Annotated in this window: 51 protein-coding genes, 4 pseudogenes and 2 CRISPR repeat arrays (2 of these 57 cut by a window edge); of the genes and pseudogenes, 18 read left to right on the top strand and 37 right to left on the bottom strand. The window is 63.1% G+C overall.

Features of this window, described 5'->3' with window-relative positions; all coding sequences use genetic code 11:
• The 19 genes and pseudogenes from NCR34_RS13980 to NCR34_RS13890 all read right to left on the bottom strand — a co-directional run.
• Window positions 1–469: the 5' portion of an MFS transporter gene (locus tag NCR34_RS13980; RefSeq protein WP_250500134.1), read on the bottom strand. The gene continues 950 nt to the left of window position 1, outside the view; only the first 469 of its 1,419 coding nucleotides appear in the window; its start codon is at window positions 467–469; its stop codon lies beyond the left edge, outside the window.
• Between the two features lie 1,079 nt (window positions 470–1,548).
• Complete coding sequence (locus NCR34_RS13975) at window positions 1,549–2,067, bottom strand: hypothetical protein (protein WP_250500133.1); 519 nt, start codon at window positions 2,065–2,067, stop codon at window positions 1,549–1,551.
• Between the two features lie 152 nt (window positions 2,068–2,219).
• Window positions 2,220–2,531, bottom strand: a complete 312-nt coding sequence (locus NCR34_RS13970; RefSeq protein WP_250500132.1) for a hypothetical protein — start codon at window positions 2,529–2,531, stop codon at window positions 2,220–2,222.
• The gene (locus tag NCR34_RS13965; protein WP_250500131.1) at window positions 2,531–3,376 is read right to left on the bottom strand and encodes a hypothetical protein; all 846 of its coding nucleotides are present in this window, start codon (window positions 3,374–3,376) and stop codon (window positions 2,531–2,533) included. Before NCR34_RS13965 ends, NCR34_RS13970 begins: the two co-directional genes overlap by 1 nt.
• 561 nt (window positions 3,377–3,937) lie before the next feature.
• A complete protein-coding gene (gene cas2e, locus NCR34_RS13960) occupies window positions 3,938–4,237 on the bottom strand; it encodes a type I-E CRISPR-associated endoribonuclease Cas2e (RefSeq protein ID WP_250500130.1) in 300 nt (99 codons plus the stop codon).
• Window positions 4,209–5,096, bottom strand: a complete 888-nt coding sequence (cas1e, locus tag NCR34_RS13955) for a type I-E CRISPR-associated endonuclease Cas1e (protein WP_250500129.1) — start codon at window positions 5,094–5,096, stop codon at window positions 4,209–4,211. The genes cas2e and cas1e overlap by 29 nt, the downstream gene beginning before the upstream one ends.
• 15 nt (window positions 5,097–5,111) lie before the next feature.
• On the bottom strand, window positions 5,112–5,876 hold the full coding sequence (gene cas6e, locus NCR34_RS13950) for a type I-E CRISPR-associated protein Cas6/Cse3/CasE (protein WP_250500128.1): 765 nt from the start codon (window positions 5,874–5,876) through the stop codon (window positions 5,112–5,114).
• Window positions 5,863–6,615 (bottom strand): type I-E CRISPR-associated protein Cas5/CasD, encoded by a 753-nt coding sequence (gene cas5e, locus NCR34_RS13945; protein ID WP_250500127.1) that lies wholly within the window; start codon window positions 6,613–6,615, stop codon window positions 5,863–5,865. The genes cas6e and cas5e overlap by 14 nt, the downstream gene beginning before the upstream one ends.
• A gap of 13 nt (window positions 6,616–6,628) precedes the next feature.
• Window positions 6,629–7,804, bottom strand: coding sequence for a type I-E CRISPR-associated protein Cas7/Cse4/CasC (cas7e, locus tag NCR34_RS13940; RefSeq protein ID WP_250500126.1), 1,176 nt, complete (start codon window positions 7,802–7,804; stop codon window positions 6,629–6,631).
• Between the two features lie 46 nt (window positions 7,805–7,850).
• Window positions 7,851–8,477, bottom strand: a complete 627-nt coding sequence (gene casB, locus NCR34_RS13935; protein ID WP_250500125.1) for a type I-E CRISPR-associated protein Cse2/CasB — start codon at window positions 8,475–8,477, stop codon at window positions 7,851–7,853.
• Window positions 8,474–10,093 carry a type I-E CRISPR-associated protein Cse1/CasA gene (locus NCR34_RS13930; protein ID WP_250500124.1) on the bottom strand — a complete coding sequence of 540 codons (1,620 nt, stop codon included), beginning with the start codon at window positions 10,091–10,093 and terminating at the stop codon, window positions 8,474–8,476. The genes casB and NCR34_RS13930 overlap by 4 nt, the downstream gene beginning before the upstream one ends.
• Window positions 10,094–10,103: 10 nt before the next feature.
• Window positions 10,104–12,743 carry a CRISPR-associated helicase Cas3' gene (cas3, locus tag NCR34_RS13925; protein WP_250500123.1) on the bottom strand — a complete coding sequence of 880 codons (2,640 nt, stop codon included), beginning with the start codon at window positions 12,741–12,743 and terminating at the stop codon, window positions 10,104–10,106.
• Window positions 12,744–13,074: 331 nt separating this feature from the next.
• Window positions 13,075–13,772: direct repeats of the CRISPR family, unit length 28 nt; unit sequence GGTTCCTCCGCGTACGCGGAGATAGGCC.
• 91 nt (window positions 13,773–13,863) lie between these two features.
• Window positions 13,864–14,866: direct repeats of the CRISPR family, unit length 28 nt; unit sequence GGTTCCTCCGCGTACGCGGAGATAGGCC.
• Between the two features lie 75 nt (window positions 14,867–14,941).
• Window positions 14,942–15,196 (bottom strand): annotated as a pseudogene (locus NCR34_RS13920) (hypothetical protein); the annotation flags it as partial.
• Window positions 15,193–15,621, bottom strand: coding sequence for a dihydroneopterin aldolase (locus tag NCR34_RS13915; protein WP_250500122.1), 429 nt, complete (start codon window positions 15,619–15,621; stop codon window positions 15,193–15,195). The pseudogene NCR34_RS13920 and the gene NCR34_RS13915, both read right to left, overlap by 4 nt.
• Window positions 15,618–16,283 carry a sarcosine oxidase subunit gamma gene (locus NCR34_RS13910; protein ID WP_250500121.1) on the bottom strand — a complete coding sequence of 222 codons (666 nt, stop codon included), beginning with the start codon at window positions 16,281–16,283 and terminating at the stop codon, window positions 15,618–15,620. Before NCR34_RS13910 ends, NCR34_RS13915 begins: the two co-directional genes overlap by 4 nt.
• Window positions 16,273–19,275, bottom strand: a complete 3,003-nt coding sequence (locus NCR34_RS13905; protein WP_250500120.1) for a sarcosine oxidase subunit alpha family protein — start codon at window positions 19,273–19,275, stop codon at window positions 16,273–16,275. The genes NCR34_RS13910 and NCR34_RS13905 overlap by 11 nt, the downstream gene beginning before the upstream one ends.
• Complete coding sequence (locus tag NCR34_RS13900) at window positions 19,272–19,571, bottom strand: sarcosine oxidase subunit delta (protein WP_175940838.1); 300 nt, start codon at window positions 19,569–19,571, stop codon at window positions 19,272–19,274. The genes NCR34_RS13905 and NCR34_RS13900 overlap by 4 nt, the downstream gene beginning before the upstream one ends.
• Before the next feature lie 13 nt (window positions 19,572–19,584).
• The gene (locus NCR34_RS13895) at window positions 19,585–20,829 is read right to left on the bottom strand and encodes a sarcosine oxidase subunit beta family protein (protein ID WP_175940837.1); all 1,245 of its coding nucleotides are present in this window, start codon (window positions 20,827–20,829) and stop codon (window positions 19,585–19,587) included.
• Between the two features lie 25 nt (window positions 20,830–20,854).
• Window positions 20,855–22,249 (bottom strand): L-serine ammonia-lyase, encoded by a 1,395-nt coding sequence (locus NCR34_RS13890; RefSeq protein ID WP_175940836.1) that lies wholly within the window; start codon window positions 22,247–22,249, stop codon window positions 20,855–20,857.
• A 308-nt stretch (window positions 22,250–22,557) separates the two neighbouring features.
• On the opposite strand from NCR34_RS13890, the gene NCR34_RS13885 reads away from it, so the two are divergent.
• The 3 genes from NCR34_RS13885 to NCR34_RS13875 all read left to right on the top strand — a co-directional run bounded on the left by NCR34_RS13885 (window position 22,558) and on the right by NCR34_RS13875 (window position 24,865).
• Window positions 22,558–22,872, top strand: a complete 315-nt coding sequence (locus tag NCR34_RS13885) for a hypothetical protein (protein ID WP_250500119.1) — start codon at window positions 22,558–22,560, stop codon at window positions 22,870–22,872.
• Between the two features lie 118 nt (window positions 22,873–22,990).
• Window positions 22,991–24,076, top strand: coding sequence for a GlxA family transcriptional regulator (locus NCR34_RS13880; RefSeq protein WP_250500118.1), 1,086 nt, complete (start codon window positions 22,991–22,993; stop codon window positions 24,074–24,076).
• Window positions 24,077–24,100: 24 nt separating this feature from the next.
• The gene (locus NCR34_RS13875; protein ID WP_250500117.1) at window positions 24,101–24,865 is read left to right on the top strand and encodes a class II aldolase/adducin family protein; all 765 of its coding nucleotides are present in this window, start codon (window positions 24,101–24,103) and stop codon (window positions 24,863–24,865) included.
• A 39-nt stretch (window positions 24,866–24,904) separates the two neighbouring features.
• Here the strand turns inward: NCR34_RS13875 and NCR34_RS13870 are convergent, their stop codons facing one another.
• From NCR34_RS13870 to NCR34_RS13840, 7 genes are all read right to left on the bottom strand, one after another.
• A complete protein-coding gene (locus NCR34_RS13870) occupies window positions 24,905–25,897 on the bottom strand; it encodes a GlxA family transcriptional regulator (protein WP_250474399.1) in 993 nt (330 codons plus the stop codon).
• A gap of 7 nt (window positions 25,898–25,904) precedes the next feature.
• Window positions 25,905–26,807: a choline ABC transporter permease subunit gene (gene choW / locus NCR34_RS13865; protein ID WP_250500116.1), complete on the bottom strand. Its 903-nt coding sequence runs from the start codon at window positions 26,805–26,807 to the stop codon at window positions 25,905–25,907.
• Complete coding sequence (locus NCR34_RS13860; protein ID WP_250500115.1) at window positions 26,800–27,978, bottom strand: quaternary amine ABC transporter ATP-binding protein; 1,179 nt, start codon at window positions 27,976–27,978, stop codon at window positions 26,800–26,802. The genes choW and NCR34_RS13860 overlap by 8 nt, the downstream gene beginning before the upstream one ends.
• Before the next feature lie 255 nt (window positions 27,979–28,233).
• Window positions 28,234–28,851, bottom strand: a complete 618-nt coding sequence (locus NCR34_RS13855; protein WP_250500114.1) for a flavin reductase family protein — start codon at window positions 28,849–28,851, stop codon at window positions 28,234–28,236.
• 233 nt (window positions 28,852–29,084) lie between these two features.
• Complete coding sequence (locus NCR34_RS13850) at window positions 29,085–29,237, bottom strand: hypothetical protein (protein WP_250474396.1); 153 nt, start codon at window positions 29,235–29,237, stop codon at window positions 29,085–29,087.
• A 214-nt stretch (window positions 29,238–29,451) separates the two neighbouring features.
• Window positions 29,452–30,087 carry a hypothetical protein gene (locus NCR34_RS13845; protein WP_250500168.1) on the bottom strand — a complete coding sequence of 212 codons (636 nt, stop codon included), beginning with the start codon at window positions 30,085–30,087 and terminating at the stop codon, window positions 29,452–29,454.
• A gap of 120 nt (window positions 30,088–30,207) precedes the next feature.
• Window positions 30,208–30,891 (bottom strand): MgtC/SapB family protein, encoded by a 684-nt coding sequence (locus NCR34_RS13840; RefSeq protein WP_250500113.1) that lies wholly within the window; start codon window positions 30,889–30,891, stop codon window positions 30,208–30,210.
• 105 nt (window positions 30,892–30,996) lie between these two features.
• Here NCR34_RS13840 and NCR34_RS13835 point away from each other — a divergent pair, with 105 nt between their 5' ends.
• Window positions 30,997–32,109 (top strand): AGE family epimerase/isomerase, encoded by a 1,113-nt coding sequence (locus tag NCR34_RS13835; protein WP_250500112.1) that lies wholly within the window; start codon window positions 30,997–30,999, stop codon window positions 32,107–32,109.
• Here NCR34_RS13835 and NCR34_RS13830 read toward each other — a convergent pair.
• A complete protein-coding gene (locus tag NCR34_RS13830) occupies window positions 32,106–33,647 on the bottom strand; it encodes a methyl-accepting chemotaxis protein (protein WP_250500111.1) in 1,542 nt (513 codons plus the stop codon). The genes NCR34_RS13835 and NCR34_RS13830 overlap by 4 nt on opposite strands.
• A 247-nt stretch (window positions 33,648–33,894) precedes the next feature.
• Here NCR34_RS13830 and NCR34_RS13825 point away from each other — a divergent pair, with 247 nt between their 5' ends.
• The gene (locus NCR34_RS13825) at window positions 33,895–34,332 is read left to right on the top strand and encodes a PaaI family thioesterase (protein WP_206469020.1); all 438 of its coding nucleotides are present in this window, start codon (window positions 33,895–33,897) and stop codon (window positions 34,330–34,332) included.
• Between the two features lie 69 nt (window positions 34,333–34,401).
• Here NCR34_RS13825 and NCR34_RS13820 read toward each other — a convergent pair whose 3' ends face one another.
• Genes NCR34_RS13820 through NCR34_RS13805 form a run of 4 tightly spaced genes read right to left on the bottom strand, consistent with a single transcriptional unit; the run spans window position 34,402 to window position 37,983 of the window.
• Entirely contained in the window at window positions 34,402–35,250 is an 849-nt protein-coding gene (locus NCR34_RS13820) for an ureidoglycolate lyase (RefSeq protein WP_175940823.1), read from the bottom strand.
• Between the two features lie 45 nt (window positions 35,251–35,295).
• Window positions 35,296–36,039, bottom strand: coding sequence for an SDR family oxidoreductase (locus NCR34_RS13815; protein WP_250500110.1), 744 nt, complete (start codon window positions 36,037–36,039; stop codon window positions 35,296–35,298).
• Between the two features lie 52 nt (window positions 36,040–36,091).
• Entirely contained in the window at window positions 36,092–36,937 is an 846-nt protein-coding gene (locus NCR34_RS13810) for an amidohydrolase family protein (protein ID WP_502800075.1), read from the bottom strand.
• Window positions 36,937–37,983 (bottom strand): aldo/keto reductase, encoded by a 1,047-nt coding sequence (locus NCR34_RS13805; RefSeq protein WP_250500108.1) that lies wholly within the window; start codon window positions 37,981–37,983, stop codon window positions 36,937–36,939. The genes NCR34_RS13810 and NCR34_RS13805 overlap by 1 nt, the downstream gene beginning before the upstream one ends.
• Window positions 37,984–38,173: 190 nt before the next feature.
• Here NCR34_RS13805 and NCR34_RS13800 point away from each other — a divergent pair, with 190 nt between their 5' ends.
• Both NCR34_RS13800 and NCR34_RS13795 read left to right on the top strand, forming a co-directional pair.
• A complete protein-coding gene (locus NCR34_RS13800; protein ID WP_250500107.1) occupies window positions 38,174–38,974 on the top strand; it encodes an IclR family transcriptional regulator in 801 nt (266 codons plus the stop codon).
• An 87-nt stretch (window positions 38,975–39,061) separates the two neighbouring features.
• Window positions 39,062–39,607 (top strand): hypothetical protein, encoded by a 546-nt coding sequence (locus NCR34_RS13795; RefSeq protein ID WP_250500106.1) that lies wholly within the window; start codon window positions 39,062–39,064, stop codon window positions 39,605–39,607.
• Between the two features lie 20 nt (window positions 39,608–39,627).
• Here NCR34_RS13795 and NCR34_RS13790 read toward each other — a convergent pair whose 3' ends face one another.
• Complete coding sequence (locus tag NCR34_RS13790) at window positions 39,628–42,030, bottom strand: bifunctional acetate--CoA ligase family protein/GNAT family N-acetyltransferase (RefSeq protein ID WP_250500105.1); 2,403 nt, start codon at window positions 42,028–42,030, stop codon at window positions 39,628–39,630.
• A 239-nt stretch (window positions 42,031–42,269) separates the two neighbouring features.
• Here NCR34_RS13790 and parA point away from each other — a divergent pair, with 239 nt between their 5' ends.
• The 3 genes and pseudogenes from parA to NCR34_RS13780 form a co-directional block, all read left to right on the top strand.
• Window positions 42,270–42,932, top strand: a complete 663-nt coding sequence (gene parA, locus NCR34_RS13785) for a ParA family partition ATPase (protein WP_250500104.1) — start codon at window positions 42,270–42,272, stop codon at window positions 42,930–42,932.
• A gap of 24 nt (window positions 42,933–42,956) precedes the next feature.
• Window positions 42,957–43,062 (top strand): annotated as a pseudogene (locus tag NCR34_RS28355) (ParB/RepB/Spo0J family partition protein); the annotation flags it as partial.
• A 71-nt stretch (window positions 43,063–43,133) separates the two neighbouring features.
• Window positions 43,134–44,021: pseudogene (locus NCR34_RS13780) on the top strand (ParB/RepB/Spo0J family partition protein); the annotation flags it as partial.
• A 43-nt stretch (window positions 44,022–44,064) separates the two neighbouring features.
• Here the strand turns inward: NCR34_RS13780 and NCR34_RS13775 are convergent.
• Window positions 44,065–45,429 (bottom strand): replication initiation protein, encoded by a 1,365-nt coding sequence (locus NCR34_RS13775; RefSeq protein ID WP_250500102.1) that lies wholly within the window; start codon window positions 45,427–45,429, stop codon window positions 44,065–44,067.
• 1,650 nt (window positions 45,430–47,079) lie between these two features.
• Between NCR34_RS13775 and NCR34_RS28200 the strand changes: the two are divergent.
• Window positions 47,080–47,442, top strand: a pseudogene (locus tag NCR34_RS28200) (DNA-binding protein); the annotation flags it as partial.
• A gap of 282 nt (window positions 47,443–47,724) precedes the next feature.
• A complete protein-coding gene (locus NCR34_RS28195; RefSeq protein WP_350029431.1) occupies window positions 47,725–48,276 on the top strand; it encodes a hypothetical protein in 552 nt (183 codons plus the stop codon).
• A 50-nt stretch (window positions 48,277–48,326) separates the two neighbouring features.
• Here NCR34_RS28195 and NCR34_RS13765 read toward each other — a convergent pair whose 3' ends face one another.
• Both NCR34_RS13765 and NCR34_RS13760 read right to left on the bottom strand, forming a co-directional pair.
• A complete protein-coding gene (locus NCR34_RS13765) occupies window positions 48,327–49,340 on the bottom strand; it encodes a tyrosine-type recombinase/integrase (protein WP_250500165.1) in 1,014 nt (337 codons plus the stop codon).
• A gap of 181 nt (window positions 49,341–49,521) precedes the next feature.
• Window positions 49,522–49,878 carry a DUF2471 family protein gene (locus NCR34_RS13760; protein ID WP_250500100.1) on the bottom strand — a complete coding sequence of 119 codons (357 nt, stop codon included), beginning with the start codon at window positions 49,876–49,878 and terminating at the stop codon, window positions 49,522–49,524.
• Between the two features lie 252 nt (window positions 49,879–50,130).
• Here NCR34_RS13760 and NCR34_RS13755 point away from each other — a divergent pair, with 252 nt between their 5' ends.
• Complete coding sequence (locus tag NCR34_RS13755; RefSeq protein ID WP_206469004.1) at window positions 50,131–50,319, top strand: CsbD family protein; 189 nt, start codon at window positions 50,131–50,133, stop codon at window positions 50,317–50,319.
• Between the two features lie 119 nt (window positions 50,320–50,438).
• Here the strand turns inward: NCR34_RS13755 and NCR34_RS13750 are convergent, their stop codons facing one another.
• The gene (locus tag NCR34_RS13750) at window positions 50,439–51,041 is read right to left on the bottom strand and encodes a helix-turn-helix domain-containing protein (protein WP_250500099.1); all 603 of its coding nucleotides are present in this window, start codon (window positions 51,039–51,041) and stop codon (window positions 50,439–50,441) included.
• 132 nt (window positions 51,042–51,173) lie between these two features.
• On the opposite strand from NCR34_RS13750, the gene NCR34_RS13745 reads away from it, so the two are divergent.
• Both NCR34_RS13745 and tdh read left to right on the top strand, forming a co-directional pair.
• Window positions 51,174–52,376: a glycine C-acetyltransferase gene (locus NCR34_RS13745; protein WP_250500098.1), complete on the top strand. Its 1,203-nt coding sequence runs from the start codon at window positions 51,174–51,176 to the stop codon at window positions 52,374–52,376.
• Window positions 52,377–52,450: 74 nt separating this feature from the next.
• Entirely contained in the window at window positions 52,451–53,482 is a 1,032-nt protein-coding gene (gene tdh / locus NCR34_RS13740; protein ID WP_248322844.1) for an L-threonine 3-dehydrogenase, read from the top strand.
• An 8-nt stretch (window positions 53,483–53,490) separates the two neighbouring features.
• On the opposite strand, the gene NCR34_RS13735 is transcribed toward tdh, so the two are convergent.
• Window positions 53,491–54,120: a YceI family protein gene (locus NCR34_RS13735; RefSeq protein ID WP_250500097.1), complete on the bottom strand. Its 630-nt coding sequence runs from the start codon at window positions 54,118–54,120 to the stop codon at window positions 53,491–53,493.
• Between the two features lie 241 nt (window positions 54,121–54,361).
• Between NCR34_RS13735 and NCR34_RS13730 the strand changes: the two genes are divergently transcribed.
• The 3 genes from NCR34_RS13730 to NCR34_RS13720 form a co-directional block, all read left to right on the top strand.
• Complete coding sequence (locus NCR34_RS13730; RefSeq protein ID WP_250500096.1) at window positions 54,362–54,835, top strand: hypothetical protein; 474 nt, start codon at window positions 54,362–54,364, stop codon at window positions 54,833–54,835.
• Window positions 54,836–55,403: 568 nt separating this feature from the next.
• Entirely contained in the window at window positions 55,404–56,066 is a 663-nt protein-coding gene (locus NCR34_RS13725; RefSeq protein ID WP_175940799.1) for a response regulator, read from the top strand.
• Window positions 56,063–56,093, top strand: partial view of an ATP-binding protein gene (locus NCR34_RS13720; protein ID WP_250500095.1) — the beginning only. Its footprint extends 1,349 nt past the window's final position; only the first 31 of its 1,380 coding nucleotides appear in the window; it begins with the start codon at window positions 56,063–56,065; the stop codon falls past the right edge of the window. The genes NCR34_RS13725 and NCR34_RS13720 overlap by 4 nt, the downstream gene beginning before the upstream one ends.

Genomic DNA, 56,093 nt, shown 5'->3' with positions numbered 1-56,093 from the left:
CATCCATCAGGGCAATGACTCTGCCGCGCGATGCGGTCGGCACGAACTCGGACAACAGCGTCTGCGCGATCGGGAATTCCATTCCCATGCCGATGCCAAGCAGCACGCGATAGAAGATCAGCGATTCGACGGAATGCGCCGCCGAACAGAGATACGACGCGACGCCCCAGAGCACCATGCTCCACTGGAACACGGGACGTCGGCCGAAGCGATCGGCAAGCAGGCCCGCGACGGCCGCACCCAGCACCATGCCGAAGAAACTCGCGCTCGCGACGAGGCCCGCCGTCGCCGTCGACAGGCCGAACTCGGTTTTGATCGAGCCGAGCACGAAGGTCATGGTGCCAAGGTCGACGGAATCGAAGAAGAAAGCCACCGCGATGATGATGAAGATGGTGCGGTGATAGCTCGAGAACGGCAGGCGTTCGAGCCGCGCCGCGGCGCTCGCGCGGGGCTGTGTGGCGGTGGACATTGTGGTTCCTCTCGATGCGGTGTGTGACCGCTTGGGTTCGTTGCAGGTCTTTTCAGTAGACGCCGACATAAAGCCGCGACATAGAAGGAATGCGTCATGGGGGTGGAATGGGGGCGTCATGGGGGGGCGTGGGCTGCGTGTACGCGGAGGAACCTGAATTGTCACCGCCGCGCAGTTGGCCGGATTGGGGGGTTATCTCCGCGTGTGCGGAGAAAGCGGCAACAGCGGCGGCGGCATGATCGGCTCGATGGGCCTATCTCCGCGTGAGTGGAGGAACCGGGCGCGTCGCTCGACGGCGCAGCAGGCGATGCGGCCTATCTCCGTGTATGCGGAGGAAACTCATTCCTGTCTCCGAATGCAAAGTCACGCACGGGCCTATCTCCGCGTACGCGGAGAAACCAGAATCACAGCGGCCGTTTTCAGGTGTTGCTTGGGCCTATCTCCGCGTACGCGGAGAAACCGTGCAGCGACGCAAGGCCATGTTGCTGGACGAGGGCCTATCTCCGCGTGCGCGGAGAAACCTTGCGCGACGGCATGAGCGCGCCGAGCGAGTGGGGCCTACCTCCGCGTGCGCGGAGGAACCCCCTCGCTATATCCGGGAAACAGCCAGCCCCACGGCCTATCTCCGCGTGCGCGGAGGAACCGCGGCGGCCACCATCACCCCGAGCATCCGCGCGGGCCTATCTTCGCGTGCGCGGAGGAACCGCTTGCGCTTGAAGCCGCTCGACTTCAGCGGCGGGCCTATCTCCGCGTGCGCGGAGGAACCGTGCAGCGGTCGCGCACGCTCTCAGGCATCGGGGCCTATCTCCGCGTGCGCGGAGGAACCAACCTGCTCGACCACTGCACACGCGATCTTGTGGGCCTATCTCCGCGTGCGCGGAGGAACCCGACGCGAGGGACGCATGAGCACAAGCCGCTTGGGCCTATCTCCGCGTGCGCGGAGGAACCTCTCCCACATAACTCGTTGATTGGAAACGCAGAACGCCCAACTCCACCCACCGAAGAATCCACATTTTCAAAGAACGAATATCAGGTCGCCTACAGCGCTCCCCGCCTCACCAGATGCACCCAAACCACGTCTACGAGGTTCCCCGCTGACGATCCCAACTGCGCGATCCCAATTCCCCGCCCGCATCGACCTCCGGCCAAACCGTCACGACGCTGGCCCTCGCCTCCGTGCCGTGCCACTCGGCGAGCACCGACCACGTCCGCTCGCCCACACCTCTGCTGATTTGCAGCGTCACGTACACGCCAGCCGACAACCAGCACCCACAGTCGTCCTTCGGTTTCGGCCGCCCTGCATCAACTTCGCCCCATTCCATCGTGCCTGGCGTATCGAACTGGAACCTGGCTCGGAGTTCGGGATTTGCGATGCCTTGACTCAGCACCGCTACGCCCCCGATCTGCCTCAAGACATCATCGGTAATGGGCAATGTATCCTCGTCATCCGCACTGAGCGGCAGGTTCATGGAGAGCCCACGCGATAATCGTCGGTCGATCACACTCTGCACTTCAGTCTGGGGCACGGTGCATAGCTGCAGTTGATGGCGGTTGACGTTATAGAAAACGATGGTAGCGCGTGGTAGTTGGGACATCATGGTCCTTCGTCATCCAAACTTCGTTGCGTGGCGCTCATGTGTTGTTTCAGTTCGGGCTGACCTAACGCCAGAAGGTTGGCCATGCGACGCCGAGTGCTTTCATCGCCAGCGGCTGTCCCTATAAGCCCAATTGTTGAAGCGACAAACCGTACTCAGTTTCCGCCGTCTTGATCTTTTTCAGGCCCAGCATCCCAATGCATCGGCTCCTTGAGAGTGAGACGCAGGCGCGCTCGCAGTTCGGGATGGTTCTGTGCTTGACTAAGAATGGCCATGTAACCGATCTGACGTGCGTGTTCATCCGTCACAGGTTCCGTGCTGAAATCTTCTCTGTCAGTGGGAATATTGAATACAAAACCGGCGCGGTCGATGGCCGACTGCACGCGATCGCGGAATGTGCCGCATAGTCGAAGTTGCTGGGTGTCTTCGTCATAGAACACGACCGTTGCGTAAAGACGTTTAGTCATCAATATCCTCGACAGGCTTGAAACCTTTCGAACGCACGCTCTTTGCAGAGCGCAAGCGTGCGCAGGTCTTGGAAGGTGGCGCGAGCAGCCTCGCACATCGTCAGATTCGTCTGATACTCGCCGAAGCAGTCTGCCTCATCGGCCTCGCTCACGCCTCTCGCTGTTAGATCAAGCACATTGCCGAGCGAAGAATCCTCAGAATACTCGAATGGCGATGCTTCGCCGAGCGGTGTGCTGTCATCGCCGAAGGTCGTCGCTTGCGAACGGGCGTCATCCGATCCGAGATCGCCGGTGGCCGCCCCTGCGACCGTCATCATGATTCCAGCGAAGAGCGAGCCGCCTTCTGTCAGCGGCGTAGCGATGCGCCCGTCTGGCAGCAGGTCACCCGGCATTGACCGGAAAATCGCAGGTCCGTCTTCAGCCGGAAGCCTTTGCCATGATCGGGCGACGCGCCCGAGCGCGCTGTCCGGTCTTTCTGGCGCAGCTTTGCGATAAAGCTGCGACGGCGTTACCGTCGCATAAGAGGGACGCGGTGGTTGCTCTTCTCGACGACCCGAGCCTGCTTGTCGCGACTCGCGTGCGGACGAGACGGCCACGATGTTGCCACTTGCCACCCCGCCCTTCAGCCAACGCAAGACGTCCGAAGCATGGGTGTCTGGCGACAAGTATCCGCCGCTCGTATGCCTGCCCAGGAACCTGCGCAAGGTGTCCGACCCGTCCACCGACAGGTGAAGTGTTTCTGCTGATTCGATCGCTCGGCGCGCCTCGAAGTCTCCCGATCTGATCGATTCGTTGCGGGAATACAAGGTGACGTCAACAAAGCCAACCGATAACCGACAAGCCATGATGTGCTTCTCTGCTAACTTCGTTTCATTAGGAACGCAGAATATCGGCTTGAAGCGTTCATGGGCCGGCCATCGCGCGTCAAAAATTGTGGGGGCGGTGTAGGAAGCATGGGAGATGCTCTCTCGTTCCCATGAAGGAATCGCGTGCGGGCAGAACGGCAGGGACGAGAGTTGCAGTCGGTCAGCGTCTGCCTGCGCCGGCCGTGGGACGGGGGAAGCGCGACCAACAGAGGAACTAGTGAGGCGATTCTCGATGCGTATGGCCTATCTCCGCGTACGCGGAGGAACCCGCGCGATCTTTCGACCGATCTCGGCGTCGAAGGGCCTATCTCCGCGTACGCGGAGGAACCTCGATGAAACAACGCTACGGGCTCACGCCGCGGGGCCTATCTCCGCGTACGCGGAGGAACCGCTGGTCTGGTCCCCGCTCGAAGTGACTGATGGGGCCTATCTCCGCGTACGCGGAGGAACCTCTCCCACATAACTCGATGATCGGAAAGACAAAACCCCCGCCCCCATCCATCGACAAATCCAAATTTTCAGAGAACGATGACGGCTCGCCTACCGCGCTTCCCGCCTAACCAAACACATCCCATCCACATCCACGAGCTGCCTCGCAGGCGATCCCAACTGCGCGATCCCGGTTCCGCCGACCGCATCGAGCTCCCTCCAAACCATCACGACGCTGCCCCTCGGCTCGGCGCCGTGCCACTCGGCGAGCACGGACCACGTCCGCTCGCGCACGCCTTTGTTCATCCGCGGCGCGACGTACACGCCAGCCGACACCTCGAGCATCACCGAGGCCAGATACCCCCGAAAGCGTTCCGCCACGTCACGCGTCACCACTACGACCAGCGCCATCCGCCTCCTCCAGCTTCTCGTCGACCCGCAGCACCTGCTTGATACGATCGATCATCGCGGGAATCACCTGCTGCTTGCGAAAGACGCGCGCCGCCTCTCGTCGCACGAGCCGGTCGATGGTCTCCGCGCCACGCTCAGCCTGCTTGACCGCGGCGAAGGCTATCGAGAGCGTCACGTCATCGCGGAAAACATCAGCGATATCCAGGGCGAATGCCTGACCCGAATCCTCGTGGATAAACCCCAACTGAGGCACAGCCGCAAGCGCCTGCACGGCGATGGCCGCCGCCGCTTGCACAGCCGTCGCCGCGTGATTGATGGCCTGATTGGCGAGATCGGCGGCATCGGGATTCGCGCGGTCGTAGTGCCGCCCGTTCCAGTCGATGCCGAATTGCTGCGCGCGCAACCGATAGATCGTCTTCACGCGTGCACCTTCGATGCCGCGCAGCGTATCCAGATCGCGATGCGGCAACACCTCGCCCAACCGCATCGCATACATGTGCCGCGCAACGGCCAGCCGTCGGCGCGCGCTGCCCCACAGCTCGGCTTGCCGCCGCGCGACATCCGAGCGGTCCGGCATGAGCGGCAACGCGGTGTAACTGCGCACCCCGCTCGCGCCGACTGCGGCAAGCAGGGTGCCGTGGCGCGCGAGCGAACGCAGCGCGTCGTGCGTCACGCTACCGCCGGGGCCGAGCAAAATCATGGATACCGACTGATGCGGAATCTGGTCGACGTATTGCCCGCTCGTGAAATGCAGGCATCCGTCGATGACGCTGAGTTCGCCGCGCTCCAGCCACAGCAGCCCATGACGATCCCCATGCGGCACGCGCGACGTGTCGAGCGGGAGCCGCCCCTTCAGCATGTCGCGCCTGCGCGATCAACCGTCGATTGACGCCGGCTTCAGCACCAGCATGCCGAACCCGAACGCGCGATGTCGTCCGACGCCGCGCGCAAGCAGCCGAGCGAAGGCATCCGCCTCGTCGACGCGCAAGTGTCCGGTGAACACCGCATCCGGGCCGTCGATGGAACGTGACTGCCGAGGCGTGCCGTCGCCGGCAACGGCTTGCGTGCGACGAAGCACCGGCGTGAGCTGGAACCGCGTCATACGAGCTTCGACCAGACTGGCCGCTCCGGTCGATCGGAACTGTTCGTTCAGCCATTCAGCGTAGACGGCCTCGCGTCGCAGATCGTCGTCTTCGGGTCTTTGCGAGCACGCGACCAGGAACGCATCGCGTTCGCGGACTCTTTTCTCGTCGGCGCGCTCGCGGCGTCGCGTGGGCCGCACGCGCACTTCGAAGCCCAGCACGCGCCCTGCCTGCCATTGCGTCGGAAAAGCGCGGATGTTCAGGCCCGCGCTACGCGGGCCTGCATCGAGGCCGAGTGCATCCGCCAGTTCGGGCGCGGCGCAGAGCGCGCTCGCCTCGCGCAACGCTTGGGGCGAGTGCGGGGAATAGGCGATCAGCCCGGCGCGAGCGTCACGGTAATAGAAAGGCTTGGGCGCGAGCGGACCGAAGACTGCGTGCAGCGCCGCATGCAATGCGTAGCCGAGATCGCCGCCGGACGGCAGCACGCCATGCCGCGATGCCCACAGCCCGAACTTCTGCGGATCAGGCTGACAGTGAATGAGATTAAGCGCGGTCATACGAGAATTCCGGCGATATCGATGGATGTTTGACGAACGATGCCCGCTTCGCGCTCATTTCCAGAACGGGACGCCATCCGCCATGCACGCCGCTCGTCCAGTTGCGCTCGTCGCAGACGTCGAGCGCCTCTGTCTTTGCTTGGGGCACCGCGCCTTCGTCTTTCGGCCATTGCATGCGGAAGGCCTCATCGGGCGCGCTTGGAGGCAAGGGCGCGCGCAGCAACGCATCGAGCACATGCTCGGCGTCGATGAAACCGGCGAACACGCGCGTGGACGGCAAGCATGGTTTGCGTCCGATAAAAAGCGGACGCTGCGGCCGGTCGAGCGCGCGGGCAATGTCGGCGAGCGTGGGCGACTCGTCGGCGGGTTCGAGCCGCAATGCGACCAGCGCGTCGAGGCCGGCGTGATAATCGCGGTATCGCAGGTGCGGGCTCTTGTACGTATCCTCGCCGCCATCGCGCGACTCGGGAATGCCTCGCCACGTCCAGCCGCTATCTTTCCTCGAGATCTGCGCCGTCTGAAAGTCGCAGAGCCGCTCGCCAAAATTGTCCAGCCGCGTTCCCATCACGAGACGCGTCTGAAGGCGATCATGCTTCTCGCATTCGCCGCGATCCCAGCCGAGCGCGTTCGCAATCAGCCCGGTAATCATCGATAGCGCCGGGAAATCGCGGATCACGCCGTATCTGTCGATCGCCTCGCCTCCGAACGCGACGAGCGGCGCACGCAGGCGCATCAACATGTGACGCCGCATCTCACGCGCCCCTGACGATGCGCGTCTGCACCCAATTCGCGAGCTTATCCAGCGAATAGTGCTTGGCGTTCGGGATATCGGCGGGATTGAGAGCGACAAAGCCTCGGTCGAGCGCGCCGTATGCGGCATCGTGCTTCTTCAACTCTTGCGCGATGCGATCGACAGCGGCGTCGCGTATGTCATGGCCCTTCAGCGGCAACGCGGTTTCGAAGGCCGCGCTCAGGCTGCGCGGCTGCCAATCTCCCGTCTCGACCAGCATGAGATTCGCATAGCCGAACGGAGCGGTCGATCCGCGTTTCGCGCCGGGGCTGACGGTAGCGATCAGATGCAACAGGTGATGCACGACCTGTGCGGCAAGTTCGCGCCGGTCCGGCGATGCATTGAAGCACTCGCTCGCGGCGATGCCTTCCAGATTCGCCACCAGTTGCGGAACATCGACGACGACGTAACCGTAGTAAAGGCCCGATGCCAGTTCGGTATCGAAAATGCCCGCGGAACCTTGCTCGCCCGCTTCGCGAAGAAGGTCGTCGACAACGGTGAAGTAGTCGTTCTCCACCTGCGCCTCGTGGACCGTGAACGCATGCGCGACGTACACAGCGGCATCGCGCTGAGCGAGCACGTCGGACGTCACCATGCGTCCGAACAACGCCGATTCGAGACCGCTGCCGTGCTTGAGCGCGACGATATTGGCGGACTCGTTCTTCAGAAAAGCCGCGACTGCCGCCTTGAGGCCGTCTTCATCCTGATGCTCGCGAGCAAGGGCCGTGCAACGTTCGACCAGGTACTTGATCTCCGCCGTGCCAAGCAGCACCGCCTGACCGGTCTTGACCGCTTCGTCTCCTTTGCGGACTTTGCCGGCCTTGTCCAGAAGACCGCCGAAGCGCAACGCTTCGACGGCTGTCTGAGCCAAGGCTTCCGAGACGCCGTTCTTGACCAACTCGTCGCGGACCACCGCGAGCGTTTCCCGCGAACGGACGGCCATCGGAACGCCGAGCGTCGAAAGCGCATGACGGTCTTCCGCCACACGCCAGTGCCTTTTCAGACATTGCGATGAAATGCGCGTGCGAATGGCATCGCCCATAGGCAGCCGCTTGGCCATGCCGGAATCGTCGCGGTTGAGCAAGGCGGCGGAATAGCTGTGCAGCGTGTGAATCTGAATAAAGCGCGGATACGTCATTTCCTTGTCCTAAACTTGTCGAACGTGGTTGCCAGCCTTCTCGTCTTCAATCGTCCCGCGACTCGCTCGGTTTTGCAGCGAAGAACGCATGCGCGATATCGAGGCGCGTCTTCTCAGCGATACGCCGTCCCTTGTCATCGCGCGCGCCTTCGTTCAGGACGAGCCTCGCGAGTTGTACCCAGTTCGGTTTCACGCTTTTGCTCGCCAACAACCGAAGGACGCGGCGCAGCAACTGGAAGAACACCGTTCCGCGCGCGTCGAGCAGCCGCGTCACGCGCGCCTCCGACACACCGGCCGTCGCGAGTTGTCGGCCAAAATTGGCGCCGAGGCCGCCGTTCTCCGCGCCTCGATCGTGCCCGGCAAGCGCGATGCCGTATGCGATGAACGCCCATCGACGCCATCGGTCGAGGCTCCAGTGAATGGTGTCCAGCTTCGCGCGCTCTGCGGCGTGAGTGAGCGCGGCGGTTTGCGCGGTGGTGAGTTCCTCGGCTTCCGGGTCGAGACGCGCGAGCGCCACGCGGTCGTTCTTCGATGCCTTCACGCCCTCGCCGGCGTCTTTCAGAAATGCAGCGATGGCTTCTATTTGGTAGCTCAGGCTGGGCGTCGCAGTCTGTACAGCAGCTTGCCCCGCAGACTGTTCCGGTGCTCCGGCCGATGGTTCTGTCGACTTCATATCGCACGTCCTTGCATATCCGATTCCATAGCCGCCTTGCGCGCTTGCGAACGTTGCTTCAACACACGCGCCATGGTCTGCAGTTCCTCCTTCTTCTTTGAATGAATACCGACGCGAAACCGCGAGAGCGCCGCACTCTGCGCACGATACCGCCGCGTACTCGCGCGTGGCCCCGCGACGAACGCTCGAGTCAGCACCTGTTCCGCGCGGTCCGCGAGTTCAGCGAGCCATTGCTCGTGCGCGAGTTGCCGTTCTTCAGACGTGTTGCCATCTATTTCCACGATCAGGTCGTTGAAGAAACGACGGTCTTCGGCCTGCTCGAATGACTTCGCGAAGCGGCTCGCCTTCTCTTTCAGCTCGTCGCGAACGTTCTCTTCGCCGTTGGCAAACAGAGCGCACAGCGCGCTCCAAAGCACCGTGCGCATATCGCCGATAACGCTGATACGCCTGTCGGCCGCCTCGGCGAGTTCATCGATGCGGCCGTTCAGGAACGCCTCGCGCATACTCCGGGATATGGGCATGCGTCGTTCGTGATAGCCCTCCGTCTTTCCCTGCCCGCGCGCGACAGCTTGCGCAAGCAGCACGATGCCCTTCTCGCCGTCATCGCGCGTGATCTTGCGAGTGATCGTCTCGGCATAGTCGCCTTTGAACGCGAGCTTGCTCATCAGCTTGTAATCGAAGCCCCTAGCCGTGATCGACAACGCTTCTCCACCCGCGACGGCGACGGGCGTCCACGCATCCCCAGTTGCGCCCAGACGATCTTTGGCGGCGATGCGCGTGGTCTTGCTACTCGTCGTAAGCGCGAGCAGCTTTCCATTCGCCAAGTCCAAACGCACGCGGCGGCACACTTCGATGTAAAACGGATCGAGTTCGCTGAACGAAAGACTGCTAACGCCGTCCCAGGGCTTCGTCCAGATCAGCGCAAGTCCGTTGGTCCCCTTGAGCCCCATCTTGTCCACAATCTCCTGACGATGCTGAAGCAGCCGCCGCGTGTCTCGCTGCCACCGTTTGCCCCAGAGTCCTTGCGGAACGGCTCCGAAAGCCGGCCGGCTGGACAGACCGCCGTTCATGCGTGAGATGCCGTAGTTGCCGGCGCCCATGACGCCCTCTTGCGTCTGCAAACTCACGAGCGCGTACACCCAGTCCTCGGGCTGCGCGTTCGTCATGCGCGCGGCTTTCACGTCGTGATTGCGCGAAGTCACCAGCATGTCCAATGCGTCGGGAGTCACAAGCGGCGCTTTCTTCCACGTGTGCGATTCCCCTGGCGCGCACGGCGCTTGCAAGAAGGCGGGACGGTCGTCAGGCGCAACGAGCGAGAACGACGCGCCATCGGGATCCTCCGGCGTCAGAGCGAGAAGCGCCGCCCGCCATTCGCCCGCGGTCTCGAACGGCTCCGACCGCCCGGCTGCATGCAAGGCAATCGCCGCGAGTTGCGTCAGGAAGGCATGCCACGGATGCCGTTGATGCGGCCGAAGCGCAGGGAAGTCGCGCACGGTATCGGCCGTCATCGCGACGAACAGTTCGGGCAGCGTGGCATCCTGCGCGTGACCCGAAGCATCGCGATAACGCAACAGGCGGTCATCCAGCAAGCGATGGTGGAGGGTGATGTCAGTCATCGTCCTTGCGCTATGGTTTCACACGCTTGACGCCGTAGCGGCCGTAGCGGAATACGTTCGTGCCAAGCGAGAATTCGAAGCCGTGCTCAACGAGCTCGATGCTGCAAGGTTTCGCGTCTAGATCGACGTCGCCGTGCAGCATGTGGTGACGCAGCGCGATACGCTGCACATCGACGCCGAACGGACCGGGCACGGGTGGATCGAATTCGACCAGGCGGTCTTCCATGCCAAGACGTGTCGCCAAGCGTCGCTCGTCGGGCGGAAACAGGCGGTCGGGAAATGGCGCCTTGTAGTCCAGCGCCTGCCTGCGGGCAAGAGACCGCTCGCTCTCCTGCCCACTTTCGAGCTCTTGGCCGAGCTTTTCCCACGCGGGTCCGAGTTCGCTTTGGATCGCTAGCAAACAGTCGGGGTGCGTCGCGCGTTCGACCAGAAGACGGTTATCGCGCGGAATCACGCGGCATGGGGCTTCTTCGATGAGTCGTCGGGTGGCTTCGATCATGCGCAGATCGCGGTACACGCCGCCCCCGTTCTTCGATCGCCCGAGTCCATTGCAGGGCTCGTCTATATAGGCTTTTAACCGATTACCGGCTGGCGTCAGGACCCACGCATATGCGTGCCGAAAGCCCTCGGGCCGCTCGTGTGCGTCTCGCTCATGCCGATGCAGACGGCCGATGCGTTGCAGCAGCACATCCATCGGGCAGATGTCCGTGATGAGCAGATCGGCGTCGATATCGAGGCTCTGCTCGAGCGTCTGCGTGCCGACCACGATGCAGCCCTTCAGCGCCGACCGCGTCTTGCCGAGGCGCGATTCCGCCGCTGCATCGAGCAGCGGACGGTCCTGGCGGCTGAAGTGACCGTGATGCAGCGTGACGACGCCGTTCACCTCGAACAGTATGCCTCGATCGCTCAAACCGTCGATGAGACGCTCGACGGCTTGCTGCGTCGCGACGGCCGATGGCACCGTGTTACGAACGATCAGCACGCGTGCGCCACGGCTTGCTGCGTCGATCGCCAAACGCGCGATGCGCTCGTGGTCATCCATTGCGTCGAGCGTGGACCAGTGGACGGTCTTGGACGCGCCACTGGCCGTCAAGCTACGGATGTTCGCGCCGTCAGTCAGCGCGGGATAAGGCAACGCGCAGGCTTGCTCCACGCTCGGCAAAGCGAGCGCCGCCGCCGACCGCTGCGCGATCTGCTGAAAGCGCGTGCGCTGCCTGGAACCGAGAGTCGCCGACAACAACAATGCATGGCCGCCCGTGCCAACGTGCGCGGTCAACACCTGCTCCAGCAGTTGCGACATATAGATGTCCGACGCATGCACCTCGTCGACGACCAGCAACGAGCGGCTCAGCGAGGCATGACGCATGTGCGCGTGACGAACCATGAGCCCGGCAAGCAGAACCTGGTCGATGGTGCCGACCGCGATCGTCGCCGCCAGAAAACGCTTCGGCGATTCCGCCGCCCAGCGCGTCGCGGCTCTCGCGTCGCCGGGGTGATCGGACCATTGCACCATGAAATCCGGCAGCGCGATCTTGTCGCTGCCGTCGGCGCTTTCATAGCCCGGAAGCGCGCGAACGACAACGGGCGCGTCGAGCGGCCAGAGACTACGCACGAACTTCAGCACGCGCTCGTATACCTGTGCTGCGGCGACGCGCGTCGGCAGCGCGAAATACAGCGAATCGACCTTATGCTCGGCCAAGAGCCGGACGAAACGCCATAGCGCGGCTTCCGTCTTGCCGCTACCCGTCTCCGATTCGAGTATGAGCAACGGTCCGAGGTCGCTGTCGCCGAGCGCGGCTTGCACGGGCCTCGGCGCTTTGCCTTCGAATGCGGACTGGAACGAGATAGGGCGTTGCAGGAGCTCGATGCGCGCGGCGCACGCATCGAGGCCGATTGTGGATATAGCACGTGTCGCGCGTTCTTCGGCCTCCGCTCGCGTCCGACGTGTGCCCGGATCGCTGTAGGGAAAAAAGCCGGGATGTGATCCGAGCCAATCCGCGAACTGGATGACGCCCGCGAAAAGATGAACGAACGCCGGAGTCGATGGCAACGGCTCGCCATCGGGCTCGAACGCGCGGGAGAAGTCGCGCTGCAACTGCTCGCCGATGTTTCGTATGGCTTCTTTTGGACTGTAGATAACGGAGCCTGCGCGGTCTTGCACCGGCTTCCAGATGATTGGGTCTTGACCGTGCGGAACCGGCAATGGACGGCCGTGATGCGAAAGGCTCGCCAGCAGCAACGACTCCGCGTCAGGGCTCCATCTTTTGATGGAGTCGAGCGGCAAGCACGAAGCGAGGTCTTCGTCGCGAAACAGCAAGAATGCTTCGACGCCATGACCCGCGGGCGACGGCCAGCCAGCCGGCGCGTTGCCTTTCCAACGCTTTGCCTGGAAGCCGCTGTTCGCCTTGCCGAGATCATGGAGGCACGCGAAGACCGCGAGCCGCTCGATGTCCTGCTCGCTCAAGATTCGACCCGCCACGGTGTCGAAGGCGTTGCGCAAACGCGTGCCTTCCTTGAGCGCGGCTAGGAAGCAGGCGGCGACGTCCAACATGTGGTCGTACAGCGGGTGCATGCTGCGTTCGCCGATGCAGTCGGCGGCGTCGCGGCTCAGTTTTCCCCACGGCTCTAGCGGATGCGCTTGCGGTTCCATGATTGCCTGCTGTGGTCCTCGTCGTGCGTTTTATTCCTTACGGCGATTTGTTCGGAATGCTTAGACTAGCATCGACTACGGGCGGACAAGCCTTGTTTACGTGTCAAAGTTTATCGATGCAAGGAAGCAGCGATGTTGGCCGTTGCCTCATTGCTCCATTGCTTCGATAGCTGCATTTGGACGGGCGAGGCCGTCCGCCGCACACGCAAACGGCGCTCAAAGACCGCATTTGACAGCCGATTCTCGACTCACCATACTCGCGTGCAGAAAAGCGAATCCGAGACATCGGATATGCGGGTTGTTCTTTAACATCATAAAGTTAGGTGGTAGCGGTTCCTCCGCGTACGCGGAGATAGGCCCACCTGTGCGGTACCGGGAATGAACGTCACGCCGGTTGCTCCGCGTACGCGGAGATAGGCCTTCCCGAATCGTGGTTCGTGGATCTTTCGGTCGGGTTCCTCCGCGTACGCGGAGATAGGCCCGATCCCGCCATGTATCCGGCGATTTCGCCGGCGGCTCCTCCGCGTACGCGGAGATAGGCCCATCAAATCTCCCGCAAACTGGGTGAGCGCGGGGATTCCTCCGCGTACGCGGAGATAGGCCGTCATTCATGATCGCTCCCCGACAGCTTGCTCAGGTTCCCCCGCGTACGCGGAGATAGGCCCAAGGTCGCGCCCGGCGGGCGGATCTTCGCGCAGGTTCCTCCGCGTACGCGGAGATAGGCCCGTTTGCGTCATCAGCCACACGTAACCGCCTGCGGTTCCTCCGCGTACGCGGAAATAGGCCTTGTACCGAGTGGTCCAGCACCATCTTGAAGAGGTTCCTCCGCGTATGCGGAGATAGGCCCATCGTCGACACGCTGCGCCTGGCCATGTTGCAGGTTCCTCCGCGTACGCGGAGATAGGCCCAGAAAGAGCTCGCCGCGCGCACCGTCGAACTCGGTTCCTCCGCGTACGCGGAGATAGGCCCGCGCGGCACTTCCTGTCGTTCTGGAAGCGGTCGGTTCCTCCGCGTACTCGGAGATAGGCCCGCGTTGTCGTCCACGTAGTCCGTGATCACGCGGGTTCCTCCGTACGCGGAGATAGGCCCAAGACACCACCGGTTCATCTGAAGATGTTGGAGGTTCCTCCGCGTACGCGGAGATAGGCGCTGGTACCGCCCGGCCGCATCGCTCGCGCCGTAGGTTCCTCCGCGTACGCGGAGATAGGCCCCGAAAAGCTCTCGAAACAGGATTGGATCGACCGGTTCCTCCGCGTACGCGGAGATAGGCCTTCTTCTGCGCCGCCCTCGATAAAGCTGAAGCGGGTTCCTCCGCGTACGCGGAGATTGGCCTCACTCGGCCTGTTTCCCGTACCGCGTGCGACGGGTTCCTCCGCGTACGCGGAAATAGGCCCATGTCGCCGCCCTTATCGCCCGGGCGATACACGGTTCCTCCGCGTACGCGGAGATAGGCCCGAAGTTCAGATCAAGGTCGCGGAGATTCTTGCGGTTCCTCCGCGTACGCGGAGATAGGCCCGAGCAGGCGGCTGGTACGGGGCTGTATAGCGGGGTTCCTCCGCGTACGCGGAGATAGGCCGTGGACTGGGCTTTTCAGCAGGCTGCCGAGGAAGGTTCCTCCGCGTACGCGGGGATAGGCCCTCGTCCATCTCGGTATTCAACTCGTCCATCTCGGTTCCTCCGCGTGCGCGGAGATAGGCCCGGGCGGTCGATGCTGCCTGTCATCGCGCGTTCGGTTCCTCCGCGTACGCGGAGATAGGCCCATCAGGAATCAGAACATCAGCAGAATTTTGACGGTTCCTCCGCGTACGCGGAGATAGGCCCCCGGCGCGCTACGTCGGTCATCTTGATCGCGTGGTTCCTCCGCGTATGCGGAGATAGGCCCCTCGAAAGCGCAGCTCGCGCGCGTGAAATCGCGGTTCCTCCGCGTATGCGGAGATAGGCCCACGACGACAGGAATCACAATCCTGGACTCAGGTTCCTCCGCGTATGCGCAGATAGGCCCTGCTGTCGAACGGATGCTACGTATCGGCCCGCAGTTCGCCCGCGTATGCGGAGATAGGCCGTTCGTGAGCCGGCGGTTCCACTCGCGACCTTAGGTTCCTCCGCGTACGCGGAGATAGGCCCCGGGCGACCAAGCAAGCTGTGCGTGAAGTGTTGCTTCCTCCGCCCACACGGAGACAACTCAACCCCTCACCCCCCAACCTCCCCCGCGCCGCCTTCACCACCCCCGCCAACGCCTCCCCACTCAACTTCGACGCAATCTCCTTAACATAAACATGATGCCGCCCCTCCAGCGCCGCACCGAGATACTGCGCGTGCAAATACCGAATCAGCGCAATCCGCCGATGCCCCAACGCGATACTCCGATCAAGCAACGCCAGCGCCGCCTGCGCATCATGCTCTTTGCAAGCGCGTTCAGAAAGCCGCGCCGCCGCATCGCGCGATGCGTTCATGCGCTCGACACAGCAAGCGTCTGCTGCACTCGCCACGCATCGTAATCCGCGCGCCGCCAGTCGAGTTCCAGCGCGAGCCTTCGCGTGCCCTCGCGAATCTTCGGCTTGGAGAGCGCGAGCGTAAGCGCATCGAGCGCCGGCCATGCATCGAACGATAACGCCGCAATCTCCACCGCAAGCGTTTCGAGCAAGCGCGTATGCGTCTTCTCTTGCAGATACGCCGTCACGCGATTGCACCACGCCTCGTAATCGATCAGCTCGTCTTCGCGAGGCATGCCGCGATACCGCAAGCTCGCATCGATGGATGAAGCCTGCGGCGCGCGATGCTCGTGCTCGTAAAGCCCGACGCGCGTCATCACGACGAGTTCATCGACGATGACGCGCCATCCTTGTCCGCCCGCATGCAACGGCTCGTACGGCTTCATGCGAGTAACGGCTCGGCCGCATCGAGCATGATCTTCACGAAGTAATCCGCGAAGCTGCGACGCACGATGATTTCGAAGCGATCGCCGCCCAGCGGCACCAGCGTGATCGACGCCTTGAAGTAGTGGCTCTGCGCGCACTGTCCCGCGCCGAAGACCTTCGGATGCAGATCCAGCGGACAGCCGCGCGAAAGCACATCGCGCGTGCGTGGACCGTCGATATCGAGCACCGTATAACCGCTGCCGATATCCACCGCCGATGCGAACACGCCCGCGATGGCGTCGCGCAGTCGCGCTTCGAGCGGTGCCGCGCGCGATGCATCGTGCTGCGCTTCCGACAGCACGAGCCATTCGTCCGGCCCGAGCCACAGCATGTCGTAGCCGTTGCCCTTCGCGATGGTGTTCGGCATCGAAGGCGGCGCGCAGCCGATCACGCTCTCCGCCGCGCGCATGAACGCGGCATCGCGTGTATCGCCGCGCACGTTCACGAGTTGCAGGAACGGACGCTCCGTCAAGCGAAACGCCTTCGATGCGCCCGCATGATGCGCCTTCATCAACGCATCCGCGCCCACGAGCGGCGACTCCTGCCACGTCGGGCCGAGGCTGCTCTGCCCGACCGTCATGCGATCCACAACGGTCGAGGAACCTTTGGTTTCATTCCACATGTTGACGTGCTCCTTCGCTGTCGTAGAACACCGAACTGGTGATTTTCGCGTTGATCTGCTTGCCGCTCGCAAGCGGAATCGTGACGGTTTCGCCGATCTTGTCGAGCCCGCCCTTCACGACGGCCAACGCAATCGAACGCTTCAAAACAGGGCTGTAATAACTGGACGTCACGTGACCGAGCATCGGCGCGGTATCGCCCTGGAACGGACCCGCGACGATCTGCGATCCCTCCGGCAGCACGAACGAAGGATCGTCCGTGAGCAAGCCGACGAACTGCTTGCGTCCCGCCTTCGCGGTATCCGAGCGCGTGAGCGAGCGCTTGCCGATAAAGTCTTTCGACTTCGCGACGAGGCCGCCCATGCCGAGGTCGAACGGGGTCATCGAGCCATCGGTATCTTGTCCGACGATGATGTAGCCCTTCTCCGCGCGCAGCACGTGCATCGTTTCGGTGCCGTACGGCGTGATGTCGAATTCCGCGCCCGCTTCCATGATGGCTTCCCACACCGCGCGGCCCACGTTCGCCGGCACGTTCACTTCGTAGGCCAGTTCTCCCGAGAAGCTGATGCGCATGACACGCGCCGATGCACCCGCCACCGTGCCATCGCGATAGCTCATGAACGGGAACGCGGCGTTGGCGAAGTCGATGTCCTGACACACCTTTCGCAGCACCTTGCGGCTATTCGGTCCGACCACGGCAAACGTCGCCCAATGGTCCGTCACCGATGCGAGCCGCACGCGCATGTCGGGCCATTCGGTTTGCAGCCAGCGTTCGAGCCACGTCAGCACGCGCGCCGCGCCGCCGGTGGTCGTCGTCATCATGTAGTGATGTTCGGCGAGGCGCACGGTCACGCCGTCGTCGAAGATCATGCCGTTCTCATCGAGCATCAGGCCGTAGCGGCATTTGCCGACTTCCAGCTTGCTCCACGGGTTTGTGTAGACCCAGTTCAGCAGCTTCGCGGCATCGGGGCCTTGAATGTCGATCTTGCCGAGCGTCGATGCATCGAGAATGCCGACGCTCTGACGCACCGCGAGCGATTCGCGCGCGACCGCCGCGTGCATGTCTTCGCCGCCCTTCGGGTAGTACCACGGGCGCTTCCAGTTGCCGACGTCCTCGAACATCGCGCCGTTCTGCACGTGCCATTCGTGAATGGCGGTCTTGCGCACGGGATCGAGAAACTCGCCCAGTTCGCGGCCCGCGAAGGTGCCGAACGTGACAGGCGTGTAGTTCGGGCGGAACGTCGTGGTGCCCGTCTCCGGAATGGTCTTGCCGAGCGCCTGCGCAAGAATCGCCATGCCGTTGATGTTGCCGAGCTTGCCCTGATCCGTGCCGAAGCCCATCGCCGTATAACGCTTGACGTGCTCGACCGATTCGAAGCCTTCGCGCGCGGCGAGATAGATGTCGGCGGCGGAAACGTCGTTCTGGAAATCGACGAACTGCTTCGGTCCGCGCGTCGCGAGTTCGCGTCCGCCGACGAGCCACAGCGGCATGATCGGCGCTTCCGCGATCTCCGCGACCTTCACCGGCTGCGTCCGCGCCACGATATGTCCCGCTGCGCGCGCCGCTTCCGCGCCCGCTTCGAGACCGAAGCGAATGCCGCGTGCCAGCGTGAAGTCGCCCGCGCATGCGCCGACGCTCGTCTCCGCCTGCATCGCCTTGCCGGGGACGAAGCATGCCTTCTCATCGTGCCAGTGCGCCTTGCCGCCGGATTGCGCGAAGAGATGCAGCACCGGGCTCCATCCGCCCGACATCGCGACGAGGTCGCAAGGCAGGTCCGCTTGCTTCGCGCCGACCGTGCCGTTCGCATACGAAGCCACTTCCACCGACGAAACGCGCAGCTTGCCGTGCGCTGCCGTCACCACGGCGTTGTTCATCACGCGCACGCCGTAGCGTCGCGCGGCGGCGGGCAATGCGCCCTTCGTCTCGGCAGGACGCGGATCGACAACCGTGACTTGCGCGCCCGCCGCCTTGAGATCGAGCGCGCATTGATACGCGTCGTCGTTGTTGGCGAACACCACGGCGTTGCGGCCCGGCAGCACCGCATAGCGATGCAGATACGTCGATACCGCGGACGCCAGCATCACGCCCGGCAGATCGTTGTTGCCGAACACGATGGGACGCTCGTGCGCGCCCGTCGCGAGAATCACGCGCTTCGCCCGCACTTTCCACATCAGTTCGCGCGTGCCCTTGCGCATCGACACCGGCAAGTGATCGGTCAGGCGTTGCGTCACCGTCACGAGGTTGTGGTCCTGATAGCCGAACGCCGTGCTGCGCGAAAGTATCTTCACGTCCGGCATCGTACGCAGTTCGGCTTCAATCTTCTGGACCCAGTGCAGCGCGGGTTTGCCGTCGATCTCCGCGCGGCACGAGAGCAGCGAGCCGCCCAGTTCGCGCTGATCGTCGACGAGAATCACGCGCGCGCCGGACAAGCCCGCCGCATACGCCGCAGCGAGACCCGACGGTCCGCCGCCGACCACGAGCACGTCGCAATGCGCGAAGCACTTGTCGTAGCGATCCGCGTCGCGTTCTTCGGGCGCCTTGCCGAGACCGGCTGCATCGCGAATCACTTCCTCGTACTTCGGCCACAGCTTGCGCGGCCACATGAACGTCTTGTAATAGAAGCCCGCCGGAATGAAGCGCGCGAACTTCTGATTGATCGCCATGCGATCGTTCTCGATGTTCGGCTTCGCGTTCACGCTCTCCGCGACGAGACCCTGATACAGCTCGACTTCGGTCGCGCGCGCGTTCGGCACCGTATAAGCGCCCTTTTCGAGCTGCACGACCGCATTCGGTTCTTCCACGCCCGCCGTCACGATGCCGCGCGGCCGGTGATACTTCCAGCTACGCGCGACGAAGTGCTGCCCGTTAGCGAGCAGCGCGGACGCGAGCGTATCGCCCTGAAAGCCCTGATACGTCTTGCCGTTGAACGTGAAGGTCAGCGCGATGGCGCGATTGATGCGCCCGCCCGTGGCGAGTCGGTCTTTCTGGCTCATTTCGACGCTCCCTCCTTGTTGTCCATCACAGCCAGCGGACGGTCGAACGTCTCGTAGCCCTGAATCTCGTAGGTCACCGTGTCACGCTGCGCCTTGAACCAGCGACGGCAGCCTTGCGCATGCATCCATTGCTCGCGATGCACGCCGCGCGGGTTCTTGCGCATGAAGAGGTAATCGCCCCATTCCTTGTCGGTGAGCTTTTCCGTTTCCAGCGGGCGCGCAATGTCCGCTTCGCCGCCGCAGGAAAATTCGCTTTCGGCGCGCGGCCCGCACCAGGGGCATTCGATCAGCAACATGTTCAGTACTCCTTCAGTGCGCCACGGCTGCCGCGCCGTGTTCGTCAATCAGATGGCCGGTATAGAAGCGGTCGAGCGAGAAAGGCGCATTCAGCGGATGCGGCTCGTCTTTCGCGATGGTGTGCGCGTACGCCCAGCCGGAACCCGGCGTCGCCTTGAAACCGCCCGTGCCCCAGCCGCAATTGAAGTAGAGGCCCTTCACGTCGGTCTTGCTGATGATCGGGCATGCGTCCGGCGAAACATCGACGATGCCGCCCCACTGGCGATTCATTCGCACGCGCGAGAACACGGGGAACATCTCGACGATCGCTTCCAGCGTGCCTTCGATGATCTGGAAGCTGCCGCGCTGCCCGAAGCCCGTGTACTGATCGACGCCCGCGCCGATCACGAGATCGCCCTTGTCGGACTGGCTGATGTACGCGTGCACCGCGTTCGACATGACCACTGTGTTGACCACCGGCTTGATCGGCTCCGACACGAGCGCCTGCAACGGATGGCTTTCGAGCGGCAGGCGCACGCCCGCCATGTCCGCGAGCGTCGTCGTGTTGCCGGCCGCGACGATCGCAACTTTCTTCGCCTTGATATGACCTTTGGTGGTATCGACGCCGGTCACGCGGTTGCCTTCGCGCCGAATGCCCACCACCTGACAGTTCTGGATGATGTCCACGCCCGCCTGATCCGCGCCGCGCGCGAAGCCCCAGGCCACCGCATCGTGACGCGCGACGCCGCCGCGCCGCTGTATCGACGCGCCCAGCACCGGATAGCGGCTATTGAGGTTGATGGTCGGCTCGATCTCCTTGATTTGCGCGGGCGTGAGGAACTCGGCATCGACGCCATTGAGCCGGTTCGCGTTCACGCGGCGCTCGGTATCGCGCACGTCTTGCAGCGTGTGCGCGAGGTTCATCACGCCGCGCTGGCTGAACATCACGTTGTAGTTGAGGTCTTGCGAGAGGCCTTCCCACAGCTTCATCGCCTTCTCGTACAGCGCGGCGGATTCGTCCCACAGATAGTTGGAACGCACGATGGTCGTATTGCGCGCCGTATTGCCGCCGCCAATCCAGCCCTTCTCCAGAATCGCGACATTGGTAATGCCGTGCTCTTTCGCGAGATAGTAGGCCGTCGCGAGGCCGTGCCCGCCGCCGCCGACGATCACCACGTCGTATTCGCGCTTGGGCTCCGGGCTGCGCCATTGGCGCTCCCAGTTCTCGTGATACGACATGCCGTTGCGCAGCAGGCTGAATATCGAATAGCGGCTCATGTGTCTCTTCCTTCGTAGCGGTGTTTCAGCACTCGATGACGTTCACGGCCAGGCCGCCGCGCGACGTCTCCTTGTATTTCGTCTTCATGTCCGCGCCCGTTTCGCGCATGGTCTTGATGACCGAATCCAGCGACACGTAATGCTGGCCGTCGCCCTTCATCGCCATGCGCGCGGCGTTGATCGCCTTGATCGCGCCCATCGCGTTGCGCTCGATGCACGGAATCTGCACGAGGCCGCCGACGGGATCGCACGTCATGCCGAGGTTGTGTTCCATGCCTATTTCAGCGGCGTTTTCCACTTGCGCGGGCGTGCCGCCCATCACGGCTGCGAGCGCGGCGGCGGCCATCGAGCACGCGACGCCCACCTCGCCCTGACAGCCCACTTCCGCGCCGGAGATCGAAGCCGTCTCCTTGTAGATGATGCCGATCGCTGCCGCCGTCAGAAGGAAGCGCACGATGCCTTCGTCGTTCGCGCCGTGCATGAACTTCACGTAGTAGTGCAGCACGGCGGGAATCACGCCGGCCGCGCCGTTGGTCGGCGCAGTGACCACGCGCCCGCCCGAAGCGTTTTCTTCGTTGACGGCCATCGCGTAGAGGTTCACCCAGTCGAGCATCGAGAGCGGATCGCGCAGCGATTCCTCGGAACGCGAGCGCAGTTGCGCGCACAGGTCCGCGGCGCGGCGCTTCACCTGCATCGGTCCCGGCAGATCGCCGCGCTCCTTGCAGCCGCGCTCGACGCACGCGGCCATCACGCGCCACACGGCCAGCATGCCCTCGCGCACTTCGTGTTCGCTGCGATTCGCGCATTCGTTCTTCATCGCGACATCGGCGATAGACAGACCTGTCTCCCGGCAGATGCGCATGAGATCGTCGCCGGTACGAAACGGATACGGCACGCTCGCCCCCGCGCGCACGCCGTTGACGCGCTCGCCTTCGCGGTTGGTCACGAAGCCGCCGCCCACCGAGTAATACTCCTTCTCGACGAGCAGTTGACCGTTTTCATCGAACGCCTGAAAGCGCATGCCGTTCGGATGCACCATGCTCGATCCCGCCGCGCCCGGCATCAGCTTGCGATAGAAGCCGATATGCTCGCGCTCGTCGAACACGATGGCGCGCTTGCCGAGCAAGTTCAGACGCTTCGTCGCGCGGATGTCGGCGAGGCGCGGCGCGATCGCGTCCGGATCGATCAGATCGGGGAGATTGCCTTCCAGCCCGAGCAGCACGGCCTTGTCGGTGCCGTGGCCCTTGCCCGTCGCGCCGAGCGAGCCGAACAACTCGGCCCGCACGCGGGTGACGAAGCCGAGCAGGTTCGCGTCCTCGATATGCGACGCGAAGCGGCATGCCGCGATCATCGGCCCGACGGTATGAGAGCTGGAAGGTCCGATGCCGATCTTGAACAGATCGAAAACGCTGACATTCATGGCGTGGCCTCAAGGTTGGCGGTTCGCGTCGTTCGAATGAGCGAGCGCGTTCGACATGGCCTCATTGCACCAAACCGCAATTCCGGCAGATAGAACAAAAACGGCATGGAAATGGGATGGCGGCGTCAGCGCTTACCAGAGCGCGCAGGCCGCAGCGCGTTCCTGCGCAGTTTCGTTGCAAACCGGGGCATTTTTGAGATTGCTCCGAACGGCTAAACAAATACGTCTCGGTATATTCCCTAGGTCCGTGAGAGCCCGCGCGAATGCGTCTCTCGTCTTCCAGTCCCCCGTTTAACCCGTTTGCAGCAATGGAAAGTCACGCTCTTCCCGATCAGTTCTTCAAGTCCTGGGTCTTCGCGTTTCTTGTCGGCGTCGGCGTCGTCGGCGCGCTTCAAGCCGTAGGCGTTCTGGCTCCCGAACATGTCCTCACCCGCGAAGCGCCTTTGTGGGTCGCGCTGATGCTCGTCTGCTCCATCGATCCGGTTTTGCGCTACCTCGGCGTGTTGAAGGCCGAGGTCGAGCAACGCTGGGGCGATTACACCGTCGCGAGCCTGCTCGGCCGTTCGACGGGCGCGCTGATCGGCGGCGTGTTCGCCTGGGCGTTCGCGGTTCTCGGCGCCTGATTCATCGCTTCACGCCGCGCGTTCTGCGCGGCGTTTCCTTCCTTTCTGACCATGCGCCCGTTGCGCGCGCCCGGTGTTATGCTCGCCGCATACCCCAGAGCCGCCGCACCGCACGCGCATGAATCCCGCAGAATCTCTTTCGCCGCTTTCCATCGACGGCCAATCGAAATCGCGCATCCGCTTCGGCATCGTGCTGTTGCCGAACTTCACGCTGACCGCGTTCTCCGGCTTCGTCGATCTGCTGCGTCTTTCCGCTGACGAAGGCGACTTCAGCCGCCCGGTGCGCTGCTCGTGGAGCGTGATCGGCGAAACGCTCGCGCCGGTGCGCGCGAGCTGCGGCATCCAGATCACGCCGTGGGAAACCTACGAGCAGGCCGAACCGTTCGACTACGTGGTCGTCGTCGGCGGCCTGCTGCATTCCGGGCCTTCCGCGAGCGATGCCACGCTGCAATTCATTCGCCGCGCCGCCGCGCGTGACGCGACCATCGTCGGCATGTGCACGGGCGTTTTCACGCTGATGCGCGCGGGCGTGCTCGACGGCCATCGCGTCTGCGTGAGCTGGTTCCACTACTGGGACTTCGTCGAGCGTTTCCCGCAAGCGGACGAGCAACTGCTCGTCGCGGACCGGCTGTTCGTGATCGACAGACGGCGCATCACATGTTCGGGCGGGCGCGCTTCCATCGACGTGGCCGCCGCCATTTTGCTGCGGCACTTCGAGACCGCGACGGTGCAAAAGGCGCTGCGCATTCTGCTCGTCGACGACATGCAGAAAGGCAACGCGCCGCAGCCGCATCCGCCGGGCCTCGCGCCCGCCACGCATCCGAAGGTCAAGCGCGCGATTCTTCTGATGGAGCAGCACGTTGGCCGTTCGCTCACGCTCGATGAACTCGCGCACAAGCTGGATATGTCGACGCGGCAACTGGAACGCCTCTTCAAGGCCGAGACGGGCAAGGCGCCGCAGGCGTACGCCAAGCAGGTGCGGCTGCGCACGGCCGCGTGGCTGCTGACGAGTTCGGACAAGACGGTGGCCGATATCGCGTCGAGTTGCGGTTTCTCCGATGCATCGCATCTCGGCCGCGAATTTCGCAAGCAGTTCGGTCTGCCACCGATGATGTATCGCGAGCAGCGCGGCGCAGACACCGAGGAAGTGCATCACGCAATGGACTACGACGAGACGTTTCCCGGCCGCGCTCAGGCCATCTGACCAATTCCAACGAAGGAGACTGGCATGGAGACTCACGGATATTCGGAGCAAGAGTGGGCGCTACGCTGTGACCTGGCGGCGCTGTATCGCGTGATCGCGCATTTTCGCTGGACCGACATGATCTTCACGCACATCAGTGCGCGCGTGCCGGGGCCGGAGCACCACTTCCTCATCAACCGATACGGCGTGCTCTTCGACGAGATGCGCGCGTCGGACCTCGTGCGCATCGACAGCGAAGGCCGTCCGGTCGATGCGAACGCGGCCGAGCATCCCGAGCGGTATCGCGTGAATCCGGCGGGCTTCACCATTCACTCGGCCATTCACATGGCGCGGCCGGATGTCGTTTGCGTCGTGCATACGCATACGCCGGCGGGCGCGGCGGTCTCCGCGCAGAAGCAGGGGCTCTTGCCCATCAGCCAGCATGCGCTGAAGTACTACGGGCAGATCAGCTATCACGACTACGAAGGCATCGCGCTGGATCTCGCGGAGCGAGATCGTCTCGTCAACGATCTCGGCCCGCATAACGCGATGATTCTGCGCAACCACGGACTGCTTGCATGCGGCCGTTCGATTCCGGCTGCGTTCCAGGAAATCTATTTTCTGGAGCGGGCCTGCGAGATTCAGCTGCGCGCGCTCTCGGGCGGCGGCGAGTTGAATCTGCCTTCGCCCGAAGTGTGCGAAACTACGGCCGCGCAGTATCGCAGCGACAGCATGGAAAGCATTACCGCGCTGCAATGGCAGGCCGCGTTGCGCATGATCGAAGGCGGCAAGACGGATTATCGAACGTGATCGTCAGCTAGCTTCGTGACGCAACGCGCAACGGCGGCGTCAAGCGGAAAGACGCCGCTCCGCGCTCGGCGCATGGCCGAATTGCGCGCGATACGCCTTGCTGAAGTGGCAAGGCGAATGAAAACCGCAAATGCTCGTCACGCGCGCAATCGATGCATCCGTGTTGCGCAACAAATCGCGCGCGCGTCGCAGGCGCAGGGTCAGGTAGTAGTGCGTCGGGGACACGCTCAGGAACATCTTGAACATGCGCTGAAGATGCCGCTGCGAAAGATGCACGAGCCGCGCGAGTTCGTCGAGCGACAGCGGCTCTTCGATGTTCGCTTCCATCAGCCGCACGACTTCCACCAGTTCCGCCCGCGAGAAGCCGACGCGCGCATCCACCGGAATATGCTGATAGTCGGTCGAGCCACGTATGCGCTCGACGATGAACTGCTCCGACACTTGCGCCGCATGCGCCTGCCCGAGCCGCAGGCTCACGAGGTTGAGCATCAGGTCGAGCGGCGCGGTGCCGCCCGTGCAGGTCACGCGGTCACGGTCGATCACGAATAGCTCGTCGGCAAAGCGCACATGCGGGAAGCGCTTGTTGACCGGCGACATGTCTTCCCAGTGCAGCGTGCAACGGTAGCCGTCCAGCAGCTTCGCCGCGAGTAGCGCATACGGCCCGGTGCAGATGCCGCCAAGCGGCACGCCGGCCTCATGCGCGCGCTGCAACAGCGCGATCACCGTGTCGTCGACATAATCGGCGACGTGCCAGCCGCCGCACACGATCAGCACGTCGGGCATGCCTGCTTCGTCGAGCGTCGTCGCGGGCTTGACCGTCATGCCGTTGCTCGCGCGCGCCGGCTCGCCGTCCGGCGTGATGACCGACCATCTGTAGTGCTCCGCGCGGCCGATGTAGTTCGCCATGCGCAGCACTTCGACCGCGCTCGTGAACGCGATCATCGAGAAGTTCGGCAGCGTCAGAAAGCCGAAGTGCGCGAGATGGGCAAGCGGCGAATCGGCGGCTGCGGGGGCGATCGCATCGCGCTTCATGGGCGCATCAACCTTGTTGCGCAGCCGGCGCGCGGCGCACGCGCATCACGGACTTGAAGCCCGAGAGAAGCGGCGCGCGAGCCATGCCCGGCGAACGTCCGAAGCTCTCCGTGATGCGATCGAGAATGATCGCGAGCAACACCACCGACAAGCCGCTCTCGAAGCCCAGGCCGATATCCAGCCGCTGAATGCTCGCCAGCACGTCGTTGCCGAGGCCGCCCGCGCCGACCATGGACGCGATGATGACCATCGACAGCGCCATCATGATGGTCTGGTTCACGCCGGTCATGATGGACGGCAGCGCGTTCGGAATCTGCACCTTGTAGAGCAGTTGCCACGGCGTGCAGCCGAATGCCTGACCCGCTTCCACGATCTCGCGATTCACATGCTTGATGCCGAGCGACGTGAGACGCACTGCGGGCGGCATTGCGAAGATGACGGTCGACAGAATGCCGGGCACGCGGCCGAGGCCGAACAGCATCGCGGCCGGAATCAGATACACGAAGGCAGGCATGGTCTGCATGAGGTCGAGCACGGGGCGCACGACCATTTCGACCATCTTGCTCTTGGCGGTCCATATGCCGAGCGGCACGCCGAGCAACAAGCTGATAAACGTTGAGGACAACGTAAGACCTAGCGTGATGACCATCTGATCCCAGAAGCCTGTCGCGTAGACGAGCAGGAGCGAGAGCAGCGTGAACGCCGCGAAACGCCAGCCGACGCGCCACAAGCCGATGCCGACGAAGATCGCCATGAGCGCCCACATCGGAATGGCCTGCAGACCGTGTTCGATGAGCGCCGCGAAGCTCTCGATGACCTTGCCGACGGAGTCGAACGTTTTGGCGTCGTGATCGAGCAGATAGTGGACGCCGTGATCGACCCAGCTACCGAGCGGAATGATTTCAGACATGGGAACCTCGATGGCGCGTTAAGACCTGGAGCACGTTCGTCTTGTTGACCGAACCACAGTACGAACCGTCTGCATCGACGACGGGCAGCGGCGCGGGGCTCGCGACCACGCGATTCACCACGTCGTCGAGCGTCATGGTTCGCTGAATGCATTCGACATGATGGATTTGCGGCACGGCGTTGCCCGTGGCGTCGCGCCCGACGAAGCCGCGAATGCGGCGCTCGCCGTCGAGCACGAACGCGTATTCCGCGCTGCCGTTGAGCGTCTTCGCGACGCTCGATGCGTCGATCTGCGGCGAATGCTTCATGACCGGCACGGCGTCCGTCTGCATGAGATCGCCGGCCGTGAGGTAACGGCTCGTGTCGATGCCTTCGAAGAAGGCCTGCACGTAGTCGTCGGCGGGATTCTTGATGATTTCCTGCGGCGTGCCGATCTGCACCACGCGGCCGCCTTCCATGATCGCGATGCGCGTGCCGATGCGCATGGCTTCTTCCAGATCATGCGAGACGAAGAGAATCGTGCGGCGCTGCTCGCGCTGAAGGTCGAGCAGCACGTTCTGCATTTCCTTGCGCTTGAGCGGATCGAGCGCGGAAAACGCTTCGTCCATGATCATCAGCGAAGGATTGACGGCGAGCGCCCGCGCGAGGCCCACGCGCTGCTGCATGCCGCCCGACAACTGCGACGGCAGTTTCTGCGCGAACGGCGCGAGGCCCACTTGTTCGAGCACGGTCATAGCGCGCGATTCGCGTTCCTTGCGTCCGACGCCCGCCACTTCCAGCCCGAACGCGGCGTTGGACAGCACCGTGCGCTGCGGCATCAGCGCGAACGACTGGAACACCATGCTCATGTCCCGGCGGCGCAGCGCCGTGAGTTCCGAGCGCGGCACGGCGGCCACATCGCGCCCGTCGATCAGCACCTTGCCGGCGGTCGGATCGACGAGCCGGTTGATGAGGCGAATCAGCGTCGATTTGCCGGAGCCGGACAGGCCCATCAGCACGAAGATCTCGCCTTCCCTGACATCGAACGAGACGTTGTGGACGCCGACAATCTGGCCGGTACGCGAGAACACTTCTTCCTTCGACGCACCGCCGGCCAACAGGTCGATCGCCTGTTTGGGGTTGCTGCCAAACACTTTGCACAGCCCTTCGACCACTACCTTGGGGGAATCCATCGACATTCTCCAGAACCGTGGCGGACGCGCTTCCGCGCTCTGCATACATAGTTGCCAGAAAAAAGTGCCGTGAGCCGACTATTTGCGACAATCACATGTGGAAATACGACACCGATTTGTCGCAGTTTCGCGGTGAACAGCCGGACGCCCTTGACAGGCAAGGCTTTTCGGAAGAACGGAGAGAACCGCGCAACGGTGGATGCGTGTCGCGCCACGACAAGTCGCGGCGCGAAGCCGATGTTTTCGCCTTTGGGGTCAGGCGCTCGGGCGAATCATCTGAAACATTTCGCCGATCTCGGCGTAGTCGGCGCGATAACCCGCTCGCATGATCGGGCGCGCGGCAGCGGTATCGAAGAGACCGTCCTTCAAAAACTCGCTGCGGATATGCACGCCCACCACCTGACCGAGCGCGAGCCAGTTGTTCATCGGCTGGCCGGCGAGATCGTGGATGCGCACCACTTGCAGCAGCCGGCATTCGAGCGCCGCCGGCGACTCGGCCACGTGCGGCACGTCGACATTGCGCCCGGGCGCTTTGGTTAAGCCTGCGAGCTCGAATTCGTCGATCTCCGGCGCCACCGGCGCGGATGTGCGGTTCATGCGCTCGGCGAGCGGGCGCGTCGACATATTCCAGACGAATTCGCCGGTCGCCTCGATGTTGCTGATGCTGTCCTTGCGGCCTTCGCTGGAGAAGCCGATCACGTAAGGGAACGTCGCGAACGCGCCGAAGAAGCTGTACGGCGCGAGGTTCACGCCGCCGTCGGCGGTGCGGCTGGAGATCCAGCCGATGACGCGCGGCGCGACGATTGCCTTGAATGGGTCATGCGGCAGGCCGTGGCCTTCGCTCGGATCGTAGAAGTGAATATCGCCGGTCATCAGGGGCCGCGCAATGCGCGAGGGTTCGTGAGAACGAAAGGATACCGCGGCGGCTCGTCGGACGACGGGCGCGGAAAAACTGCAGGGGAGAGGATGCTGTGTCGCGCGCTTGGAGCGCGGAAGTGAGATGCTGGAGAACTGCTAGAAAAACTACAGGACTGGCGGGCGGGTGTACGGCGCTTGCCGTCGCATATTGCTTCTAGTGTGTGTCCCGCGCCGCCTTTAGCCGCGCATTACAGATGAATGCCGAAAGCCGTGCCGCGTGCCTTGCGCTGACGCTCGGATTCGCGGAAACGCGCTTGATACGAGTAGTCTTTGTCCAGCGGCAGGTGCGGCGATTCGAACATCGAAGCGAGTTTTTGCAGCAGTGCGAAGAGGTAGCTCATGTGAGACTCCGGTTGGTGATTGAGGGTTTTCCCTTAGCCATGATTATAGGGTTTGCCCTGCCGGATTCCTAGTGCAATGCAGCATTTCCTTCCCAAAAATGTTGTAGTTTTTCTACAGACACGGCTTTTTTGACCGGCTGGAAAATGGGGGCGGGGCGTAAGGGGCCGCGCGGCGGTCATCGCGCGCGACCCCGAGGCACGTTGCCGCAGGAGACTATCGCGCGTCGAAGACGTCGGGGAGGGTCGGAAGGCAGGTCACCGGCTGGGCGATGACAGTGGCGTAGGTCGCCAGCATCGCGCACAGAAGCCACGCGAAGGACTGAAACGAGTGCGAGGCAACCGCCGCTACTTGCCGATCGAGTGAGACGGAATCGGGCGCGTTAAAAGCGGTCGCGGTAGCAAGGAGCGTCGGACCTTCATCCGCCGAACCGGCGGAGCTGGGCGAATCGGCGATTAGATCGCCTTGCATCGGCGTCTCTGCCGGCGCTTCGGCCGGCGCCGCTGCCCGCGCGGCGCGCCGCCTCGCCGACGATTCCACCGCCGCCAGAAACACCTCCGGCAACTCGAAGCCCTCGAAGGTGCCCTGACGGATATCGGTGTTCATCGCCTGCTGGGTGGCGCGTTCCGCGTCCTCGGCGAAGAGGTCGAGCGTTTCGCCGGGGCGGATCGCTTCGCGCAGTTGGGCGACGCGCTGCGCGGTGCGCGCCGGACTCCGGCGGCTGGCTTTCGCGGAAGGAACGGTATCGTCCGATGAGACGTCAGGATTTCGGGGTACAGCGGAATCTGGCATAGGTCGGAAGCTGCGGATCGAAAGACTGCGGCCGTAACTGCTGGCGCGCAGCGCGCCCACGCGGTCCGGCAATAAATTTCGAGGCCGCATTGTCGCACGGCTGCGGGCCTTATCCAGCGGCTTTGCGCGATGTTTCAGCGTTCAATTTCGCATTCGTGCGATGCGTTCGCGCGCCGCCGCTCAGACGTTGCCGTCTTCGCGAAACTCGCGGACCACGTCGAGTTGCCGCAAGCGCGCGCAGATCGACCGATACTCCTCTTCCGACACGCGCGACAGCTCGACTTGCACTTCGTCCGAATCGGGCGACTCTTCGCTCTGCTGCACCACGAACTGCTTCACGCGCACGCTGCCCGGCCCGAGCGCCTCGTGCAGCGCATGAAACGAGAGCGAGCCGCGATCGACGAGCATCGTCAGTTGTCGGCGCTGCCTCACCGAGATGAAACGTCGCTCGAGCGGCTTCAGCCCCGCCAGAATGATCAGGATGATCACGGTCGCCGCGATCGACGCCGTGTACAGGCCGCCACCGACCGCGAGCCCGATGGCCGCGACGGACCACAGGCTCGCCGCCGTCGTCAGGCCGCGGACGATCTCGCCGCGCAAAAGAATCGAGCCCGCGCCGAGAAAGCCGATGCCCGACACGACCTGCGCCGCCACGCGCGATGGGTCCAGCACCACATGCTCCGCCTTGAGCGCATCCGCGAATCCGAACGCGGACACGATCATGATCAACGCCGAGCCGACGCACACGAGCATATGCGTGCGCAGCCCGGCGGCCCACGAAAGCCGCTCGCGCTCGAAGCCGATCACGCTGCCGAGCGCGGCGGCCATGACGAGCCGGGAAACAAGTTCGACGTTGTTCAACATGTTTTTCTCTCCTCGTGATGCCGGCTTGTCGCGCGACGAGCGCCGTTTGCTATGCTTGCCAGGCTACGCCGTAGCGCCTCTCGGAACACTTCTAAAGACTGTCGCATGCACCATCCATCCACGCCCGGCGCGCCCTCGACGCCGTCCGCGAACCTTCAATCCGGCGCGGCGCTGCGCGCGCATTACGCGAACGTCGTGCTTCCGCTGTGGCGCGGCCCCGGCTTCAACGCGGCGCTGCGTCTGCCGTTCGAAGCCGTCGGTCCCTCCGACCACGCGCCGCTGCCGCCCAAGCGTTATCGCGCGATGGCGTGCGCGCGCCAGCTTTTCGTTTTCGCGGATGGGGGCGATCTCGATCACGCCGCGACCTTGTTCGAGTCGTTGCAGCACTACTTTCACGACACGCGCCACGGCGGTTGGTTCTATAGCGTGGATGCAAACGGCGCGCCGCTCGAGCGGCAAAAGGACTTATACACGCACGCGTTCGTCGTTTTCGCGTGCGCGCATTACGCGAGCAGGAGCGGATCGGCGCGCGCGTTCGCCGTCCTCGATGAAACGGCGAAGCTCATCGAAACGCGGTTCGCGCATGTCGGGGAAGTGCTGAACGCCGTCGTGGCAGAAGACTTCGCCGCGACGCTTGAAGGTCCGCTGCAAAACCCGCTGATGCACCTCGCGGAAGCGTGGCTCGCTGCGCGGGAAGCAACGGGCGACGCTGCCTACGACGCACGCCTCGCCACGCTCGCCGAATGGATCGCGCGCATGTTCGTGCACGAGCCGACGGGGTGCATCGCCGAACTGCCGATCGGCGCGGCGGACAACCGCCTGGAGCCGGGACATCAGTTCGAATGGTATTTCCTGGTCAAAGGCAGCGGACATGCTGCGTTCAAAAGCGTCGCGCTGGACGAGCGGCTGGAACGCGCGTTCGACTTCGCGCAGAAGCACGGCATCGAAGAGAAGACGGGCGGCGTGTTCGCCGCGCTCGATGAAACCGGCCGCGTGATCGACGGCACGCAGCGCATCTGGGCGCAGACCGAATATCTGCGGGCGCTCGCCACGCGCGGCGACGCGCTCGGCGAGCAGATCGGCCGATACGCCGCGCGCTTCTTGCACGCGCGGGGATGGGTGGAGTGTCGCGCGGCCGATGGCAGCATCAGCCGGGCGGAAATGCCGTCCACGACGCCGTATCACCTTGCCACGGCGTACGCGTCGTTGCCTGCTTAGGCGAGCTGGAACACGGAGACCGCCGCCTTCAACTGACGCGTCTGCTCGTGCAACGAAGACGCCGCAGCGGCGGCTTGCTCGACGAGCGCCGCGTTCTGCTGCGTCATCTCGTCCATCTGCGTGACCGCCTGATTCACCTGCTCGATGCCGACGCTCTGCTCCAGCGACGACGCGCTGATTTCCGCCATCATCTGCGTGACGCGCGAGATCGACGTGGACACTTCGCGCATCGCGGAGCCGGCGCGCTCGACCAGTTCCGAGCCGTCGCTGACCTGCGCGACGGATTCGCCGATCAATTCCTTGATTTCCTTCGCCGATTGCGCCGAACGCTGCGCGAGGCCGCGCACTTCGCCCGCCACGACCGCGAAGCCGCGGCCCTGCTCGCCCGCGCGCGCCGCTTCGACCGCAGCGTTCAACGCGAGGATGTTCGTCTGGAACGCGATGCCGTCAATGACCGAAATGATCTCGGCGATCTTGTCGGAGCTTTGCGCAATCACGCGCATCTTGTCGACCACATCGTCCACGACGCTCGACCCGCGCGACGTCGCTTCGAGTGCTTCGCCCGCGAGCGCGTTGGCTTCGCGCGCATGCTCGGCGTTCTGGCGCACGGTGGCGGTCAACTCTTCCATGCTCGATGCGGTTTCTTCCAGCGAAGCCGCCTGATTCTCGGTGCGCGCCGACAAGTCCGCGTTGCCGCTCGCGATTTCGTCCGCGCCGAAGTTGATGGATTCCGACGTCTCGCGCACGGTCTTCACGGTGTTCGCGACGCTCGCCTGCATGGCGGCCAGACCGGCGAACAGGCGGCCGATTTCGTTGGTGCCGCGATCCGCGATGCGCTCGTCGAGGCGGCCTTGCGCGATGCGCTCGAAGTGGCGGCCGGCTTCTTCCAGCGGCGCGATGACGCCGCGACGCAGCGCGATGTGCACGAGCACGACGCCGGCGATCAGCGCGACGGCGATCGCCATGCCCACCGCGCGGAACCACGCGTAGCGCGTGTCGATCGATTCGAGGTACGCATTGCTCGCCGCATTGCCGAAGTCGACGAATTTCTGCTGTTCCACGAGATAGCGGTCCTGGAAGCCCTGCGTCGGCTGATCGAGAAACGCCTGGATATTGCCTGCGTCGAGATACTGCACGAGTTCGGAGAGCGCCTTCGCGTACTCGGCGTATTTCGCCTGCAGCGCGTTCATGCGCGCGACGTTTTCGTCGCCGGTCTTGGGTGCGTTCATGAAAGCGCCGAACGACTTCTCCGCGCTCGCGATCTGTTCGCGCGCATGCTGCACGATCTCCACGGGTTCCGCGCCGCCGCGCACCATGCGCGTACCGGCGCGCGAGAGGTTGATGCGCGCGTCCATCAGATGCTGCGTGGTCTTGTTGACGGCGTTGACCTGTTTCAGCGCGATGTCCGACAGATTGTTGACGTCGTCGTGCGTCCTCGAAAGCGACCAGAAGCCGAGGCCCTCGGTCACGAGTTGAAAGACGCAGAACACGACGAGTACCGCGAGCAAGCCCGATGCAACCTTGATTTTTCCAAACATCACTTCCACCCGTACTGACGATTGACCGTTCCATGACGGCGACAGTGCGGGTTTACGGCAGGCAACGCGACAAGCTTGAATCGTTAGCCGGAAAGCGTGTCTATGCAGGATCGATGCCGGTGGCGCCGGGCGCCGTGGCACGCCGAAACGCACCGTTGCACGATTTTTGCCGAACTTCCTTGCGAAGCGCGCGATCGCTATCTATTGTCTTTGCAGGACGGCGCCGAACCCACCAAGGAGTGTCCGAATGGCCGAGATTGTCGATATCGCACGCGGTGCACTGAACGCGCAGCCGTTCAGCGCCTTGCTTGGAACCAAGCTGATGCAGGTCGATTCAGCGAGTCTCACGCTGTGTCTGCCCATCCGCGACGAATTGAGGCAACAACACGGCTTCGTGCATGGCGGCGTGGTGAGCTATCTGGTCGATAACGCGCTCACCTTCGCCGGCGCATTGCGGCTCGGTCCGAAGGTGGTCACGGGCGAATTCAAGATCAATCATCTGCGCCCGGCGGTGACGGGCACGCTGATGGCGCGGGCGCGCGTGGTTCATGCGGGCATGGCGCAGGCGACTTGCCAATGCGATGTCTTCGTCACCGACGGCAATACCGAGCGGCTCGTCGCGGTGGCGCAGGGAACGATCACGCGCATCGGCGACGGCGCGGCCGAAGCGCTCTACGACGCGTAGGCTGTTTTCCACCGTGCAGAAGCAAAAAACCTCGCCGCGGCGAGGTTTTCTGTTTGGAACGCGCGGCGATTACTTGGCCGCGACGGTCTTCTGCTGCTGCTCGCCGAGGCCCTGAATGCCGAGACGCATCGTCTGGCCGGCCTTCAGGAACACCGGGCTCGGCTTCACGCCCATGCCGACGCCCGGCGGCGTGCCGGTAGAGATGATGTCGCCGGGCTGCAGGCTCATCGTCTTCGACAAGTACGCCACCAGTTGCGCGACCGTAAAGACCATCGTCTTCGTGTTGCCGTTCTGGTAGCGATGACCGTCCACTTCGAGCCACAGGTCGAGCTTCTGCGGATCGTCGATTTCGTCCTTCGTGACGAGCCACGGACCGATCGGGCCGAACGTGTCGAAACCCTTGCCCTTGTCCCACTGCGTACCGTGTTCGAGCTGCCATTCGCGCTCGGACACGTCGTTGATCACGCAATAGCCCGCGACGTAATCGAGCGCCGTGGCTTCATCGACGTACTTCGCTTCTTTACCGATCACGACGCCCAGTTCGACTTCCCAGTCCGTCTTCTTCGAGTCGCGCGGAATCTCGACGTCGTCGTTCGGGCCGCAAATCGCGCTCGTCCACTTGCCGAAGATGACCGGCTCGGTCGGCACCGGCAAATTCGATTCCGCGGCGTGGTCCGCGTAGTTCAGGCCGATGCACACGAACTTGCCGACCCGCGCCACGCACGGTCCGATGCGCGGATTGCCCTCGACGACGGGCAGCGACGCCGGATCGACGGCGCGCAGTTTCGCCAGGCCCGCATCGGTCAGCGTGTCGCCGGCGATGTCGCCCACGACCGACGAAAGGTCGCGAATCTGGCCGTCCGCGTCGAGCAGGCCCGGCTTTTCCTGACCCTTGGGGCCGTAACGAAGCAGCTTCATCTGATGTGATCCTCGTGGTTCTGAAAGTTGAAAAGCGACGGACGGTCAGTTGGACCAGCCGCCATCGATAACGTGAATCTGACCCGTGGTGAACGACGACTCGTCGGAGCCGAGGTACAGCGCGAGCGCCGCGATCTCGCTCGCGCGGCCGACGCGCCCCATCGGCTGGCGCGCGACGAACGCGGCCTGCACCTGCTCGACCGTCGCGCCTTGCGCCTGCGCCTGCTCCGCGATGCGCTCCTTCAGCGACGGCGATTCCACGGTGCCCGGGCAAATGGCGTTGCAGCGGATGCCGCGCGTGACGAAATCCGCGGCGACCGACTTCGTCAGGCCGATGACCGCCGCTTTCGACGCGCCGTACACGAAGCGGTTCGGCACGCCCTTCACACTCGACGCCGCCGACGACATGTTGATGATCGAGCCGCTGCCCTTCTCCAGCATGGCCGGCAGAAACGCGCGAATCGTCCGATACATGGCCTTCGCGTTCAGGTCGAAGGCGAAGTCCCAGTCGGCTTCGGTCGCTTCGAGGATCGAGCCGGCGTGAACGTAGCCCGCGCAGTTGAACAGCACGTCGATTGCGCCGATCTCGCTCGCGAGATCGCTGATCGCCTGAGCGTCGAGGACGTCGAGCTTGCGCGCCTCGAACGGCTTGCCTTCGAGCGATTCGATGCGGATATCCGTCGCGATCACGCGCGCGCCTTCAGCCGCGAACATTTCGGCCGTCGCGAGCCCGATGCCTTGTCCGGCCGCCGTGATCAGCGCGGTCTTGCCTGCCAGTCTTTGTACCATCCACTGCTCCAGTCCAGGTTAATTTTGCGACATGCCGGGTATATGGCAGGTCTCAGAGACGGTAGAACGCGCGGGCGTTTGCGCCGAAAATCGCCGCTTGCCCGGCTTTTCCGAGATGCGCGGTGAGGCGCGTGGCGGCAGCGTGCCATTCAGTGTAGCCGCCGTTGAGATTCAGCACCGGCCAATCGCTGCCCCACATCAGACGTTCTGCGCCGAATTGCTCGATCAGATGCGCGACGTAGGGTTGCAGCGTCGCCTCCGTCCAGTTCGGCGCGGCTTCGGTGGCGAGGCCGGACAGCTTGCAGTAGAGCCGCTGCGGCAGCGCCGCCAGTTGCGCGATGCCATCGGCCCAGGGTTGCCAGCCCGCGTCGATGCCGTCGCGAATGGGCGGCTTCGCGCCATGATCGACGACGATCCGCAGCAACGGATACCGCCGCGCGAACTCGATCAGCGACGGCACGTGCCGCGCGAAGATAAGCGCGTCGAAGGCGAGATCGAGTTCGATGAGGCGCTGTATCGCGGCTTCGCGGGGCGCGTGAGCGATCCACGTATCGTCGGGCAAGTCCTGAAGCATCGGGCGCACGCCTTTGAACTTCGGATCGCGTGCGAATTCGTCGATGATTTTCAGCGCGTCGTCGGAATCGAGCGGAACCCAGCCGACGACGCCCGCCACCGACTGATCGTCGCGGGCCAGCGCAAGCAGATAGCGGGTTTCATCGACGGTCGGCGCTGCCTGGACGACGACGGTGCGAGCGACGCCCGTCGCCTCGCGCAGCGGCGCCAGATCGTGGGGTCCGAATACGCGATAGAGCGGCTCGAGCTCGGGCGTGAGCCAGCCGTAGTCGCCGCGCGCAGGGTCCCAATAATGTTGATGCGCGTCGATTGAGTCGTCCGCCATCATCGCGGCACCGGCGCGTTGGGGTGAAGCAATCCTTCGGCGCGAAGCGCATCCCAAAGCGCGGGCGGAATCGGCGTCGCGAACGAGGCGGCGTTCTGGCGCACTTCGTCGGGCGTCCGCGCGCCCATCAGGACGGTGGCCACAACTTTATGCGCATAAGGAAACTGGAGCGCCGCGGTGGAAAGCGCAACGCCGAAGTCCCGACAGACCCGCTCTAGTTTGCCGACGCGTTCGACGATTTCTTTGGGCGCGTCGCCGTAGTTGAACTTGAGATCGCCGTGCGCGTTCGTATCCAGGCCACGCGCGAGGATGCCCGAGTTGAACGCTCCGCCCAGCAGAATGCTGACGCCGCGCTTCTCGCATTCGGGCAGCAAATCGTCGAGCGTGTTCTGTTCGAGTAGCGTGTAACGTCCGGCGAGAAGCGCGCAGTCGATGTCGTAATCGGCCATCGCTTCCATGACGGCTGCGCCTTCATTGACGCCGAGCCCGACGGCTTTGACGCCGCGCGATTGCTTCAACTCATCGAGCGCGCGAAAACCGCCCTCGTCCGTCAATTGACGCCAATAGTGCGCGTTCTTGTCACCGTGCGTGTATCGGCCGATATCGTGAATGAGCACGATGTCGATATCGATCATGCCGAGCCGATGTTGACTGTCTTCGAACGAGCGGAGGATGCCGTCGTAGGTGTAGTCGTAGACGGCCTGAAACGGCAGCGGATTCGCCCAGCCTTCGCTTCCGTCATCGGGCGTCGTTCGCGGCACGAAACGGCGGCCGACCTTCGTCGAGAGAACAAACTCTTCGCGCGGATACCGGCGCAGCGCATCGCCCAGACGATGCTCCGCCTTCGTGTGACCGTAGTGCGGCGCAGTGTCGAAGAAGCGGAGGCCCGCTTGCCACGCGGCATCCACCGTGGCGCGCGCTTCGTCTTCGGTCAGTTCGTGATAGAGGCCGCCGAGCGGCGCAGTGCCGAGCGACAGCGCCGTCACTTCTAGGGAAGTTGATCCGATTCGGCGTCGGGGCAAAACGTCCTGCGTTTCAGCGGTCATCTGCAAGCCTCGGAGAGTTGATGCGATGGACTGCGGATCGAGCGGTTGGCAAATCTGTCGCTCGGGGTGGCGGTACATTCATTAATGAACGTATTATTCATAGACGCACAAAACCAAGTCAAGGATGGCGCGGCCCCAGGCGCTCGGTGTATTCCCTAAGACCGCGGCCGGACCGAGCGCACGCCGAAACATGAACCGACAGACGCCAACTGCCGTGGACGCGGATGACAACGATGCCGACCGATATCGCGCGCCGGCCCTCGACAAAGGACTGGACATCCTCGAATTGCTAGCCGAGCAGAAGTCGGGGCTCACGCGTGCGGAAATCACAAAGCTGCTCGGGCGCAACGCGAGCGAGATGTATCGCATGCTCGAGCGGCTGGTTGCGCGCCAGTACGTCGTGCGCTCGCCCGAAGGAGACCGCTACTCGTTGAGCCTTAAGCTGTACGCGCTCGCGCACCGTCATCCGCCGATGAACCGGCTGATCGCAGAGGCGTTGCCCGTCATGCAGCGTTTCGCCGACGCGGCGGAGCAATCAGTGCATCTCGCCGTCTATGACCGCGGCAACTTGCTCGTCATCGCCCAGGTGGACGGCCCGGGCGCCTGGGGCATTTCCGTGCGTCTCGGGTCGCGCGTCGGATTGATCGACACGGGTTCGGGCCGCGTGATGCTCGCATTTCAGACCGACGAGCAGCGCGACTACATGTTGGCCGAGCATACGAAAGTCAAAGGCGAATTGCCGATCGACCGCAGCGTGCTCGACGCCGATTACCGACAAATTCGGGAAGCAGGCTTCTCGAAGAAGGAGAGTCAGCAAACCTTCGGCATCACGGACGTGACGTTCCCGCTGCTCGGTCCGTCCGGGCAAGCAATTGCGGCGCTGACGTGTCCGTACATGCGGCGGATCGACGAGTACGTGGCGCCGTCGATCGAGGAAGTCACCTCGCTGCTGAGAGATGCCGCGGCCGCGCTTTCGATGTCGCGCGTTTAGCCGCGGGCGGATCACGTTAGAATGGCGGCCCTCTCAAAATAGCGGCTGCCCATTGCGAGCCGCCGTGCCTATCTCGACGCATCATCCATGGCGAAACTTCTCTCCGATTCCGAGTTCCTGCGCTTTTCCGAGCTTCAGCAAAAACAAGCGAGCTTCACGATTACCACCGACGAGGCCGATGAACTGCGTGACATCGTCGCCCGCGCGCAGAAAAAGCGCGACGACCGCGCCGCCGCCATGCAGGCCATCGAAGCGCACATCGCGCAGTTCGACATCAGCCCGGACGAGCTCTTCTCACCGGAGCAGATCGGCGAGGCGGCGCGCACTTACGGCCTGATCCCCGCCGCGAAAAAAGAGCGCACGCTGCCGCCGCAATTGACGTACAACGGCAAGCCGTATCAGTGGACGTCGCGCGCGTTGCCCGATGAAATTCGCGCGCCGCTCTTCGAAGCGTTCACGGCGGGACATTCCGTGAAGGCGTTCATCGCGACGCCGAAGGACGCCGCGCGCTGCGCACTCACCATCGCGCGGCTCGAACGCGAAACCGGCGCTTCGTATGCCGAAGCATTGTTGAGCGAACTGTCGCTGTCGCGCGAACAGATCGACGACGCGCTTTCAAAAATCGGCGCCTAACTGCGCGCGACGGATGGCGGCTATGTCGGCGTTTCGCCGAGCCGCATCTTGAGACCGACGACGCCCGGGTCGTCGGTGCGCGTCAGTTCGAAACCGAGCTTGCGCGCTAGCCCGATCATGCCCGCGTTCTCCCGCAGGGCTTCGCCGATCATCCATCGCGTGCCGCGCTTCTTTTCGTAATCGATGATTCGCGTGAGCAGCAGCGAGCCCAAGCCCTGCCCTTTCATGTCGGAGCGCGCGGCGAGCGCGAACTCGGCCGTCTCGTTGTCCGGGTCGGCGATGGCGCGCGCGACCGCAAGCGTCTCGGATCCGCCGTCCGCGTTCGTTCGGGTCACGATGAGCGCCATCTCACGGTCGTAGTCGATTTGCGTCATGCGGGCGAGTTGCGAATGATCGAAGCTGCGCACCGCGCCGAAGAAGCGCAAGCGCAAATCTTCCGCCGTGTTCGCGGCGACGAATGCCCGATGCGCGTCTTCGTCTTCCGGTCGAATGGGGCGCACCGTGATGCGCATGCCGCGCCAGTCGAGCGTCTCTTCCATCGCGCGCGGATACGGGACGATCGCGAGCGGCTTGCGGTGCGCGCCCAACGTCAGTTGCGGCTCGTGCACGGCAACGGAGTCGCGCGTCACCTGCAAGGTCAGCTTAAGCGCGACGATTTCCTCGACGTAGCAGACGAGCTGCGACAACGCGGTGAGCGCCTGGAGTAGCATGTCGCCCGGCAACTCGCGCGAGCGCGGCGAGCGTGCGATCAAATCGCGAGCGAGCACCGGATTTAGCGGCGGCAGCGAGAATTCATGTAGGGCGTCCGCGAGCCCGAGCGCGCCTTCTGCCCGAAACTCGAACACAGGGCCGAAGACGCGATGGTTGAGAAGGCGCGTCTGTATTTCGAGTCCGTCGCTGGACTTTGCTTCGCAAGGGCCCGGCTTCACGGCAATGCCGAAGCGAACGAGAATGCGGACTGCGCGTTCCCCTTCCAGTTCGACCGTGCGGTTCGCCAGCGCCTCGCGGACCTCCTTTTGCGCATCGTCGATATCTTTCGGCACGTCGGCGGGCAAGCCATCGGGAGTCTGCATCAGCAGTTCGCGGCCGTGCCGGAAGTCGACCAGTCGTGCAAAGCCGCGCGCCAATCGATGCGGCGTCGTGTGCACGGGGATTCCGGCCGCATGAAGATCATCGCGCGTGGCCGCATCGATGCATCCGAAGAAGCAGGCAAGCACACCGCGATACGTATGCTTGCGCTCCGCGATCAGCGTGCGCGCAACGTCCGCCACCGGTGCGCTGTGCGTCGGCGCATGCACGACGAAGGCCGTACCGGTCTCGCGATACGGTGCGAGCGTTCGCAGCGCGTCGCCGAAGTCACTCGCCGATGCGTCGTCGCCGAGCAGCAGCGGATTGCCGGCTTGCGCTCCCGGCAACGCAGCCGCGACGGCGTCTCGTGCTGCCGCAGGGAACGTGGCGAGCCCGCCTCCCGCCGCGCCGAAGGCGTCTTTCGCGAGAGCCGCCACGCCGCGATCGCTGGTAATGACGGTCGCCGCGTCGCTCGAGGCGACGCGCCCGACGCCGAGCGTTTCGATTTCGTCGAGAAGGTCGTCGAGCGAGTCGACACGCACCAGCCCTGCGCGTCGAAATGCAGCGCCGTACAGGCGATCGAACGGATCGTCGTGACCGGTCCGCAGTACCAGCACAGGCTTGTTTCGCGCGGCCGCACGCGCGGCGGACATGAACTTTCGCGCTGCGCTTATCGTTTCGATGGCGAGCAGGATTGCCCGCGTCGACGCGTCGCTCGCCAGGAAGTCGACGACGTCCCCGACGTCAACGTCGGCTTCATCGCCGAGCGCGACCACTCTCGAGAAACCGAGGCCGCGAGCTCGAGCCCAGCCCAAAACGCCGTTCGTCAGCGCGTTGGATGCCGACACCCATGCGACCCCACCCGATTTGACCTCGCACACCGGCGCACCCAGACAGGCGCCGATCGATGGCGTCATGACGCAGAGGCTCGCCGGCCCGACGACGCGAAGCAGATGCGGGCGAGCGGCAGCCAGCGTCCGGCTTGTCCAATCGTCCTGCGACCAAACGGCTGATGGTGCATACGACGCAGCTGGGCCGGCCTCATGCGCCTCGCCGACGATCACGACCGCTTTCGTTCCTCTCCGACCAAGACTCTCGACAAGTGAAGGCCAGGTTTCGGGGCGCGTGCACAAGACCGCCACGCTCGGCGCATCAGGAAGATCATCGACGTCAGCGAAGACCGGTTGTCCGTCGAGCGAGGCGTGCTTCGGATTGACAGGCCACACGGGGCCTGCGAACCCGGAAGACGTCGCGCGTTTCCACACCATCTCACCGATGCTTCTCTCTCGCGAGGATGCGCCGATTATCGCGATCGACTGCGGAGCGAACAGGGTGTCGAGGTTGCGGACGGTCATAGCGGCTCTCACGAGGTTGGTCAACGGTAAGCATAGGCGATCTGCCAGGCCGTCGGATAAGCACACAGCGTTGCGCATGCCGCGAGCTTTATGCGCATAAAGCAAAGTGAGCGCAGTGCTGCCGTTTTTATGCGCATAAAGCCTCGTCCGTTTGGCTAACGCGTGGTTTTACGTCGAATAACGCTGGAAAAACTTTTAGCGCTATGTAGAATTCGAAACGTACATTTTCGGAGCGAAACGTGGCGGCGGAAATCATAGCGATCACGCAACAGAAGGGTGGCGTCGGCAAGAGCACGATAGCGATGCACCTGGGCGCAGCCTTGCATGAGAAGAACAAGCGCGTGCTCGTCGTCGACGCGGATGGTCAGAACACGCTCATTCATTGGTCAAGCGCCGCCTCGGAAGACGCGTCGGGCATTCCGTTTCCGGTGGTCAACCTCTCCGAGGCGGGCGGCCAAATCCATCGCGAAATCAGGAAGTTCATCACCGACTACGACATCATCGTCGTCGATTGTCCGCCGTCGATTACGGAGAAGGTTTCGGGCGTGGTCCTTCTGGCCGCGAGCATCGCGGTCATTCCGACGTCTTCCTCGCCCGCGGATTATTGGTCGAGCGTCGGGCTCGTCAAGCTGGTGCAACAGGCGCAGGTCATGAACGAAGATTTGCGCGCGGTCTTCTTGCTTAACAAGACCGAGGAGAAACGCATGCTCACGCGAGAACTGAAAGTCGCGCTGGAGGAGCTCGGCTTTCCGCTGCTCAAGACGCAGATTCCGACGCGCGAGTGCTACAAACAAGCAATGGCGCTTGGCCAGACCGTGCTGCAGATGACGGATCGCGGCTCAAGGCTCGCGGCGGCAGAGATCCGCGCGTGTGCCGACGAGATCCTCGCCATGCTCGCCTGACTTTATGCGCATAAAGGACCCTGAATGAAACCGTCGCAGTTCGCAAAGGGCTTCAAGGCCCGTCCCGATACCACGAGCAGTGAAAAGAGAACCGCGCTCGATCGAATCAACGCAATCGACGGCATCGTCGACCTGCAGCAGGTATCGCAGACCGCAGCCAATGGCCGGTCAAGCGCATTCGTCGCCGACGATCAATCTGACGCCAACGCAGCACACGAATCCGAACCGTACAGAGCCTGGCGAAGAGCGAATCGCTACACGGTAGGGCAGGTGATCGAGCTGCCGCTCAAGGCCATCAAGCCCAGCCCGTTCAACCCGCGTCACTTCTACCTGAAGGCCTCGATCGCCGAACTGGCAGTCAATTTGGCGAAGCAAGGCCAACAGCAAGCCATTCACGTCATTCCCGACTATGAGGAGCCGGGCACGTTTTTCGTTAGCGACGGCGGTCGGCGCGTGCGCGCGCTCAAGGAGGCTAACAAGGAGACGGTGAAGGCAGTCGTCGTCGACTTGCCGATCGGCATCGAGAGCTACAAGCTCGGCTACGACCTCAACGTCCAGCGCGATTCGCAGACCGTCTTCGACAACGCGGTCGTCTGGCGTCGCTTCCTCGACGAGCAACACTTCCAGAGCCAGCGTGAACTGGCGGAACATCTTGGGCTGGACGAATCGACGATCGCCGTGGCGCTATCCATCGCGAAGCTGCCAGAAAACGTGATGCAAGAGATGGTCGCTCGGCCGGATCGGTTCGGTTCCAATATGGCGTATCAGATCTCCCGCTACCACGCAGCGCGGGGCAGCGACGCGACGCTTCGGCTCATCAACAAAATCACGTCGGACGACTTGAGCACTCGCCAGGTCGCGGACATCGTCAAGGGGCGCGCCAGCGGGCAAGAGACGCAGAAGCCGGTTGGCCGCCAGCGGTATGCGCAACGCCTGGAGGTGAAGCTGGACGGCGTTGCAGTCGGGGATCTCAAGTCTTATGGCGAGGACCGGCTCGAATTGAGGCTGCGGGGCTTGTCACGCGAGAAACGCGACGAACTACTGCATCAAATCGAGACGATGCTGGAAAAAGCGAACACGCAGAATTAACAGGTGGGAGCCGGCGGCATGGACGCCGCCTCGCTGAAGTCCCTCAGCTCGCTCGCGACTGGCTCAGCGTAAAAGCGAGCAAGTCGCCATCGGTCGGCTCGCCCCACGTCCGCCGGGCGAGCCAGTCGAAGAACGATGTTTCCGCAAGCTTCGAGTCTAGTCCGCGCTTCCGCCAATCGTCGCGCATATGCGCTCCGAGCTCCGGCAACAACTCTTGCTCGAAGCTCTGGCGCGCAAGCTCCCGTTCTTCCTCACCTTGCTCTTCGTACATCGCGCGCGCTTCCTTGCGTCGAAAAGCCGAGAATTCCCCCAACAACCGGGCTTTGAGATCATCCGCCGCCGAGGCGCTCGGCGCGCCGGCCCTCGGTGATGCGCCGTTCGCAGCGGACGGCAACGCGTCGACCGGCGGCGCATAGCCCTTCTTCAATGCGTCTTTGAACAAGGCGGCAGCACTGCGAACCGGCGGCAAAGTCGTGCTGCGCATGCGCTGCTCCGTCATCAGCAAAGCGGCGCGGATGCGGTTCTCCTCGCTGTCGGCATAGAGAGTCTGCGCCTCTTTCAGCGAGATCCCGATCTTCACCATGCGGTCGACGAGCGTGCTGTCGAAGACATTCGGATGCTCGTCCAACGCAAGCATCGGCTGCTTGCGCTCGGTCACGCGGAATTGAATCTCGGCGACGCGCCGCCCCTCTCGATGCTCCACCAGTTCGACGAAGATATTCGTTACGGCGTTGACTTCGGCAATCGCGGGGCGCAAGTAATCGCGCTTGAAGTATTTGTACTCGCGTTTCGCCTCGTCGCCGGCTTCCGTATCGGGCGTGCCGGACAGGATCGGCCGCCACCACTCCCAGGTTTCGCGCATCGTCAGATGGCTGGGATTCGTCAGATATCGGACGCAGATTTCGTACAGGGCAAGGCCGGCGCTGCTGCGCAATTGGCTCTGGAATTGCAGGCTCAACCTGGCATACTGAACCGGGTCGAGCAGCTTCTTTTTGATCTTCGGGGCGAAGGAAAATTCGACCCAGACCCGACGCGTAGACGGGTCCTCGAGAATTTCCGCGTCTGCGATCAGCGTGGATATGCCCCACTTGCGGCCGGGCTTCTGGCTCGACGTACCGGTGCTCCACTCCACTTGCACTGAAACCATGCGGCGCAAGTGTTCTTTGACGAGCGCGGTGTCGTTCGAATCGAAGGCCGAATTCGCGACAATATCCGAAAGCAGCGCGCGATACGTGTCGCCGGATTCATCCGCTTGCTGCGCAACGGCGAGCAAGACGTTGAACAACTTGCGCGTCAGCAGCGTGATCTTGCCGCTTTTGGGCTGAATCGCGATGGCCTCAACGGCCTTGCGCAATTCCGCCGAACTGGGGCTGACTACGTCGGTTTTCTTTGCGCGCCTGGTCGCCATACAGGTATCGAATTCAGTATTGCGGCAAGGATAGCGGGTGCGGTGATCCCCGTCTACCGGGTGAGATCACCCTTTGAACGGTGATGGCTAGCTGAGTTCAACGGCTCACTGCGGTGCGCTCCCGAAAAGGCTCACCGCTCACCTATTGTCGTCATTCGCTTTACCCAGAGTCCGCGCGGGTAAACGCTTCGCGGAGTTCTTCTGCCGCGGCGTGCGACTGCGACAAGGCTCCTGAAAAGGCTCACCTAAGAAATTTTTTTGACGCAGAACAAGGTGTGGCGCACGAGAGACAAACAAAAAACCGTGCGCTTTCCCGCAGTGTGGTCGGCGAACGCGCGTTTTTTCCGGTTATAACAGCACCCGTTGACCTTCGAGCGCGAGTAACTCCCGCAAAGTCTCACCGTTGCGTGGAAGAGACCGTACAAAGCAGCCATCAAAGCCGCCGCGCCTACACGAGCTAGAGTCGACTACGTCCCGAAAAGCCTCACCTTACCGTCGGAACCGCTTCACAACGGCTCCCGAAAACCCTCGCGTCAGGTATCCCGCAAACCCTCACCTGTCCGTTTTCCCGCGCCGGACACGGTCGAGAGAAGCCTCATTAGGAGGAGAGCGGGTCCGTCAAATGGCGAGCGCTCCCGAAAAGGCTCACTGCAGCCATTGCGCAGGTATTCGGGCAAGGCGCAACGCGCTGCCAAGACATCCAACCTCCTTTACAAAACAGAGCTAAGTCGTTGACGGACCTCGGTTCTCTGTCCTCGACGCGCCCGTCGCGGTGCCCTCTACGCGTATCCCGAACACTCTCACCCACCGCCAATATGCCGTTCAAAAGGCGATCAACTCCCGAAAACCTTCACCTCTGGCTGCCGCGACTGTCGTATACGTTCCCGAAAAGCCTCACCGAAGGCCGCGCGAAAGGGTATTCAGGCACTGTACGTCAGCACTTGCTCCTGAAAAACCTCACCTCTGAAAGCGAATTCGGCCCGAAAACGCTCACCGAAGGGAAAAATCAACACAAAAAAGCAGCGCAAGCCGGCCTTCGCCGCTCTCCTGCATCGTCTCACCGATGCCAAGACGCACGGCACCGCGGTTCTCGGCACGACAAGGCGCTCAACGGCGAGCTCTCCCGTATTCGCTCACCGATCCCTGAATGCCTCTCCCCGAAGCCGCTCACTATGTCTCCTGGTTCTTCTCACTGATCGTCCCGAAGCCTACCACCTACGCCACCCGTAGAGCCTCACCACCTATCCCGCAAACGCTCACCCAGTCGGCCGGAAAGCCTTATGGCATAAGGATTGGACGAGGCGTTAACTGTTTTAACAAGGGTTCAAGGGTGTTTACTTCTAATACTCTCAAAGCGGCGCATTGGATGCCAATAACTCCGAACCACTTGCTACCAGGCACATAGGCGGTGTTGTCCGTAGCTAGCTGTGAAACACGTGGTTGTTCATCGTGATCGTCGCAATCGCTGCAGAAACATGGGGTTAGAAGAACATTCTCATCATGTTTCACATGGATGGTCTACAATCCCAGTCGTCGCTCGATCAATACATGCGATTGCGTCACAGGGCCGTCTCACGGCCAAGCCTGGAGCGTCGTCGTATTGCATGAAACGTAAATCGTGCTGAGCAAAACATATTACGTTGAGGATCAATGGACTCGCACCTTCGCGACACAGTTCGCCAAGAGCTGGAGAGAATGCGTGCAGCCGGCGCGCGCCGACACGAACTCTCGCAGCATGCCTGCCGGCGACTATTTTTCGACCTTGGAATTCGCCCGTCAGTCACGACAGTGCGGGATTTGACGCAGGTCGGTAGTGCCACTGACATCCCGCGAGACATCGACGCGTTCTGGGAAACAGTCCGCTCGAGCGTTCGGGTGCGCGTCGAGGCAGGCGGAATCCCGCAGGCGCTTCAGGAACGCGCGGGCGAGTTGCTCGCGGAGCTTTTCGTCGAAGCCAGGCAACAGGCGGGCATTGCGCTCGATGGCCAGCGCTCCCGAATCAACGAAGATCTCCGACGGGCAGAAGCGAGCGCGCGCGACGCAGATATTCGCTGCCAGGCGATCGAACAGGCGCGTCGGGACGCCGAGACGCGAGCCGAAGCCGCCGCGGCGCGGATAGCGTCGCTCGAATCGGAAGTGAGCCGACTGCGGCAGCGTGAGGCCGATCTTCATGAAGAGCTCCGCAACACGGTTGCGCGCTCTCAAGCCGATAATTCGGCGCTTGCCGAACGTCTCGCGACAGAACAGTCTCAAACGGCGCGTCTGCGCGACCGTCTAGACGAGCTTCAGGACGAATTGCGGAGCAACACAGAGCGTTACGCCCAGCAAATCAACGACGCAGTCAAGGATGCCGAGCGACGCGTGAAGCCGATGCTCGTCGAGCTCGACAGCCTAAGAGGCGTCGCCGCGACCTATCAGGCAAGCATCCGCGAAGCCGGCCGCAAGGAATTCGAGTTCATTCAACAGCTTAGCGTCGCGCGAAGCCGCGCCGATCGCCTGGAGTCGCAAGTGCGCGCGCAGTCCGACGAGATCGACGCGCTCACGCGCGAGCGCGACGCACACCGGGTGCGGGCGCGCATGAGCGCGGAAGTCGGCGAGTTGATCGCGTCGCTTGCAGTGGACGGACGCCTCACCGATGAAGAAATCGCCGTCCTTGGAACGCAAGCCGATCCCTACGTAGCCGTGCCGCCAACCTGTCCCGGCTGCGAGGACGGCGAGCCCGAACTGCAACTGCACGAAGACGAATACGAGTTGTGTTGCCCGAAATGCGAGCGAAGCTCTGGTCCCGCGTCGTCGAAATTGTCGGCGTTATATGGCTTTCGCCACGCTTCTCAGGTGCGCGCATGACGCGCTGATTGCTTTGTGAGCGCGATAGGTGAGCGTTTTCGGGAGTGCCGTCAGACGCCGGTGAGACCTGCTTCTTCGCTCCCGCCGGCCTGAGCTTGGGCGAGATCGCGCTCCCGTATTTGCTCACCCATCCAGTCCTGCCACGCCCGATGGAGCCGATGCACAGAGATCATCTGCTGGAAGCCCAGCCACTGGCCAACGCGCTCGGGGTCGACGCCTTCGTCGAATAGCTCCGCCGCGTAGGTGTTGCGAAGCGTCTGCGGACTGGCTCGCGCCACGCGAGACGCTGCGATGCCCGACGCGGCCACGACCGCGTCGATGGCGCGTAGCATCGTCGCCTTGTGCATTGGGCGCCCCGACGGCGCCGCGGGGAAGAGCAGTTCGCCCGCCAAGCCGGCTGCTCGGCGCTCGTTGATCCAACCGTCCAGCAACTCGACGGCGAACGGCGCGAGCCGGGCCCGGCGGATCAAGAGCGGATTCGATGCATCGACCGTTACGTAGGGCGCGCCCGGCGCGTAGCAATCGACGGTCAACTGCGCCGCCTCGCCCGTTTTCACCCCCGCACCCAAGAACGCGGCGACCAGGGCGCGGTCGCGTCGTTCGCGCCAGCGCTGTCCGGCCGGCAGCCCGCCCAAGGGCGAAAACAGATGCGCGGTCAGCAAGGTCCGCTCGTCGTGTGTCAGGAAGCCGGTCGGCTCGTTGTCGCGCGCTTTGCGCCACGCTGCATCCCCATCTTGCGCGATGAACCGCGCGGGATTGGTCCCCGCAGCTTCGATTTCCCGCACGTGATCGAGCACGCGCTCGATCAAACGCAAGTAGCGCATCCGCTGCGGACGTCGAATGTCGAGCTGAGAGACGAACTGTTCGATGACGGGCCGTTGCACGGTATGGAGCGTCGCCCGTTTCGCCTGTAGCCATTCGAGGAAGTTGCCCCACTGCGCGCGATAAACATCGGCCGAAGATGCGCGGAATTCTTGCTGAGCAAGCCATGCGTCGAAGGCCGCGTGCGGGTCGGCCTGCCAGTCCGCGCGCTGTTGGTCGAAGAGATCGGTGGGTGTCGGCATTGTGTTCGTAGGGCGATCTGACGCTGTTCGCTTTGTTGTGAGAGTCGGGCTTCGCGCGGCGAGCGTCAAGCGTCCACTGTACCGAAGCCTGCGCGAACTGGCTGCGCTCACGTGCTAATCGGCTAATCGGCGACGTCAGGCGTTATCGCGGTGTCGGGTCGCCGATTTGTTGGCTGCTCGATCAATGACCCGCGATGGCCAGTTGCGGACGGCCCTGCCGAGCCGCGCGCTCGTACGCGTCGACGGCGAAGCCGAATACCGCGGGCAAGGCGTCAGACGAGGCGATGTCCACTACGTCGTCGGTCTCGGGATAAGCGAAGTTTTGCGGGCGCGCAAACAATTCGCGCAGCGCGGCTTCGTGACGGCCCGCGAAACCGAGGTCCGCAACCGCCTCTGCTTCGATCGCATGCAAGAGGCGCCACGTCAGCGGCACGCCCTTGTCGATGTAGCGAGCCGCTATCTGCCGCGTGATGCTTTCCAAGTCGCGCACAGCCCGCTCGAACTGTTTTTTGCTCAGATGTTCGCCGTTTGACTCCATGTTGTCACCCCTCGCACCGGTCTTTGTACTGTATAAATATACAGTATCTACGCGCCTGAAAATAGCGTCGCGCTGTTCGGTCGCTGTGTATGTGCGATTCCGCCTACGCGTTGTTCAGACATCCGCGGCTGCACAAAGGCGTTGGGTCGGCGCATCCTTCCGGTACGTTGGGAGCGGTTCTTCACCCGCTACATGCCGTTTCTTGCGAGGAATATCGCAGTATTTTTCACGCTGAGCCCAAAGGAGAACATGATGAACAAGGACCAGGTAAAAGGCGTCGGGGAGCAAGTGAAGGGGAAGATCAACGAAGTAGTCGGCAAGGCCACCGACGATCCTGCGCAGGAAGCTAAGGGTGACATGCAACAGGTCGCCGGCAAGATTCAAAAGGGAGCGGGCGACGTGCGCGAAGATCTGAAGGACAGCGTGCGCAAGAATCCGTAATGAGAGGCCGGCACGGCTCGTTCTAATCGGGGCGTCCATTATGACGCCCCGCTTTTGTATCAGAAGTCATGCCCACCGAACTTGATGCGCATAAAGTTCAGGCCGGCCTGTCCGCCGCATCAACCGTGAATCACCACAAGCAGCGCCTTCGCTTCCGAACGCCCCGCGTTGCGAATGGCGTGACTGTCATCGGCCGCATACCGTGCGGTCTCGCCCGTTTTCAGACGACGCGTCGACGACGCCACTTCTACCTCGATCGTTCCATTGAGCACGGTTAAATGCTCGCGCGTGCCTGGCTCGTGAGCGTTGGATCGTAGCGCCGCGCCGGCCTGCAACGTGAGTTCATACCACTCGAACTTTCCCGCGAGTTCGATCGGCCCCCAGACGCGAAGTTGATATCCGCCGTTGTCGCCGCTCAAGGTCGGTATGTCGTGCTGGCTCGCGACGCGGATCGCTTCGGCGGGGCGTTGTTGCGCGAATAGCTGGTCCAGGCTGATACCAAGCGCGTTCGTGAGCCGCCATGCCACAGCGATAGTGGGATTGGCTCGGTCCCGCTCGATCTCGGACAGCATCGACTTCGATACGCCAGCCGCTCGCGACAAATCGTCGAGCGTCAACTTTCTTTCGTTGCGCAGTCGTTGAATCTGCTCGCCGACGCGCGGCGGCACAGACCCGGCCGCCGCCGTTTCCGCGACTGTCGGGTCTGAACGCGAACTTGCCATGACGCTTCTGTTCCCTTAGAGTGTTCTCTATATTGGAAAGTTGTTCGAAATATCGAACATGTCCAATTCGATGATTCGACTATAACAGGGCTAACAGGCCGCGTGCGCACGCGGATGCAACCGGAAGACGCCATGAGAGACCGATACCTGTCCCACCTTCGCGACGTCATCGACGATATTCGCGCGGCCGGGTTCTATAAAAGCGAGCGTGTCATTGCGAGTCCGCAGTCGCCGGAAATTCGCCTCGCGGACGGGCGCGACGTGCTCAACTTCTGCGCGAACAATTACTTGGGCCTCGCCGATGATCCCCGTCTGATCGAAGCCGCCAAAGCCGGACTCGACGCCGACGGCTTCGGCATGGCGTCGGTGCGCTTCATCTGCGGCACGCAGACCGTGCACCGGTCGCTGGAAGGCGCCATTGCGCAGTTCCTTCAAACTGACGATGCCATTCTCTATTCCAGTTGCTTCGATGCTAACGGCGGCCTGTTCGAAACGCTCTTGAGCGAAGAGGACGCCATCATCAGCGATGAACTGAATCACGCCAGCATCATCGACGGTGTGCGGCTCTCGAAAGCGCGACGTCTGCGCTACAAGAACAACGATCTGGCGGATCTCGAAGCGCGTTTGAAGGAAGCGGACGCCGCCGGCGCGCGCTTCAAGCTGATCGCCACTGACGGCGTGTTCTCGATGGACGGCATCATCGCGAATCTCGCAGGTATCTGCGATCTCGCTGACCGTTACGACGCCCTCGTGATGGTGGACGATTCACACGCGGTCGGCTTCATCGGCGAGAAAGGACGAGGCACGCCCGAACACTGCGGCGTGCTGGACCGCGTGGACATCATCACTGGCACGCTCGGCAAGGCGCTCGGGGGCGCTTCCGGCGGCTACGTCGCCGCTCACAAAGAGATCGTCGAATTATTGCGCCAGCGCAGCCGCCCGTATCTCTTCTCTAACACGCTCGCGCCCAGCATCGCGGCTGCGTCGATCAAAGTGCTTGAGTTGCTCGACAGCGATGAGGGCGCCGCGCTGCGCTCGCGCGTGCGCGCGAACGGCGCCCGATTCCGCCAGGCGATGTCGTCTCTTGGTTTCGACCTCGTCCCGGGCGAGCATCCGATCATTCCGGTCATGCTCGGCGATGCGCAACTCGCGTCTCGAATGGCCGATGCTCTTCTGGACGACGGTGTGTACGTGATCGGCTTCTCGTATCCGGTCGTTCCGAGGGGGCGCGCACGCATTCGCACGCAGATGAGCGCAGCGCATACGCCGGAGCAGATTGATCGCGCGGTCGAGGCTTTCGCTCGTGTCGGAAGGTCGCTCGGCGTGATCCGGTGAGCGTCTAAGCGGCGATCATCAGCTGCCCGGACTTTATGCGCATAAAGCAACCACAAACGCAGGACCCACCCCACATGAAAGCTCTCGCCAAACTAGAACGCGCACCCGGCCTCACGTTGACCCGCGTCAAGCGTCCAGAGGTTGGTCACAACGACGTCCTCATCCGCATTCGCAAGACTGCGATCTGCGGTACGGACATCCATATCTGGAAATGGGACGACTGGGCGCAAAAGACGGTGCCGGTGCCGATGCACGTAGGCCACGAGTACGTCGGCGAGATCGTCGAGATGGGACAGGAAGTGCGCGGCTTTGCGATCGGTGACCGTGTGTCGGGCGAAGGTCACATCACATGTGGCTTCTGCCGCAACTGCCGCGCGGGACGACGCCATCTGTGCCGTAATACCGTCGGCGTGGGCGTGAACCGCGAGGGCGCCTTCGCCGAGTATCTCGTCATTCCGGCGTTCAACGCGTTCAAGATTCCCCCCGGAATCTCCGACGACCTCGCCGCCATCTTCGACCCGTTCGGCAACGCCACGCACACCGCCCTGTCGTTCAATCTTGTCGGCGAGGACGTGCTCATTACTGGCGCAGGCCCGATCGGGGTGATGGCCGCCGCTATCGCCCGGCACGTCGGCGCGCGGAACGTCGTGATTACCGATGTCAACGCGTATCGGCTCGAACTTGCGCACAGGATGGGCGCGACGCGTACCGTCAACGTCGCGCATGAGGATTTGCGCGATGTCATGCGCGAGCTCGGCATGACCGAGGGATTCGACATCGGTCTGGAAATGTCCGGCGTGCCGAGCGCCTTCACGGGCATGCTGGAAGCGATGAATCACGGCGGCAAGATCGCGCTGCTCGGCATTCCGCCCGCTCAGACTGCCATCGACTGGAATCAGGTCATCTTCAAGGGGCTCGAGATCAAAGGCATCTATGGCCGCGAGATGTTCGAAACCTGGTACAAGATGGTGGCGATGCTGCAAAGCGGACTTGATCTCTCGCCGATCCTCACGCATACCTTCGCCGTCGACGACTACGAGCAAGCGTTCGCGACGATGCTCTCCGGCAATAGCGGCAAAGTCGTGCTCGACTGGACTGCGGCCTGACCACGGAGCTACTCCTTCAGCTTTCCGAACTCGGCTTGAATGGCGACGTGCACATCGTCGCCGACGGCGGGAAACCATGTGGTCAGGCCGAACGCCGCACGGCTGAAATGCCCGTCGGCGGAAAAGCCGAGCGTTTCCTGCTTCGTCAGCGGGTTCACCGCGTGGCCGTTGAAGGTGACATTCAGCTTGACCGGCCGTGTCACGCCGCGAATCGTTAAGTCGCCGGTGAGTGTGCCGGTGTCATCGCCCGACCGCTCGAATGCCGTGCTCTGAAAAGTGATGCTCGGATACCGCGCTGCGTCGAACATGTCGGGTCCTTTCAGCATCCGGTCGAGCAGCGGCACGTTGGTGTCGACGCTGGACGCGTCGATGCTCGCCTGAACACGGCTCGCCGCTATTCCGCCGGAGTTCCAGTCGAGACGCGCCGATACCTTGTCGAAGCGGATCACGAATCGCGAGTAATGAAAGTGATCGACGTCGAAGCTCACGTTCCAATGATGCGCGTCCAGTTCATACAGTCCGACTGGCACGCTCGCTTGGTTCGCCGAAACGTGGTGCGTCACGACATTGAAGGCCGTGCATCCGCATAACAGCGCGACCGAGGAGACCCATGCCAGATAGTGCCTCGAAGCGTTCATCACGGACTGACTCCAGAAAGAAGCTCGTTCTCGACAACGAATGAAGAATCGAGCAGACGACAACTAGAAATACAACGGCCGTCACGTTGATTTCGTCCGCGCAAACGAAAATAACGCGATTCAGGTAGAGTTCGCGTCGATTCTCATCTCAAAAAGGCGCCATGGCCACGCGCGATGGCGGATAAACATGCGCTTCCGGCGGCACCGCTTTTACCCGCTTCGCTCTCGATGGCTTGCCGTCATGCTGCTGATCGTCTCAGCCGCGTTCTCCTGGGCTTCGCGCGCGCAGGCCGCATGGTGCGACGACGGTCTATGGATCGACGCGATGATCGGCTCGCACCACTTTCATCCCGACAAGCACTTCGAGCAGTTCAATCCGGGAATCGGCGCCGAATGCTGGCTCGCGCCGCAATGGGCCGTGACCGGCGGCTATTTCCGCAACTCGCTGTCGAAACCGTCGTTTTATGGCGGCGGCGTCTGGGCGCCCGAATTCCTCCATTGGGGCTTCGTACGGCTCGCCGCGATGGGCGGGCTGATCTCGGGCTACGACTACGGCCGCTGGGGCATCGGCCACGATCACATGGTCGGCCCCGTCGCCGCGCCGCTGGTGATGGTGGCTTACAAGCGCGTCGGCGCGAACTTCATCCTGATCCCGCCGATTCCGTCGAGCGATCTGCCGTTCACGATCGGGTTTCAGCTTCGCGTGAAGTTCTGATGCAGCGCCGTCCGAAGCAGCGAAGCAGGCTGCTCCCGAAAAACCTCACCTGAGTCACGCGCGGAAGCCCGCCGACGGGCGGTACTTCCACCTGATTCCCGAAAACCCTCACCTTAACGCCGGGCCGAGCACCCGCCGGACAAAAAAAGAGCCCGGCCATGAGCCGGGCTCGAACCGGACCGGGCGAGTTCCGAGTCACGCCCGACCGCGTGGACTTCTCGACGAAAGCGCGCCGCGACGACAGCAGCAGCCGCGGCAACGACGGCTTTCGGCGGAATGCAGTTCGAGATGCAACTGGACGAGCCAGCCATGAGCATCGTCTTGATGAAGCGTAGCCGCGCACGGTCTGTCCGCGGCGTCGAATGCGAGCCTCGGGATGCGTCGTCCGACGAGCATCACGCCCGCCACGCACCAGGCACCGCATGCGCGCGCACGGTTTGCGGCGCGCCTGGCGGTATAGTGCGGGCTGGTTGCTTATGCGATGCTTAAGTTCGGCGTGCCGGGCGTTAAGTGGCGCTTAAGCAAGACGCAAGGAGAATGGCCGCGACGTCAAAGCTTGGGGAAGGGCATGCGCCTGCTTTTGGTAGAGGACGACGAGATGATCGCCGAGACGGTGCTGGCCGCGTTGCGCCGCTCCAGCTACACCGTGGACTGGGCGCAGGATGGCCGCGCGGCCGAGTTGTCGCTCGGCAATGACGTGTACGACCTCGTGTTGCTGGATCTCACCTTGCCGAAGCGCGACGGCCTCGATCTGCTCGGCGTCTACCGCAAGAACGGCGGCCATGCGCCGGTCATGATTCTCACGGCGCGCGACGCGGTGGATGACCGCATCCGCGGCCTCGACGCCGGCGCGGACGACTATCTGCTCAAGCCCTTCGATCTGGATGAACTCGCCGCTCGCGTGCGCGCGCTGCTGCGCCGCCGTACGGGTCATACGCAACTCGTGTACACGCACGGCGACTTGTCGCTAGATCCGGCCGCGCACGAAGCCTCGAAGGGCGGCGTCGCGCTGAATCTCGTGCCGCGCGAATTCGCGCTGCTTCAGGCGTTGATCGAGGAGCCGTCGCGCGTGTTCCGCCGCTCGGAGCTCGAAGAGAAACTCTATGGATGGGGCGAGGAAGTGGGCAGCAACGCGATCGAAGTCCACGTGCATAGCCTGCGGCGCAAGATCGGCGCCGAGCAGATCGTCACCGTGCGCGGCGTAGGCTATCGGCTGAAGAGGATCGGATGAACTCCATCCGGCGCTGGCTGCTCGGCT

It is taken from the genome of Caballeronia sp. GAWG1-5s-s (genome assembly GCF_023631445.1).
GTDB lineage: Bacteria > Pseudomonadota > Gammaproteobacteria > Burkholderiales > Burkholderiaceae > Caballeronia.
Note: the sequence above shows the minus strand (reverse complement) of the source record. Positions and strands in the feature narration are given on the sequence as shown.

What these genes read in the sequence shown, in the direction of transcription:
- NCR34_RS13975 (WP_250500133.1), bottom strand. Translation starts at nt 2,067, where the DNA reads ATGATGTCCCAACTACCACGCGCTACCATCGTTTTCTATAACGTCAAC.
- NCR34_RS13970 (WP_250500132.1), bottom strand. Translation starts at nt 2,531, where the DNA reads ATGACTAAACGTCTTTACGCAACGGTCGTGTTCTATGACGAAGACACC.
- NCR34_RS13965 (WP_250500131.1), bottom strand. Translation starts at nt 3,376, where the DNA reads ATGGCTTGTCGGTTATCGGTTGGCTTTGTTGACGTCACCTTGTATTCC.
- cas2e (WP_250500130.1), bottom strand. Translation starts at nt 4,237, where the DNA reads ATGGCGCTGGTCGTAGTGGTGACGCGTGACGTGGCGGAACGCTTTCGG.
- cas1e (WP_250500129.1), bottom strand. Translation starts at nt 5,096, where the DNA reads ATGCTGAAGGGGCGGCTCCCGCTCGACACGTCGCGCGTGCCGCATGGG.
- cas6e (WP_250500128.1), bottom strand. Translation starts at nt 5,876, where the DNA reads ATGACCGCGCTTAATCTCATTCACTGTCAGCCTGATCCGCAGAAGTTC.
- cas5e (WP_250500127.1), bottom strand. Translation starts at nt 6,615, where the DNA reads ATGTTGATGCGCCTGCGTGCGCCGCTCGTCGCGTTCGGAGGCGAGGCG.
- cas7e (WP_250500126.1), bottom strand. Translation starts at nt 7,804, where the DNA reads ATGACGTATCCGCGCTTTATTCAGATTCACACGCTGCACAGCTATTCC.
- casB (WP_250500125.1), bottom strand. Translation starts at nt 8,477, where the DNA reads ATGAAGTCGACAGAACCATCGGCCGGAGCACCGGAACAGTCTGCGGGG.
- NCR34_RS13930 (WP_250500124.1), bottom strand. Translation starts at nt 10,093, where the DNA reads ATGACTGACATCACCCTCCACCATCGCTTGCTGGATGACCGCCTGTTG.
- cas3 (WP_250500123.1), bottom strand. Translation starts at nt 12,743, where the DNA reads ATGGAACCGCAAGCGCATCCGCTAGAGCCGTGGGGAAAACTGAGCCGC.
- NCR34_RS13915 (WP_250500122.1), bottom strand. Translation starts at nt 15,621, where the DNA reads ATGAAGCCGTACGAGCCGTTGCATGCGGGCGGACAAGGATGGCGCGTC.
- NCR34_RS13910 (WP_250500121.1), bottom strand. Translation starts at nt 16,283, where the DNA reads ATGTGGAATGAAACCAAAGGTTCCTCGACCGTTGTGGATCGCATGACG.
- NCR34_RS13905 (WP_250500120.1), bottom strand. Translation starts at nt 19,275, where the DNA reads ATGAGCCAGAAAGACCGACTCGCCACGGGCGGGCGCATCAATCGCGCC.
- NCR34_RS13900 (WP_175940838.1), bottom strand. Translation starts at nt 19,571, where the DNA reads ATGTTGCTGATCGAATGCCCCTGGTGCGGGCCGCGCGCCGAAAGCGAA.
- NCR34_RS13895 (WP_175940837.1), bottom strand. Translation starts at nt 20,829, where the DNA reads ATGAGCCGCTATTCGATATTCAGCCTGCTGCGCAACGGCATGTCGTAT.
- NCR34_RS13890 (WP_175940836.1), bottom strand. Translation starts at nt 22,249, where the DNA reads ATGAATGTCAGCGTTTTCGATCTGTTCAAGATCGGCATCGGACCTTCC.
- NCR34_RS13885 (WP_250500119.1), top strand. Translation starts at nt 22,558, where the DNA reads ATGGAAAGTCACGCTCTTCCCGATCAGTTCTTCAAGTCCTGGGTCTTC.
- NCR34_RS13880 (WP_250500118.1), top strand. Translation starts at nt 22,991, where the DNA reads ATGAATCCCGCAGAATCTCTTTCGCCGCTTTCCATCGACGGCCAATCG.
- NCR34_RS13875 (WP_250500117.1), top strand. Translation starts at nt 24,101, where the DNA reads ATGGAGACTCACGGATATTCGGAGCAAGAGTGGGCGCTACGCTGTGAC.
- NCR34_RS13870 (WP_250474399.1), bottom strand. Translation starts at nt 25,897, where the DNA reads ATGAAGCGCGATGCGATCGCCCCCGCAGCCGCCGATTCGCCGCTTGCC.
- choW (WP_250500116.1), bottom strand. Translation starts at nt 26,807, where the DNA reads ATGTCTGAAATCATTCCGCTCGGTAGCTGGGTCGATCACGGCGTCCAC.
- NCR34_RS13860 (WP_250500115.1), bottom strand. Translation starts at nt 27,978, where the DNA reads ATGGATTCCCCCAAGGTAGTGGTCGAAGGGCTGTGCAAAGTGTTTGGC.
- NCR34_RS13855 (WP_250500114.1), bottom strand. Translation starts at nt 28,851, where the DNA reads ATGACCGGCGATATTCACTTCTACGATCCGAGCGAAGGCCACGGCCTG.
- NCR34_RS13850 (WP_250474396.1), bottom strand. Translation starts at nt 29,237, where the DNA reads ATGAGCTACCTCTTCGCACTGCTGCAAAAACTCGCTTCGATGTTCGAA.
- NCR34_RS13840 (WP_250500113.1), bottom strand. Translation starts at nt 30,891, where the DNA reads ATGTTGAACAACGTCGAACTTGTTTCCCGGCTCGTCATGGCCGCCGCG.
- NCR34_RS13835 (WP_250500112.1), top strand. Translation starts at nt 30,997, where the DNA reads ATGCACCATCCATCCACGCCCGGCGCGCCCTCGACGCCGTCCGCGAAC.
- NCR34_RS13830 (WP_250500111.1), bottom strand. Translation starts at nt 33,647, where the DNA reads ATGTTTGGAAAAATCAAGGTTGCATCGGGCTTGCTCGCGGTACTCGTC.
- NCR34_RS13825 (WP_206469020.1), top strand. Translation starts at nt 33,895, where the DNA reads ATGGCCGAGATTGTCGATATCGCACGCGGTGCACTGAACGCGCAGCCG.
- NCR34_RS13820 (WP_175940823.1), bottom strand. Translation starts at nt 35,250, where the DNA reads ATGAAGCTGCTTCGTTACGGCCCCAAGGGTCAGGAAAAGCCGGGCCTG.
- NCR34_RS13815 (WP_250500110.1), bottom strand. Translation starts at nt 36,039, where the DNA reads ATGGTACAAAGACTGGCAGGCAAGACCGCGCTGATCACGGCGGCCGGA.
- NCR34_RS13810 (WP_502800075.1), bottom strand. Translation starts at nt 36,937, where the DNA reads ATGGCGGACGACTCAATCGACGCGCATCAACATTATTGGGACCCTGCG.
- NCR34_RS13805 (WP_250500108.1), bottom strand. Translation starts at nt 37,983, where the DNA reads ATGACCGCTGAAACGCAGGACGTTTTGCCCCGACGCCGAATCGGATCA.
- NCR34_RS13800 (WP_250500107.1), top strand. Translation starts at nt 38,174, where the DNA reads ATGAACCGACAGACGCCAACTGCCGTGGACGCGGATGACAACGATGCC.
- NCR34_RS13795 (WP_250500106.1), top strand. Translation starts at nt 39,062, where the DNA reads ATGGCGAAACTTCTCTCCGATTCCGAGTTCCTGCGCTTTTCCGAGCTT.
- NCR34_RS13790 (WP_250500105.1), bottom strand. Translation starts at nt 42,030, where the DNA reads ATGACCGTCCGCAACCTCGACACCCTGTTCGCTCCGCAGTCGATCGCG.
- NCR34_RS13775 (WP_250500102.1), bottom strand. Translation starts at nt 45,429, where the DNA reads ATGGCGACCAGGCGCGCAAAGAAAACCGACGTAGTCAGCCCCAGTTCG.
- NCR34_RS13765 (WP_250500165.1), bottom strand. Translation starts at nt 49,340, where the DNA reads ATGCCGACACCCACCGATCTCTTCGACCAACAGCGCGCGGACTGGCAG.
- NCR34_RS13760 (WP_250500100.1), bottom strand. Translation starts at nt 49,878, where the DNA reads ATGGAGTCAAACGGCGAACATCTGAGCAAAAAACAGTTCGAGCGGGCT.
- NCR34_RS13755 (WP_206469004.1), top strand. Translation starts at nt 50,131, where the DNA reads ATGAACAAGGACCAGGTAAAAGGCGTCGGGGAGCAAGTGAAGGGGAAG.
- NCR34_RS13750 (WP_250500099.1), bottom strand. Translation starts at nt 51,041, where the DNA reads ATGGCAAGTTCGCGTTCAGACCCGACAGTCGCGGAAACGGCGGCGGCC.
- NCR34_RS13745 (WP_250500098.1), top strand. Translation starts at nt 51,174, where the DNA reads ATGAGAGACCGATACCTGTCCCACCTTCGCGACGTCATCGACGATATT.
- tdh (WP_248322844.1), top strand. Translation starts at nt 52,451, where the DNA reads ATGAAAGCTCTCGCCAAACTAGAACGCGCACCCGGCCTCACGTTGACC.
- NCR34_RS13735 (WP_250500097.1), bottom strand. Translation starts at nt 54,120, where the DNA reads ATGAACGCTTCGAGGCACTATCTGGCATGGGTCTCCTCGGTCGCGCTG.
- NCR34_RS13730 (WP_250500096.1), top strand. Translation starts at nt 54,362, where the DNA reads ATGCTGCTGATCGTCTCAGCCGCGTTCTCCTGGGCTTCGCGCGCGCAG.
- NCR34_RS13725 (WP_175940799.1), top strand. Translation starts at nt 55,404, where the DNA reads ATGCGCCTGCTTTTGGTAGAGGACGACGAGATGATCGCCGAGACGGTG.